Here is a 57671-nt window from a genome sequence, read left to right on the forward strand (position 1 = left end):
ATGAAATAACCGTGTCTAACTTTTGGGGGTAACTTCAGAGTCAGATCCGGTACAGCCTTTTTTTATTGACATTATATTGTGAAATTAATCACAATAATAAGTGAATATCTATGCTACTATAAAGATGTAATTAGATACTCCATTATGTTAGAGAAGGGAACGATTCATATGCATACCGATCAAGTGACGATAAATTTCCTCCGCTTGTGTTACCATTGTGATGATGCATGTTTATGCGATACGGAGGAACAATGCCTGGCATGCTGGAATGAACAGGAACTGACACCTGAGGATCAAGAAATGACAGGACAAGAAGAGACAACAAAATGGCTGAGATTGGCTTACGATTGAATGTGAATGGCGATGAGAAGGAAAATGAATAGATCAGGGTGTTTGAGTCCCACGAAGAAGCTGAAAGCTGACCAAGAGCAGAGACCAGCTTCTTTTTGGCGTTTTCAGAAAGGGACAAGTTCTTTAAAATTTCAATCAAACTTTCCACGACATATGAGTTAAATTGTCCAAGAAGAAGCATATACATATTTCAAGACAAGGTGGAGGGGGGAGCCGTATGGGATCGGGATCAGATTGGATGTTCGATTTTTTCGGCAGCGTAATGCCCGTGTTTTTCATCGTCGTCATCGGGATCATTTTGCTGTCGGCCGGTAAGGGAATCTTGCAGTGGAGTCAGAATAACCGACAGCCTTTGCTATCGGTTGATTCCAAAATTGTGAGCAAGCGAACGGAAGTGAAACACACGCAGCAGACAGATGATACGATGTCGAGCCGTACTCGTACCACCTATTATCTTACTTTTGAAGTTGAGAGCGGAGATCGGATGGAGTTTATTGTAAACGGTGAAGAATTCGGCATGTGTGCGGAAGGTGACGAGGGGCTACTGCGTTTCCAAGGTACCCGGTATTACGGATTTGCACGGCACCCGAAGGCACATCTCGGCGTGGTGAGGGGTTATGAGCATCCTAAATAAATGTCGGACTTGATTTTAGTCAGCTTCCTCCTGTGGTATATAATGTAGGAGAAAAAGGAGGAGCTGCGAATGAATTTTGAGAATAAAACAGTCGTGATTACGGGCTCTGCCAATGGGATAGGCCGCGGATTGGCGGAAGCCTATGCTGCAAGCGGAGCGCGAGTCATATTAAGCGACTTTAACGAGGAGCAGGGAAGCCTGGCGGCACACTCCTTGACGGAACAAGGACTGAAGGCGGCCTTCATCCCTTGTGACGTACGAAAGGAAGAAGATATTAAACGCCTCATGGCAGAAGCCGTTCAACATGGCGGTTCGATCGACATCCTGATCAACAATGCAGGAGTATCCCGCTGGAAATCTCCCTATGAGCTGTCTGTTGAGGATTGGGACGATGTCATGAATACCAATGCCAGAAGCTGTTTTCTTGCGACGCGTGAAGCCGCATTATATATGAAAAAGTCGGGTGCAGGCGGAGCTGTTGTCAATATATCCTCCACACGCTCCATCATGTCCGAGCCGAATTCAGAAGCCTACGCGGCTTCCAAAGGAGCCATTGTTGCATTGAGTCATGCGATGGCAATTAGTCTTGGACCTGATCGGATTCGGGTGAATTGCATTAGTCCGGGATGGATTGAGACCGGCAGCTATGACAATCTTCGCTCGGAGGACCACAAGCAGCATCCAGCGGGGCGGGTGGGAGTTCCTGCTGATATTGCCAAAGCCTGTTTCTATTTCACCGATCCGGATAATGACTTTGTGACAGGTGCGCATCTTGTCGTTGACGGGGGCATGACCCGCAAAATGATCTATGAGCCTTAAGCTGAATCGGATTGAACCCCAAAAAGGAGCGTCTCTATGGAGGCGTTCCTTTTTTTTGCGTTGTTCTTGCGGCCGCTGAGAATGTTGAACCACTGAGCAATTAGAGGACACACCACACTTCGATGAGGCTAATTCATCTCATGGATTGGCGTTATCGCTTCTGATGAGCACAGCATGGTGGAGGAATTTCGTTGTGGCCTTAGTGGAGGCTGAAGCCTTCGAGCATGATACAAATTCGTGATCGATTAACATTTTTGAAGATGGCCTGTTCATGTTAAATAAAAACAGTATGATGTAATTAATGTAAGTACGGAAGATATATAACCATTGAAACCGGAAGGAATGAGGGTATGGGGAAGTCGACGACAACCAGTGCAAGAATGGAGCGTTCCAATCGCGTGTCCGTGTTCGTTACATTGCTCATGTCCTATCTTGTCGTGCTGTTGATCCCGGTCATTGTATTCGGCGGATTGTATGCTCGTATTGAGAAGATTATGATCGAGAACGCGAATAACAGCAACATGGCGCTGATTGAGCAAGCCAAGCAGGTAGTGGACGGCCGATTGGATGAGATGCATTTGATTTCCCGGAATATCACGTCGAATCCAAGGCTGGACGCGCTGCTCAAGGCAGGCTCGCCTCAGAATGGCATCGAGCATTACAATTACTTCAGCTTTATGCAGGAAATGCAGCGTTACCGCAACAGCAGCAGCTTTATTACTGATTTTTATGTCTATTTAAGGGAGAGCAACACGGTTCTGAGTCCAACCTTAAAGACAACCTCAAGCGTTTTGTTCTCCGATATTTATGGATATGAAAATCTAACCTATGAACAGTATCGGTCGGATATCCTGCACGGCGTTCACTTTAACCGTTACTTGCCCGTGACGGAGGTCGGGAAAGGTTTGAATCAGAAACGGATGCTGACATATATGCAAACGCTTCCATTTGGAGAGAAGAACCATCCGAAAGGTGCGCTAATCATGCTGATTGACGAACGACAGATTACAGGGCTCCTGGAAGAGATCGTGAAGACAAATCATGGGACGATATATATCAAGGATGCCAGCGGACAAGTTATTTTAAGTGCCGGAGCAGCCTCGGTCAGCCGAGTCGGGAAGACACCGGAGGATCATCCGATGATGACTGTGTCGGCAATCTCGAAGAGAAGCGGGTGGGAATACGTATCCATCGTGCCCGAGAAAGTGTTCATGGAGAAGGTCAATATGGTCAAAAGAATGGCCGCCGGCGTTCTTGTGATCTGTCTGGCCGCCGGGGTAGCCGCTTGCGCGTTCATGACTTATCGGGCGTATTATCCGCTGCGTGACATTATCCGTTTTATTCGGCAGGCGCACCCGGCACGGGAGGGGGCCGTTCGCAATGAATATGATTTCATCAAATCGACGATGGCCGATTCCTTTGGCAGGCAGACGGAGATGAGGGAGCAGCTGTCCAGGCAAACGCCGGTCATCCGCTCCAACTTTTTGCAGCGTTTATTGAAGGGTAATGTGGACGCAAGTGATATGTCCGATCATGCCATGGCGTTCATGGGCATCTCGTTTCCGGAGCGGGGGTTTGCTGTTGCCTTGATCGAGCTCAGGGATGCCAGTGGATTTATTCATAACGAGCGCGAAAGCGAGTGGGCACTGATCCGGTTCGTTACCGGCAAGGTAGCGGAGGAAATCCATCCTTTTGCCGCTTACTCGGTGGAACTGGAGAAAAATCTGGTTGCTATCATATTAAACGTGCCCGACTCTCAGCAGTGCGGGCTAGAGGAATTGGTTGAATGGGCGGAGCAGGTGAAACAGGTCATCGAACTACGCTTCAAAACCGTGACAACGATCGGAATCAGCGGGATTCATACAGGCCCCGGATGTTTGTCCAGCGGTTATACCGAGAGCCTGAAAGCACTCGAATATTCCATATTTACAGCCTATAAACCGATCCTGTTCTATGATGAAATGAAACAAAAGACGGAGGTGTATTATGATTTTCCCATCGAGACGGAGGTCAAGCTCATTAACGCGATGAAGAGCGGGGATGTCGATAAAGCTCAAGACATTATTCAGTGCCTGTACAGCAACAATTTTATGGGCAAGTCCATCTCACCGGATCTGGGGAGACTCCTCTTCGCGAACCTGCTCAGCACAATGTTCAAACTGCTCAATGCTTTAAATTTGAAGTATGAGGACATCTTCGGAACAGCTGGCAAAACAATCGAGGATATCACCGAAGGCAGCACAGTGGAAGAGTTATATCAGGAGGTGAAGTGGATGTTCGGCAAGGTCTGCTTGTACGTGGGAGAGCAGAGAGGAGATTCCTCTTCACTGCTGCTGGAAAAAATCAAAATCTACATCGAAGATCATCACAACGATACCATGATCAGTCTGGCTTCCATCGCCGAGCAGTTCAACATTACGCCCCCGTACCTGTCGGCTTTCTTCAAGAAGAACAGCGGCACCAACCTGACGGATTATCTGGCCAAGATTCGGATCGAGCATGCCAAGGAAATGATGAAGGATGCCAAAAACACGATTTCACATATTGCCCGTTCCGTCGGTTATACCAGCGATGTGGGTTTTATCCGGGTATTCAAAAAATATGAAGGAATAACCCCGGGAAAATACAAGGAAACTCTGCATTCTCTACCATCCACCTTAAGAAATGATCATCTCAATTCTTAATCTCTGTTAACAGATCATGAATGTGTACGGTATACGATGAAGGCGCTTTGACCCTAGAATTTAAACAGGGCTGATTCACTTCGGTCCTTGGTTAAATCGGATGATCATTCAAACAGGAAAAAGGGAGGCGTCGTGATTTGAAAACAAACCAAAAAACGAGCGACAAGGCTGGCAATTTTCATATTAATCGTAGCCATGCTGGCTGGATGCAGCGGGAAAAGCTCGGGAGCTCAGAATCCTGCGGGCGAAAAAGGGCAGGAAGGAGCCGGTGTTTCTTCAAAGGGTGAGCCGGGTTATCCGGGACAGCTGACGTACTGGGTATCTCTTAACGCCAACGCATCGGCAACGATGCAGGATATGAACGGGATTGCAGCTTATCAGGAAATGGAGAAATTGACGGGGACCCGGCTTAAGTTTCAGCATCCCCCTGCCGGACAGGAGGCAGATGCCTTCAATATTATGGTATCCTCGGGCAATTTGCCAGATGTCATCGAGTACGGCTGGGCTAATGTATCCGGCGGACCGGACAAAGCCATTTCGGATGGAACGATCATTCGACTGAATGAGCTGATTGAAGAGCATGCACCGAATATATCAAAGCTGTTAAACGAGCATCCGGAATACAAAAAACTCATAACGACAGACGACGGCAACATTTACGTATTTCCTTTTATCCGCGGGGATGAGTATTTGCTGACCTATAACGGCATCATTCTCCGCGAGGATTGGCTTGAGAAATTAAAGCTGTCCGTACCGGAAACGATGGATGAGTGGCATGAAGTGTTAACCGCATTCAAAACCAAGGATCCAAACGGGAACGGGCAGGCCGATGAAATTCCGCTCCTGCTTGACTTGGATATGACGGCATTGAATCATGCGTTTATCGGAGCCTGGGGAATTACGACAGGGTTTTACCAGGTGGATGGCAAGGTAAGCTACGGCCCTATTCAACCGGAGTTTAAATCGTATTTGGAGACGATGAGCAAATGGTATGCCGAAGGGCTGATCGATCAGGATTACGCCGCAACAGATGCCACACTGAAGGATGCCAAGGTGACTAACAATCAATTGGGCGCATTCTCCGGATACATGGGAAGCAGCTTGGGCCGATATTCGGAGCTTAGTGCTGAAATACCAATCCGGTATGTGAAACTGTTGGGTGCTCCTAACGTTGTGCTGAAGAAGGGCGACACTCCGATCCTGGGGCAGAAGGATTCGCCATTTAATGGATTCGGGGCGGCGATTACGAAAGCGAACAAATTCCCGGTGGAGACCGTAAAGTGGCTTGATTATAAGTACGGCGAAGAAGGACATATGCTGTTTAATTTTGGCGTAGAAGGCGTCAGCTACAGCATGAAGGACGGGTACCCGGCCTATACGGACGAAGTGATGAAGAACCCGGATGGTTTATCCATCACCCAAGCGCTGTCCAAATATAACCTCGCCAGCTACTCGGGACCTTTTGTCCAGGATCGCCGGTATATTGAACAGTATTCCGCTCTTCCTCAGCAGAAAGCAGCCATCGAGACATGGATGAAGGCGGATAATAAGCGCTTGATGCCGATTATTTCGCCAACGGCTGAAGAGAGCACTCGTTATGCCTCCATCATGAATGATATTAATACCTATTACGAAGAGATGGTCAATAAATTCATTATGGGCGTGGAGCCAATCAGCGGGTTTGATCAATTCGTCCAGACGCTTCAGGGAATGGGCATTGAAGAAGCGCTTCAGATTCAGCAAGCTGCGCTCGACCGATTCAACAGCCGTTAAGTTGACGAAGCATGCCAAGGGAGAAGTCAGATTTCTCCCTTCCGGCGTGTTCGATCTTGTATCAGAGGAGGGCATTCGGTGCAGCTCAAGGAAGAGACCAACCGCGTTGTCATACGGAATAAACCAGATAGCTTCAAAATAAGAGTTGCAAAGGATTTTCGCCGGAATTCCATGATCTACCTGATGCTGCTTCCGGTTGTGGCATTTTATGCCGTGTTTCATTACGGTCCGCTGTACGGGCTGCAGATTGCGTTCAAAAACTTCTCGGCAGGACTTGGAATATGGCACAGCCCTTGGGTCGGCTTTCAGCATTTCAGCGACTTCTTTAACGGTTTTTTCTTTGAACGGGTCGTATCCAATACGATTTATCCTGGGCGCGTACGACCTGATATTTGTGTTTCCCGCCTCGATTGTGCTGGCGTTGCTGCTGAACGAGGTGCGGCATCGGGTATTTAAACGGACCGTGCAGTCCATTACGTATATCCCTCATTTTATTTCTGTGGTAGTTGTTGTCGGCATGCTGGTGGATTTTTTGTCCGTTGACGGATTGATCAATCAATTAGTGACGTATTTCGGTGGAAAACCGATTTCCTTCATGCGTTTGCCTGAATGGTTCCGAACGATATATACCTCGTCTGCCATCTGGCAGGGGATTGGCTGGGGCTCCATAATTTATCTTGCAGCCATCTCGAACATCGATCCATCCTTGTATGAAGCAGCGAAGGTAGACGGTGCCGGACGGTGGAAGCAGATGCTGCAGATTACACTGCCAGGCATCCTGCCAACGGTTATCATTTTGCTGATCCTGCGGATTGGTTCATTTATGGCGCTTCAGGACGAGAAGATATTGATTATGTATAATCCGGTTATTTATGAGACTGCGGACGTTATCGGCACTTACGTCTACCGCAAGGGGATTCTGGAGGCGAGTTACAGCTTCAGTGCGGCCGTCGGCATGTTTAATTCCCTCATTAACTTTATTCTGCTCATTGGAGCCAATTATCTCAGCAAACGCTTTACCGATACGAAGCTGTGGTAGGAAAGGGGGCCATCTATGCGAACTTCAAAATCAATCAGTGAGGTCATATTTGATGCGGCGAATGTGATTCTTCTATGTTTGCTGTCAATCGTAACGCTGTACCCGTTTCTATATGTATTGTTTGCTTCGATCAGTACGCCTGCCGAGTTCGTTCAGCATCGGGGAATCCTGCTGTGGCCCAAGGGGTTCTCGCTGGATTCCTACCGGATGGTATTTGAGAATCCGAACATCATTCGCAGTTATCTGAACACAATCTTTTATGTAGCGGTCGGAACGACGCTGAACATTCTGATGACGGCTCTTGGAGCCTATGGTCTATCCAGAAAAAACGTCATGTGGAAAAGCACCATTATGATGCTGATTGTCATGACGATGTTTTTCGACGGAGGGCTTATTCCGAAATACCTGTTAATGAAAAACATCGGCCTGCTGGATACGTACTGGGCACTGATTATTCCAAGCGCCATGACAACATGGAACTTGATTATTATGCGAACCGCTTTTCAAGGGGTCCCCGATGCGTTGGAGGAATCCGCGCGGATTGACGGCGCCAACGACTGGACGATTCTGTTCCGGATCATCATTCCGCTGTCGCTGCCGGTCATTGCGGTTATGGTACTCTTTTACGGAGTGTGGCACTGGAATAAATGGTTTGATGCACTCATCTATTTAAGGGACCGGAACTTGTTCCCGCTGCAGCTGATTCTGCGCGAGATTCTGATTCAGAACGACACCAACAGCATGATGACCTCAGTAGGCGGAGGAGACCGGATGCCGGTGGGCGAAACGATCAAATACGCAACAATTATGGTGGCTACGCTGCCGATTTTGTTCCTGTACCCTTTTTTGCAGAAATATTTCGTGAAGGGCGTTATGATCGGAGCCATCAAAGAATAGGAGGAATGTAAAATCATGTGGGAACAAGCCATTCAGGATGCGATCCAAAAGATCAAGAGCAATATGAGCCGATATCCGAAGAAATTTCCGCATATCACGGCGGAGAAGCGTTACGAGTGGGGAGAGAGCAATGACTGGATCGAGGGGTTCTACACCGGAATGATCTGGCTGAGTTATGAATATACGAAGGAACCGTTGTTTAAGGAGACGGCACTAGCGCACTTGGAGGATTATAAGCTGCGCTTACAGGAGAAGCGGCATCTGGATCATCATGACATCGGGTTCCTCTACCTGCCGTCTGCATTAGCGGCGTGGATCGTGGACGAGCATGAAGAGGGCAAACAGCTCGCTCTGAAAGCTGCCGACCATCTGATGCTGCGCTGGCGGGAGGAAGGACAGTATATTCAGGCATGGGGCCGGAAGGGGGACGAGAAGAACGGAGGACGCATCATCATCGATTGCATGATGAATATTCCGCTGCTGTACTGGGCCTATAACCAAACCGGAGATGAGCGATACCGGATTGTGGCTGTGGCGCATGCGGATAAGAGCCGCAGGTATTTAATGCGAGGGGACGACTCCTCGTATCATACGTTCTACTTCAATCCGTCGGATGGAACTCCCATCGGAGGCGGGACGCATCAGGGGTATCACGACGGCTCCACCTGGACGCGCGGCCAGGCTTGGGCGATCTACGGGTTTGCGCTGTCATACCGTTATACCCGTGATGCGAAGTACTTGGATACGGCTATACGAGCGGCACGTCTTTTTTATCAGCCATCTGCCGGAGGATAACGTTGCTTATTGGGATTTCGATGTTCCGGTTGAAGCGGATACACCTCGCGACAGCTCCGCATCTGCGATTGCAGCATGCGGCATGCTGGAAATATTGGAGCATCTGGAGAATGAAGATGGCAATAAAGGGCTATTGACAGATGCGGTCGAACGGTCGATGACCTCCCTGGCAAGCCGATATTCTACTCTTGGAGAGGAAGGGGAAGAAGGCTTGATCAAGCACGGTTCCTATTATGTCAGAGGTGGAATGGGACCGGACGATTATATGATCTGGGGCGACTATTATTATCTTGAAGCACTGCTGCGGCTGACCCAGAGGATACCGGGTTATTGGTATGAGAGAGAATAGGTAGATCAGCTACATGGAACATTGAGGGGATGTCGCGTCATATGCGGCATGCCCTTTTTGTGTAAAATATTTGAAAATCATTGTTCACAATATACTCATTGGCATTGTCGAAATGACTTTGTTATGATGAGGAAGATTCAAATTTGAGATAATGGTTTGGAGGAGATATACGTGTTGAAACATGTGAAAACTTCAGTTTTGCTGACCTTGGGTCTGCTGCTTGTGCTGGTGTTCCCGACAGCAACATGGGCCCATTCCAAGCTGGAAACCAGTACGCCTGCCGCGGATGCCAAGCTGACGGAAAGCGTCAAGGAAGTCAGTCTAACCTTTAATGAAAATATCGATGAAAACTTGAGTACGGTCAAGATTAAAAATGCGCAAGGCGAGTCGGTAGAAGTGTCGGAGGTAAAAGTAACCCAGAGTACGCTGCTGGGTACGCTGGCAGCACCTCTTCCATCCGGTTCTTACACGGTAGAATGGAAGATTGTTGGCGGTGATGGACATCCTGTTGACGGGACGTATGCCTTCGAGGTAGAAGTGCCGGAAGCGGAGACTGCGCCGGAAACACCGCCTGCCGATACCGAAGACACGCCTGCGGATGCCGGTGATGCGCAGGATGAAGGAACACCTGCTGATGACACGGCAGTTGACAACACCGATCAGACCGCGACTGAGGGTCAGCAAGCTGAGAACACTCCGGCTGCCGAATCATCTGAAGGTGGCGGATCTGCTATTTGGATCGCTATTATAGTCATCGTGGCATTTGTCGCAGGATATTTTGGAGTTCGAGCATCGCGGAAGAGAAAATAATGTCTTACTACTGGTTAAGTGAACCGTTCTTATATTTAGCTTATGCCGTTCTGGCAGGTATCACGGTGCTGTCCCTGGTGCCAAAAGCATATAAACCTGAAATTTCCTTGCCAGCCTGGCTGGGTCCGGTTTCAGCTGTGGCCATTATGGTGTGCGGCTTCGTCCCTCTGCTGCAGATTATGATGTTCTTCAAGGATGATATTGGGTTCTGGCAGTCCTTTAACAGTATTATGTTCAAGTTCAGTGAAGGCGAACGTTATGCCTGGATCCTGGTCCTCTCGATACTGCTGGCGGTCTTGACCATCATCGTCCGCCAAAATTCAGGCACGGTATTACGCTGGCTTATGCCGGTTGCCTTGCTGGGTATTGCAGCAGCCATGTCCTCGTTTAACCACGCAGCGTCCTTATTCGAAAGCGCAGGGCAGCTTGCATTTTTTGGCCATTTTACAGCGATGGCCATTTGGACGGGAACTTTGCTGATTACAGGGTGGTTCAGTACGGATCCAGAGCGCTGGGGTGCATTTCTGAGATGGTTTCATCCAGCAGCAATCGTCTGCGTTGTCATCGTGATCGGATCAGGTTTGTTCCTGATGACGGCGGTGACGCCGGATCCCGTGAACAGCTGGACGTTATCCTACGGACAGGCCTTGCTTGTCAAGCACATTCTGATCCTGCCGCTGCTGGTCTTCGCCTTTGTTAACGGTCATCTGGTTAAGCGCAAGCTTCGCCATGACGCAAGCTATCAACCGACGGCATGGGCGCGAAGCGAGAGCATTCTCATCTGGTTGATATATATTGCAACGGGGTATATGAACCAGCAGCCGGCCCCGCATGATGTCACAGATACGCTGGCATCCTACGGTCCTGCTTCAACCTTTGTCTGGTTCCATCCCGGGTTTACGATCGGTGAACTGGCATTTACATGGAGCTGGATAGGGATTCTTAGCCTGTGTATCGGGCTTGTCCTCTTGTGGAATGTCGTGAATGTATTTCGCAGGAACCGCGCGGCTGCCGGCGGACTCTTAAGTGGGTTAGGCGCTGTTGTGCTGATATACTGCGGTCTGATGTTCTCGGTTAATGCAGGCTGAACAAGCCGAGTGATTTGGAATTGAAAAAGGTTCTTGCTGTGTTTGCAGCAAGGACCCTTTTTTTGATACCCCAAAGTATATAAAAGGCTGGAGAAGGTGGTATACTGGAGGAACAACATAGCATATTTTTCCATATTTTAAAAGGATGATAATGGAGGATACATAGAATGGATATTCACAAACAGGTTCGCATGGCATCTCATTCCGATGTCTTCCGTTCTGGTTCAATTGAATGAGGAATTTAATGAAGCTCTAATGCCGCAGGAGGATGTGGAGCGAAGCTTGAAACAGGCGCACGAGATTGTGGCGATTGCTTATTTGAATGATGTTCCTGTGGGATTTGCCTGTGCGCAGTCCTTTCAGTCCTTCTGTTACCCTGAGCTTATGGGCGAAATTACGGAGATGTATGTTCAGGAGCGGGCGAGAAGACAGGGGCTGGCAGGAATGCTTATCGCATACCTGGAGGAACAGCTGGTTGAGCGTGGAGTGAAGACGGTTAAGGTGCTGACAGGTCACGACAACGATCAGGCGATCGGAGCTTATGCCAAGTCGGGTTATATCCAGGAAGATGAGGTTATGCTCGAGAAACGGCTTTAAAGAATCTAGGGTAATTTCATTTTTAGGAATGGAGTGGAGGTGAGTCTGATACTGTGTGATAAAGATCAGTATGTTGAAGAATTGATGATTCTAAAGACCATTGCAGAAACTCTGAATGAGAGCAACGACATGAAGCAAATGCTTCAGACGACGCTTGAACGGCTGCTGGAGTTAACCCATCTTGAGACAGGCTGGACTTTTCTGGTTGGTGATAAACCGGAGTATGATAAGATGGCGGATTTCAATCTCCCTCCAGCTCTAGCCAGGGAAGATAAAAAACCGATGCGATGTGGGGACTGCTTATGTCTTCGTATGCATTGGGCTGGAAGCTTAAATGAACCTGTTACGATTATTGAATGCGAACGTTTATATAACGCAATTGAACAGAGCTGGGGAGAAACCGGCAATTTGACCCATCATGCTACAATCCCCCTGACCGTTCAAGGAAAACGATTGGGGCTGCTGAATGTAGGCTCACCGGGCAAAGAGCATTTCAGCGCGGGTGAGCTGGCACTTTTACAATCTGTTGCTTATCAGATTGGGACTGCCGTTGAGCGGACGAGGCTCTCCGAGCAGAAGGAGAAGCAAGCAGTGGATAGCATATCTCGTTTTATCGTGGATTATTATGCCAAGGCAAGCAAGGTGACAAGATACCTCTGGAAAATTAATGACATGAACAAAATGTATACGGCCATTGTGGAGCAGCTTGCTCAGTCGTTTGACTGGCCAAGTGTAGCCATGATTACGTCTGACGAAAATGATGACTTGCATCTGCGCACCTTTCGGCAGAATGGCGTGACACACAATCTTAAGGAGCTTGTTCGTAAGGGCTCTAAGAAAACGAGCAAAAAAACAGGAAGCGTACATCGTGCGTATGAGGAACAGAAGGTGGTGGTTCATGAAGGTCCGGTTCGGATACTTCCGGGCGTACAGCCTTATATGTATACCGCAGCGCTGCCCTTAAAGCATCATGAGCGTATTTTTCAAACCTATGAGATGGTGGGCGTACTCTTCATTGGTAGGGAGAACCCGTCCTTTAGTGAATTGGAGATCCAAATACTGGAGGTGCTGGCAGAGCATATCTCACTTGCGATTGAAAAGATTTGTTTATATTATGAATGGCAAGATCTGCTATTGGTCGAAGAACGGAACCGCCTGGCGCGGGATTTACATGATTCGGTTAATCAAAAGCTATTCTCTCTATCACTGCTTGCACAAGGGGTTCGCGAGCAGACCCTGCATGAGAATTCGGATACGGCAGAAGCCATGGGTGATATTGGACAGTTGGCTCAGGAAACGCTGACCGAAATGCGGACGTTAATCTGGCAGCTGAGGCCTTCCGGGGAAGCGAAAGGGATACTGGGTTCTTTGAGGGATTATGCCGAGAAGCTTGGCATACAGCTCACGTTTCTCATGAAGGAAATTCCGGAGCTTACAAAGCAGGTGGAAGGGACGCTGTATCGAATCGGCCAGGAGGCGTTAAACAATGTCAGCAAACACGCGGGAACGAATCGCGCATGGATCAGAATGGAGAAGGTCGGTCCCCATTTATATATGAAAATTTCTGATCAAGGGCGGGGGTTTACCCCCAGTTCTTCAGAGCAGCATCACCGTTCGCTTGGGCTTACCAGCATGAAGGAGAGGGCAGCCGAGATCCAAGGAACCTTAAGCATTAGCAGTGAAGAAGGTACAGGGACAATGCTGACAGTCATGGTTCCGTTATGGACTGAGAAAGAGGTTGTAGATGCATGAAGATTAAAGTTCTCATCGTTGACGATCATCTCGTTGTATTAAGGGGCTTGCGTTATTTCTTGCAGACCCAGCCCATGATTGAAATTGTGGATCAGGCGCTGAATGGGCGCGAAGCTCTGGCTAAGGCAGAAATGCTGCAGCCTGATGTCGTATTGATGGATTTGATGATGCCGGAGATGGATGGAGTTGAAGCCACAAAACGGATCACAAGCGAATTTCCTCATATCAAGGTTATCATACTTACCAGTTTTGCCGACCGTGATTCCGTCCTGCCAGCCATCAAAGCGGGAGCCATTGGATATCAGTTGAAGGATATTGAACCCAAAGTGTTGGTAGAGACCATCGTGGCTGCCGTTAACGGGAATCGAATGCTTCATCCCCAAGTGACAAACCAGTTAATCGCTCATGTAGCAACAGACGGGGAAGCTGCCAAAGGGATTGATATTCTGACCAAGCGTGAACAGCATGTACTCGAACAAATTACAATGGGGCGGAGCAATAAAGAGATTGCGGTGGAGCTGCATATTACCGAGAAAACCGTAAAGACGCATATAACTCATATTTTAGGAAAAATGGAGGTGCAGGATCGAACCCAGGCAGCGCTGTATGCGATCAGGAACCATTGGTACGGCAAGTAAATATCAGACTATGGTCGTAGTGAGAGGTCTTATCTTTGGATAAGGCCTTTTTATAATGCTGGCATAAGACCAGCGCTGGACGTAACCCACTTCGAATTGCGGTTTAATGGAAATACAACAATCACCCATAGGGAGGGAATGAAAATGACGATTTTGGTCACAGGTGCAACCGGAAATGTAGGACGTCATGTGGTGGAAGAATTGCTTAAGGCCGGTCATAAGGTAAGGGCGCTTAGCCGCTATCCGGCTTCAGCTAAATTGCCTGCAGCTGTTGAAGTTGTCGGCGGAGATTTAAGTAATCCTGACACTCTGGTACCCGCATTAGAGGGGGTGAGCGGTCTGCATTTAATTACCACTGGAACAGGCTACGTTCCGCTTACGACAGGGAAAGAGATCATTGCAGCTGCCGAAGCAGCAGGGGTTCAGCGAGTGAGTGTATTATGGGACGGAAAGAAAGGTACGGTAGAGCATGCAGTTGAATCAAGCAATCTGGAATGGACACAGCTGCAGCCGGTTGAATACATGTCCAATGTGCTGAGCTGGAGGGAGTCGATACGAACGGAGGGGGTCGTCCGTGATCTTTATGGAGACTCGATCAGTGCATTGATACATGAAGGAGATATTGGACGGGTAGCTGCCGCAGCCCTGACGGAAGACGGTCATGCCGGTAAAATCTATACCTTAACCGGTCCCGAAGCATTATCCGTTCAAGATAAGGTTCGAATCCTCAGCGATCTTATCGGCAGAGACATTCAATTCATCCGCTTAACAGAGGAGCAGGAGCGTAAACGCATGGCGGAACTTGGAGTAGGGGAGGACATCATGGATTATGTCATCAACTGGCATATGAACCCTCCGGTCGAAGCCTACACCGTCAATCCAACAGTTGAAATCGTAACGGGCCGACCTGCCAGAACCTTTGCCGAGTGGGCGCAAGAGCATGTAAAATTGTTCAAAGTTTGAGGACTCCGTTATTAGGAGTTGGACCTCTGTTCAATCGATCCTGGTTTCACTGCGGTACTGACCCGGTGTGAGTCCGGTATTCCTTTTGAATACCGAGTTAAAGGAGTGAATGTCCTTATAACCTACCTTCTCGGCAATTGCACTGACTTTATCCGGGGTCGTTCGCAGCAACTCCCGGCTCATCCGAACACGTACGGTCTGTAAGTAATGATGCCAGCTTTGAGCGGTATATCGGCGGAACAAGCGCTGCAGATGGCGTTCGCTGAATCCGCTGATATGGGCAAGAACCGTTAGCGAAAGCTCGTGCATGTAATGTCTCTCCACGTATTGAAGAACATCTTGAAATGAATGATGTTGAAGTTCTGAAGGCTTTGAATGCAAATGCTCGATTGCCCGGCTGAATTCAATGACCAGCTGAAGAAGCAGAGTGTGCAAATAAACAGCTGACCCACGGATTGGCATGGCATTTTGTTCATAGAGGGAGTCGAACAGCTTCTCGAAACGGTCATGCTGGTCCATAATCGATTTATACCCAAGAGAGCCGTCCTGCATTCGTTGCAGAAAGGATGCTGTATCGGAATCTGAAGCAAAGGCAATCAGCTTGGACAGCAGCCGTACAGAGAATATGCAGTTGTTCACAATGAGCGGCTTCCCGTTTGCAGAAGTAGGCCGGAATACGTGGGACACGCCGAGCGGTATGTAGAAAATATGGCCTTTGCGGACTCGCTGCACCGTGTTCTCCAGATGATGAAAGCCTTCACCTTCCACAATATAAGCGATTTCCAAAAAATCATGGTTATGGTATGAGCCTGAAAAATTCTCCGCATTTCGATTCACGTACATCATGGTGTCATCCCGGAAAAAGCGATCTCCATAGTAGGTTTCCATCGGTCTTTTCATCATATATGCCCCTCCTGGACCATAACGGAAGAAAGTCCGTAATACCGCATGCACTTGTCCGTTATACCCATAATATTGAGATGATGTTCACTTATAATAATAGTTGAAATAGGCACGAATGTGGAATATTGCATTCCGGCAGAAGTCCTATAACCAAGGTGTGTGCCATAAATATGAAGTGAACGGAGGCTTGATTATGTTTAAGGTGACGGACTTGCGGTGTGAGTATCAGCATAACCCGATTGGTATTGGAGAGAGATGTCCTCGTATAAGCTGGAGGCTGGATTCGGATGAAAGAGCGGTCAGCCAAACCGCTTATGAGATTGAGGTTTCGAATCTTCCCAATTTCTCTGATCCTTACTGGACCTCGGGAAAAGTGGCTTCATCACAATCGGTTCATGTTGAATTGGAGGAGCTGGATACAAAATCTTGTAAGCGCTATAACTATCGCGTGCGCCTGTGGAATCAAGACGGGGAATTATCGGAATGGTCAGATATCGCATATTGGGAGACCGGTAAGCTGGAAGGGGAGCAGTGGGCAGGGGAATGGATTTCTGCACCCTTATCGTTGCTGCCCACCGACTCCCCGCATCTGCCGCTCCTCCGCAAAAGTTTCCGGCTGAATTCCTCCGTCAGGCAGGCACGAATATACGCAACGGCATTAGGGCTATATGAGCTGGAGCTTAACGGGCAGCGGGTGGGAGATCGTTATTTCACGCCTGGCTGGACCAGTTATAAGCATACGATTCAGACGCAAACCTATGATGTAACGGACATGTTAAGAACGGAGCAGAATGCGATTGGAGCATGGCTCGGAAATGGTTGGTACAAAGGGCAATTGGGCTGGCAGGAGAAGGGTGCCATCTATGGAGATCGACTAGCCTTGCTGTTAGAACTGCATATAACATACACGGATGGGAGCGAGGAGCTGATCACAACAGATTCAAGCTGGCAGTCAGCCAAAGGTCCGATTGTAATGTCAGAGATCTATCACGGCGAAACCTATGACGCCCGCCTGGAATTCGAGGATTTCAGCACACCGGATTATATGTCTCGCGATTGGCATGGAGTGGAATCGCTGGAGCATGGTTATGACATGTTGAAGCCTCAGATTAACGAACCTGTAAGAGCAATCCAAACGGTACGGCCAACTGAGTGGCTGGTTACGCCTAAAGGCGAGATGGTCATTGATTTTGGACAAAACCTGGTTGGATGGGTCCGTTTCAGTCTTACGGGGACAGAAGGCGCTGTGGTGACACTGGAACATGCCGAAATATTGGATAGCGAGGGGAATTTCTATACCGAGAATCTCCGAACGGCTAAACAAACCATCGGGTACACATTAAAGGGTGATGGCAAAGAAACCTATGAACCTCATTTTACATTCCAGGGCTTTCGGTATGTTCGATTATCCGGATTCACGGAGGAGCAGTTGGATCATGAAGCTTTTGAAGCCGTTGTGGTTCATTCGGATTTTGAAGAGACGGGGACCTTTGAGTGCTCCGAACCCTTGGTGAATCAATTGCAGAGCAACATCAGATGGGGGCTTAAGGGGAATTTCCTCGATGTACCCACGGATTGTCCGCAGCGTGACGAGCGTTTAGGCTGGACAGGAGATGCGCAGATGTTTATTCAGACAGCATCCTATCTGTCCAATGTGTCCCCGTTTTTTACCAAATGGTTATCCGACTTGGCTGCAGAACAGCGTGACGATGGGGCGGTTCCCTTCGTTGTTCCTCATGTGCTCGGCAAGGGTGACTTCGCTTCGGCCGCTTGGGGGGATGCAGCGGTTATATGTCCCTGGACGATCTATGTGAGTTACGGTGATCAGCGAATATTGGAACGGCAATATGAGAGCATGAAGCGCTGGGTTGCCTACATTCAAGGCCAAGGGGAGAATGAATATCTGTGGAATACCGGCTTCCATTTTGGAGATTGGCTGGGACTGGATGCGAAATCGGGTGACTACGTAGGTGCCACAGAGCGGGATTTGATCGCATCGGCGTTTTATGCCTATTCGGTTGAATTGTTGCGGAGGACCGCAGTAGTATTGGGCCAAAAAGAGGATGCGGCCCTGTACTCCAAACTGAAGGAGCAGGTGGTAGCCGCGTTTCGCAGGGAATTCGTGACCCCATCCGGACGCCTTGCGGCATCGACACAGACCGCGCATGTGCTTGCCCTTATGTTCGGATTGCTGGATGAAGCGGCAGAGAAACGGGCAGCAGCCCGTCTTTACACTCTGCTGGAAGAGAGCAAGTTTCACTTGACGACAGGGTTTGTGGGCACTCCTTACATTAGTCATGTGTTAAGTCAGCAGGGCATGCATGACGCAGCTTATAAGCTGCTGCTCCAGCAGGACTATCCTTCATGGCTATATCCGGTCACCAAAGGCGCCACAACGATATGGGAGCATTGGGACGGCATTAAGGAAGATGGCAGCTTCTGGAGTCGCGACATGAATTCGTTTAATCATTATGCGTACGGTGCGATCGGCGATTGGCTGTATCGAACGGTTGCCGGAATCCAGACGGTGGAGGAAGCGCCGGGTTATAAACGAATCGTGATTGCTCCCGTGCCTGGCGAGGGATTGACGTGGGCAGCAGGAACGATCGATACGATGTATGGAAGGGTCCGGTCGTATTGGAGATTGGGCAATGCTGGGGACTTCCGGCTGGAGATAACCATTCCGCCCAATACAACAGCGGAAATCCGTCTGCCTGGTATTTTTGACGGAACGAGGGTAACGGAAGGCGATGGGACGCCACTGCTTGAAGCCAAGGGCGTTCATTCCGCTTGCGATGGCAAAGCCGGCGTTGTGATTCAAGCAGGATCTGGTCATTATCATTTCTGTTATAAATTCACCGGTCATTCCAGTTAGGGATGAATAAAAGTATGAATCTAAAGCTCTGTACCGCGCTGGATTGCGGCACAGAGCTTTTTTCTGTTCAGGAATAAATCATAGGATAGAGGCAGTTCTCTAACCAATTTCATTTTCTTGTCACGAGGATGTAAGAAGTAGGATGTATGATACCCATAATGATATTAACAAAGGATGGGATCTGGATAGGGGACTAGCGGTCAAGTTATCGTTGACGGGAAGTCTATCTTCGATATGAAGGACGATGAGCTGACAGTCTTTCGGAGAAGGAAGATCGGGTTTATATTTTCTAGTTTAGTTCCAATCAGCTCACGTTCCAGCATCTCGAGCCTACGAGGCTCTGCTTCATTTTTTTGTTCTTTCAAATACTTCTGATAAATCGCTTCAAAATCGGTCATGGTACTCCTCCTTCGGAAATAGGGCAAGCTCACAAAAGAACGCCTCGAACAAGCTCCAATAGGCAGCATTCGAGGCGTTCTTCGCATAGAATCGATACGATGATTATAGTATTTAAAAGCATGCAAATAAATTAGGCATAAGCCTATGACAACCTGTTGTTCACCCTCCAATGCACCATCAGAATATTTTTCTGCTACTACTGTCACATTTATGGGCGAATGCACATACGATACAAAGTGATCTTAAGGAAGCGAGGGGAACTCTGTGGCAGTCATCAAAGCAAATTCGAATGATGTGGATCTTCTGGCAAGATTGCTCCGCGCAGAGGCAGAGGGTGAAGGCGAGCAAGGCATGCTCATGGTTGGGAATGTCGGCGTGAACCGGATACTGTCCAACTGCTTGGACTTTATGAACATCCGCAACATGAATGATATGGTGTTCCAGAACCCGGGAGGGTTTGAAGCAACACAAAAAGGCTATTTTTATCAAAGAGCCAGGGAGGCCGACCGGCGCCTAGCCCAAAGAGTTATCAATGGAGAGCGCACCTGGCCGGCAACCAATGCATTATGGTTTTTCCGTCCGGTAGGGGATTGCCCGCCTACCTGGTACAACCAGCAGAACACAGGCCGCTTTAAAGCACACTGCTTCTTCAGTCCAACATATGGCGATTGCCCGGCAGTTTATTGATCCACGTTGTACATCCGCATATTGCGGAAGATATACATTAAAGGAGGAAATTACTTATGTACTACAATCAAGGTGTGCCACCTGTGAACTTCATGAATGGAGTGCGTTATCCGGGAGTGCCTGGTCGCGGAACAGCAGGTTATACGGCCAACATTCCACCGGAGGTTCCAAGCGGAAGCCCGATCACTCCGGGAGGCACTGTAATGCCGGCCCCTCAATTCGAGCAGTCTTACGTTGAGAATATTCTCCGTTTGAACTTGGGCAAACAGGCTACCTTTTACATGACATATGAAAACAACTCGCAATGGAATGCAAAAGTGTTCACTGGCGTAATCGAAGCTGCTGGACGCGATCATATTGTCATTAGCGAACGTTCGACTGGACGCCGTATCATCCTGCTGATGGTGAACCTGGATTATGTCGTATTTGATGAGCCGCTTCATTACCAATATCCGGGTGTTATAGGCAACCCGCCGCCAACTTCAAGATAAGCCAACGGAAATACGAATAACCCTTGTTTACACCATGTAAACGGGGGTTATTTTATTTGGGCTCACCAGGCTAATATTCAGCGAAATGCGGTTTTTGTCCTAGGGAGATGCGGGGATTCATAGTAATCTTTTAACATTTTGAATGTTTATTCATAGAATATATGAATTCACCGGAAATGAGGGTTAATGGCTGAGAATCAAATTATAGCTTGTAACAACGCTTATTAATGTCATAAGACAACGTTTGACTGTGTATCGTAGTACTATATAATTACTTATATAGCTTGATTACGACGGAATAAGATAAGGAGATGAGACCATTGGGAAGTTGATGCGTTGTCCGAACACGTTGTTATGCTTGATGGCACCACACATTTTTAATAACCGAAGGAGGTGTTCCTATTCGTCATAGCATGCTGTATGGCGGGTAGGAGATCGATTGAGTGACCCCTTACCGAGTTGGATAAGCTTAACCTTGGTATTGTTTCTCGTCCTGTTAAATGGATTCTTTGTATCAGCTGAATTAGCTTTTGTTAAGGTAAAAAGCAGTCGGATTGACGCTTTGGTTGAAGAAGGACATAGACGTGCAAAATTTGCACAGAACATACTGAAGAATCTGGACGGATATATATCCGCTTGCCAGTTTGGTATCACCATCGTGTCCATTGGACTTGGATGGATCGGCGAAAGAACCATATCCGCCATGATCACGCCTTGGTTCAACGGCATAGGATGGAGCAATACGGCTGTTCATACCGTTTCCTTGGTGATTGCATTTATCTTGATTGCACTCATGCACATCGTATTTGGTGCCATGGCACCTAAGACGGTGGCTGTTCGCAAAGCGGAACAAATCACGCTGCTGTCGGCAGGTCCGCTGAGAATATTTTATACCATCATGTTTCCATTTATCTGGTTTGCCAACGGTCTTTCTAATAACGTTCTCCGAATATTCCGGATGAAACCTCGTGGTGGAGTCGCAACGTTCACACCGAGGAGGAGCTTCGGGATATGATGAAAGAGAGCAGTGAGAGTGGGATGATGGATAATACGGACATGGTATTGGTGGACAACGTTTTTGAATTTGCCGATACCACAGCTAGGGAGATCATGATCCCAAGGACAGAGATGATCTGTTTATACAATAATCTTTCATTGGAAGAAAATCTGAAAATTGCAAGCGAGGGGATGCGAACCCGTTATCCGATCTGTGACGAAGACAAGGATCATATCATTGGCTTCATTCACATCAAGGATCTGATGCGCGGTTACGTCCGTGACCAGCTTTCCCTGATTCGCCCGATTATTGCTGTTCCTGAATCCATCAAAATCAGCGAGCTGCTGCGAAGAATGCAGCGGAGCAAGACGCAAATTGCCATTCTGATCGATGAATACGGCGGGACTTCAGGCCTTGTAACGCTGGAGGACATCATGGAAGAAATCGTCGGAGAAATTCAAGATGAGTTTGACGAAGAGCGTCCGGGAATTGAGAAGGTGGGGGAGGATGAATACTCCATTGATGGATTGATGCTGATTGATGAAATTAATGACCAATTTGGTCTGAATGTGGATACAGAAGACTATGATACCATCGGTGGATGGCTGTCCTCACGTCTTGAGGTGCTGCTCCCGCATAAAGGTCAGTCTATCTTGTATGAGGACTATCACTTTGTGATTGAGGAGACCGAGAATAAACGAATCTCGCGCATTCGTCTGATCAGGCAAGAGCAGCAGCTGCTTCAGGAAGAAGCAGGCGCGTGAACTGGATATTAGAAGAAGCAACGACAAAATATGTCGTTGCTTCTTTTTATTTGCAGAAAAGTTTCAAAAATTATATCAAACCTTGAAGAATTAGATACTTTTGTGCTGACATCACGTGTTAAAATATGGATGTTCCTAATAAATAGAAAGAAAGGTGATGTTATGTCAAAAGTACGCAGTTCTAAACGTATGGCTTCAACTCTTGCAGTCAGTGTTCTATTAAGCTTATCTCTGGCGGGAGGGGCTTACGCGGATTCCGCTACTGACATTGCACCAGGTGCCTTAACTACACCGCCACCAGTAGAAATGAATCTGAATTCTTCTTTTAACCTCTTAGCCAACAAGTACCTGATTAACTATTATTCTACAATTAGCAAGGTAAATAGTACCCAGGTAAGCCTTAACGGATTTACAGGAGCAGGACAAGCTGTAGATACAATTGGTATTAATTTTGTCCTACAGAGATGGACCGGGTCGGCTTGGATAGATACTGGAAGTGCTTATGAAAACGGTTCAAACAAAACTTCCCTCAGCGGTATTAAAAACTTCAGTGTTCAGACAGGTTATTATTACCGGGGCAAGACCATTCACTGGATTAATGAGAATGGTACATATGAAGAAGCGACTTATTATACGAATTCTATATTAGCAGAGCAATAATTCCGGTATATAAAACAAAGAAGCGCACTTTTCTGAAGTGCGCTTCTTTAGTTTATCTGTGCATTTTGTTTCAATGTATGCTGTTTGCTATCTTAATTAATTCATCTCTTGAGAATAATCCGCTGATATTTACCAATATCTTGTCATTATCATGCAAAAAACGGAGATTCGTTTCGGTCAGGTAGGCCACAGCTCCTGATTTCAGTGTCAGTGTCTCTGTCACTTTCCCTCCAAGGCCGATGGATCTTTCGGACGACATGTCAATGAGATCAATGTAAAATACCTTTTCATCTGTATTTTTGTAATGAAGATGCAGATCCAAGAGCGGCGCGGTCTCACTTTCCGCGATTCCTGTTGCCTCATAGAACTCAAAGCCTTTCGGGATATACCCAATTTGAGGTATCTTGAATAATACACGCTTTTGTGACTCAATGAGGGATTCATCAGAATCAGCAAATGGAATATCCTCAGTTTCGACCAATTCGGCTGGTGGTACTGGATCAGCGTTATTTGGTATAGGTGTTGCATCCGGTGGCGGGGCAGTAAGAGCTTTGCTTGGATCGACGGGCTCTTTCTTACCGAATATCTGGCCCGTTATGCCGTTGCCCCAATCCACGATTTGTTGGTAAATGGGCGACACGGCTTGTGTAACTGTTGGTTGAGAGAATATTAAAGCCCCAATTAACATGGATGCAGCAACGATACCGGAAAACTGTAATCTGCGTCGTTGTTGTTTTCGTTTGTTTAACTTCTCGACTTGTAATTTGACTTGCTGCCAAGATTGACGTTTCGATTCGTTGTCAGTGGGGAGTGAGGAACATGAAGCTGCACGATCAAAGGCTTCGTCAAAGGCCTCATCAAACCAATCATCGTATTTTTCGTTGCTCATCCAATTCACCCCACTCTCTATACAGCATTTTCTTTACGGACTCTCTCGCTCGGAACAAGCGCTGCTTGACGATCTCTTCGCGTGTATTCAGCAGCTCGGCGATTTCCCTGTACGTCAGACTGTGTTTCCACCGATATTCAATCAATAACCTGTATTCAGGCTTGAGTTTGTCGAGGTACTGCTCAATGGATTCCTCCAGCATATTCGACTCCACCTGGTGTTCCACGTTCGCGGAGGAGACCGCTACGTCCTCTTCATTAATAAAAACACTATCAACATCCACTTGGTTACGGTATTTTTTATTTTTTCTTAAATAATTCATGGTTGAGTTTTTAGCGACGACGCGCAGCCATCCCCGCATCTTGCTTTCCATTTCGAAGTTAGGCTTGCTTGTAATCACTTTTATAAAGGACTCCTGAATGATATCCTCAACAGCAGCATGATCCCGTACGACATACAATATTTGTCCATATACGAGATCATAAAATTCATAGTAAATTTCTTCCTGAATAGGTTCGCTCAAATCAGCGAAATCTGCTGCAAGGAGGAGCTGTAATCGGTTGGACACGCGATATTCCCCTCTCTGGTGTAACCATCCTATTTCTCTCATCATTTTACAACATATCAGATAAAAAAGCCCTACAATTTCAAATAACAGCTAGACTCTGGTGATTGATGTTGGTGAAGTATGTAACGACGTATTCCTCAGGAATTCGACTCTTAAACAAATCGTCATTCTCGAGTAGGTTTGGGATATCTCAAGGGTACGCCCATCTCTTCATGATATGTTCGGTAATCTAAGGATATTAATCGAAATAGGATGCATCATTGCATGGAGGAGAAGCGTGTCGGCAGATAAAAAAGACTGGAAAAACAGGACGCCCTCTGCTGGAGGACGTCCTATAAGATCGAGTGAGGTATTTGAATGATGGCTAGTGCGGCTTACGCCCAGTTGCCATCGATGAATACAGGCTCTTCGGTGCCATCATGCGTGATTCCTGTGATGTTCAGCTCCTTGGAGCCCATCATGAAATCCACATGGGTAATGCTGGTGTTCAGTCCGCTGGCTTGCAGCTGATCAGACGTCATGGTTTTGCCGCCCTCGAGGTTGAAGGCGTATGCACTGCCGATAGCCAGGTGGCAGGAGGCATTCTCATCAAACAGCGTATTGTAATACAGGATGCCGCTTTCCGAAATCGGGGAACGGTAGGGAACAAGGGCCACTTCGCCAAGATAATGGGAGCCCTCATCCATGGAGACGAGACGCGATAACGTATCTTCACCTTGCTCGGCAGAAAAATCGACAATGCGACCGTTCTCGAACGTAATCGAGAAATTGTCTATAATATTACCTCCATAACTCAAAGGCTTTGTGCTGCGAACCGTGCCATTCACGCCGGTTTTAAGAGGAGCCGTGAACACTTCCTCCGTTGGAATGTTGGCAACGAAGTGTTCGCCTTGCTCATTATGGCTGCCCGCTTGGGTCCAAATATGGCCTTCTGGCAGTTCAATCGTGAGGTCCGTTCCAGGTGAGGTAAAGCGAAGCTTATGATATTTCTTGGCATTAAGCTCGTCGGATTTCTGCTGGAGCGTATCAATATGCGCCTCCCACGCGCTGATGGGGTCATCCAGATCTGCGCGTACCGCATGAAAGATCGCATCCCACATTTTGTCCACCTGCAGCTCCTTCGGAACATCAGGGAACACCTTGGCCGCCCAATCCGGAGAAGCAAAGGCAACGCCTGTCCAGCTCATTTTATCGGCTTGCTGATATTGACGGTACTTCGACATCGCAGCGCCATATGTACGTTGATGGTTGGAGATACGTTCAGGATCAATTCCGCTGAGCAGATCAGGGTTCGAGGAGAGGACCGTCAAGAATGCGGCTCCTTGCTCAGCGAGCTCCGTTACTTCCTCCGCGTAGTATTTCGGCGGTTCCAGAAATGCTTCATCCGGAGCCAACTCGTAACGTATTCGGCTGACGATCTCATCGCTATAGTTGACTTTCACTTGTTTGGCACCGATTTCATAGGCCTTCTTCACGATGAGGCGCACAAGCGGCGCAGCATCGATCATGGCGTTAACGACAAGAGTTTGCCCCGGCTGCACATTGGCACCGACTTTGACAGCGAGCTCGGCGTAACGCTCCAATTTTTGTTCAAAGCTTGACATACAAGGACCTCCATTCCTTTTATACTACCTTTAAGTAGCTTCATGCGCTTTCTTGATTATCGCACAATTTTTCCGTTTGTAAATCAACCTCAGGTCAATTAAAGGCAGGAAAAGTTTAAGAAAAGCAGCTACTTCGCATGAAATAGCTGCTTTGATCACGATATTCTTAAAATGCCCAGTTTCCTTTAAGGAATACCGGTTCTTCCTTACCCTCTGCCGTAACTCCGTAAATATCCATTTCGCCGGAGCCGATCATGAAGTCCACATGCGTCACGCTGGTATTGAGACCGCTTTGAATTAATTGCTCCTGATTCATCTCTTTACCTCCCTCTATGCAGAAGGCATAGGCACTGCCAAGCGCAAGGTGGTTGGAAGCATTCTCGTCAAACAACGTATTGTAATACAGAATGTTGGATTCGGAGATCGGAGATTGATGCGGCACAAGCGCCACCTCACCAAGATAGCGGGCACCATCATCCATGTTCAGGAGACGCTCAAGGGTCTCGTACCCTTGCTCTGCTGTGAAGCTGACTACTTTACCGGCTTCAAACGTAAGAGAGAAGTTGTCCACGATATTGCCGGCGTAACTCAAAGGCTTCGTGCTGTGGACGGTACCGTTAACCCCCGTTTTGAGCGGTGCAGTAAACACTTCTTCTGTTGGCATATTAGCCACAAACGAATGGCCGCGTTCGTTGATGCTGTCACCCTGCGCCCAGATATGGCCTTCAGGCAGTTCAATGGTAAGGTCCGTTCCTGGCGCAATGTAGTGGAGCTTCTTGTATTTCTTGGCGTTCAGCACGGAAGATTTCGCTTCAAGCACCTCAAGATGCTGGTTCCAAGCCTCAACCGGATTATCCTGATCCACGCGCACCGTGTGGAAAATCGCATCCCACAGCTTGCTGACCTGCTCCGATTCCGGTGCATCCGGAAATACCTTGGCAGCCCATGGCGCCGAAGGCACTGCAATCAGGCACCAGCTGAACTTGTCAGACTGCTGATAGGCGCGATATTGCTTCAGCGCTTCTCCGCGGGCCTTGTAGAAGTTTCCGATGCGTTCGGAATCAATGCCGCTGAGCAGATCCGGATTCTCCGCAAGGACGTGGAGGATAGCTGCACCGTTCTCCACCAATTCAGTCATTTCCCCGGCATACCACTTTGGTGCTTCCGTAAACACATCATCCGCTGCTTTTTCGAATTGAAGTCTGGTGACAGTTTCATCAGTCCATAGAATTTTCACCAGGCGGGCACCTGCTTCATAGGCCTTCTTGGCGATCAAGCGAGTGAACTCGGCAGTGTCAACAGGGGCATGAACCACCAAGGTTTGTCCTTCCTGTATGTTAACTCCAACCTTTACAGCCAACTCGGCATATTTGTCCAAGGATGTATTGAAATCGGACATTTGGAACCCTCCAATGAAATTTATTCTTTTCCACCATATTATACTAGATCAAGTTGCATAAGAAAAACAATAATCAGCGGCAATTAAAAGTGATATACTGAGTGTTGTGAGTTGTTCACAACGAAACGAAGGAGAGTGGAAACGTGTCACAAGTCCGAATCGAGCGTGCGGATATGAAACGGGATGAGAGCAATCAATTCGTGGGGTATACCGTATTTTCTATAGATGGACATGCAGCATCGTACGAGATCACATTCCTGAGCAAGAACGGCCGGGACTGGGATTACAGCCTGAATTTCGCAGGCGAGCCGGGAATTGAGGAGCAGTTTATGCAGCTTGATGAGCGGATCGAAACCGATGACGAGTTGTTTGATGATTTGCTGGATGCTGCGATTGATGCCAGCGAGTTCGGAGAATAAGAGCCGGTTCAATCGGATACTACTCAACATGAGATGAAAATGAAACAAACCGTGCACTCCCGGCAGATGAGGGAGCGTACGGTTTGTTTATATGTGCCGGCAAGAAGAGGGAATGCACACGGTTTAGCCGATCGTAATCCGGCCCTCCGGGTGACGGTACAGTTCTTTGTTGCTTTTGCGGCTAAGTGCGTAAGCCAGCGTAAGCGGACCGAGACGGCCCAGGAACATCAGCAAGGCGATAGTGATCTTGCCAATCGGCGACAATTCGGTTGTGAGACCCATGGATAAGCCGGCTGTTCCGAAGGCGGAGACGGCTTCGAACAGAATTCTTAGGAATTCACCCGATTCCGTTACGGACAGGAACATGGAAGCCCCCACCAACAGCAGCAATGACAGTATCGTTAGCGTAATGGAGCGGTAGACCAGGGATTGCGAGATTCTGTTGCGGTAGAGAACAACATCGCGTTTTCCCTGGATCATGGTAACCACTGCACCAATCAGGACCGCGAAGGTCGTCACCTTGATCCCGCCTCCTGTGGATCCAGGCGCAGCCCCGATGAACATCAGGAGGATCATAAAGAACTGTGACGACTGCTCCAGACTCGCGATGTCCAGGGTGCTGACGCCGCCGGAACGCGGGGTAATCGATTGGAAGATGGAGGCCATAATCTTGACCGGGTACGAGAGCGGGCCTAATGTCTTGGGATTGCTGTGCTCCAATAGAAAGATCATGACAGCTCCAATGACGATCAGCAGAGAGGTCACCGTCAGAACAACCTTGGAGTGAAGCGATATTTTTTTGGTTTTCGGGTACTCGATAAGATCAAAGATAACAATGAAGCCGATTCCCCCAAGGAAAATCAAGACAGCAATGATAATATTGACATAAGGATCCTCTACATAAGTGGAAAACCCGGAGAATGGCCCATGGATTTGGCCAAACAGATCAAAGCCAGCATTGTTGAATATGGATATGCTTTGGAATGTGCCAAAGTAAGCTGCATCCGAGAGCGGCATGATGGCAGAGAACCTGAATGTCAGCAGCAGAGCGCCTATGCCCTCTATAATCAGCGTATATACGAGGACTCTTCGAATGAGGTCCACAATGCCTTGAATTTGGTATTGTCCCATCGCTTCCTGAAGAATGATGCGTTCCCGCAGCGAGATTCTGCGATTGAACATCAATGCAATCCAGGTGGCAGAGGTCATAAAGCCTAATCCGCCCAGCTGAACCAGCATGAGCATGACAATTTGTCCAAAAACGGACCAATGGGTTCCCGTATCCACAACGGTTAATCCGGTCACGCTGATGGCGGAAACCGCTGTGAAGAGCGCATCAATCAGTGGTGTGGAGGTCCCGTCAGCTGTGGCGATGGGAAGCTTTAGCAGGATCGTCCCCACCAGCGTGATCGATGCAAAGCCGATCGCCAGAAACTTGGGCGGGGTCATTTGATTGCGCAGGTCTTTCTTTTTCATGCTAATTTTCCTTTTCCGAAAGTTTTAATTTTAAAATCATTTCTCTAATATAACACGAAAGGTGAATCATTTAACCATCATGAATTCAGAGAAACCGCCTATTCCCGTATTTATTCCTTTATTTATCGGCATTATTGCGATATCTTTCTCATCCATTTTTGTGAAATGGTCCAGCAGTCCGGTCTCTGTTCAAGCCATGTACAGACTCGTTATTACCGTTCTGATCATGCTGCCGTTTGCAGGAAAATATCTGCCCGCTGCGAGGTCATTGAAGCGCTCTGAAGTGCTGCTGCTGATCCTGTCAGGAGCCATGCTGGCATTGCACTTTTTGTTATGGATGGGCTCTTTAACATGGACAAGCGTTGCAAGCTCTACCATCATCCTGGCTCTGCAGCCCGTATTCGTGATGATTGGTGCCTACTTCTGGTTTAAGGAAAAAACATCACTCGCCGCAATCGGCGGCATGGCAATCGCGTTCCTTGGGGTGTTCCTGCTCATTGGCAGCAGCGGACTCAGCGGGAGTGCGGGGCATTTGACCGGTGATGTGATGTCTTTGCTGGGAACGGCAGCTGTTGCTGCACATATGCTGCTTGGGCAATTGCTGACTCAGACGGCTTCCGTCCTTTCTGTACAGCTGGCTTGTTTTTGTGGTAGCTGCTGTAATTCTGGCTGTCTATAACGTGGGCATGCATATTCCGCTGGCAGGGTATTCGGCGCGTGAGTGGGGAATATTTGCTCTATTGGCAGTCGTGCCGACCGTATTCGGTCATCTGTTGTTTAATTGGCTTATGAAATATGCCTCGGCCTCAACCGTATCGATGAGCGTTCTGGGTGAGCCTGTGGGGGCGAGTTTGCTCGCTTTCCTTCTGTTGAATGAATCGATGAGCACCCTGCAGGCAGGAGGGGGTGCCCTTGTACTGTTAGGGCTGGTGTTGTTCCTGAAGGTCGGAAAACCGAGAAAGGGGGCTGTGGAGGTACAACCCGAAGGGCTCGGATAGAGCTAGATTAATTTTTTCTATGGCCGAGTAGTTAGCCCGCAATTAGCGCACACTGAAGGTATCAATCACCCCAAATCCTGTAAGAAATGGATTTTGGATTGTAAAGGAGCATATGTGCGTGAAAGCAGTCACCTATCAAGGCAGACATCGTATCAAAGTGAAAGAGATGAAGGATCCGGCCCTGCACCGCAGCGACGATATACTGATCCGAGTCACAACGACAGCTATCTGCGGTTCTGATCTGCATTTATATAACGGTGAGATGAAGCAGCTTCATGATGATTACATTATCGGCCATGAGCCCATGGGAGTTGTGGTGGAAGCTGGCCCTGAGGTAAACAGAGTCAAGGTTGGGGACCGTGTCATTATTCCCTTTATCATCTCTTGCGGCAAATGCTTGTTCTGCCAGAATCAGATGGAGAGCCAGTGCGACTATGCTAATGATGCCAAGGATACCGGAGGTTTTTTTGGATATAGTGATGCATACGGCGGTTTCCAGGGAGCCCAAGCGGAGCTGATGCGTGTTCCATACGGAAATTTTATGCCCTTTATTATTCCGGAGGATGCCGATATGGAGGATGAAAAATTGCTCATGCTCTCCGATGCGCTGCCAACAGCCATCTGGAGTGTAGAGAACGGGGGAGTCAAGCCTGGCGACACGGTGGTTGTTCTAGGCTGCGGTCCGATCGGGCTGTTAACGCAGAAGTTTGCCTGGTTAAAGGGAGCGAAACGGGTCATTGCAATTGATCATGTAGATTACAGGCTGGCGCATGCAAAACGAACTAACCAGGTGGAAACCTATAATTTCGAAAAAATACCCGAAATTGAAGAATATATTAGAGAAATCACACATGGTGGAGCCGATGTTGTCATTGATTGTGTGGGGCTGGATGCCAAAAGAACCCCTATCGAAATGCTGGGCAGCATGCTTAGGCTGCAGGGCGGCTCTCTGGGAGCTTTCAACATGGCCGTCAGGATGGTTCGCAAGTTCGGGACGATCCAGCTGACCGGCGTATATGGGCTTGTCTATAATGCATTTCCGCTCGGCGAGCTGTTCGAAAGGAATATTACGTTAAAAATGGGACTGGCGCCCGTCATTCATTATATGCCCAAGCTGTATCAAATGCTGAAGGAGGGGACGGTCGATCCTTCGGATATCATCACGCACCGGTTACCGATGGAGAAGGCTGCCCATGGCTATGACATCTTCAATGAGCGGAAGGATGGCTGTATTAAAATCATTTTGAAGCCCTGACCGCTTGAAAATTCAATCATCACATTGTGCGTTCCGGAAGATTTGTTGCACTTCCGGGGCGCTTTTTTTATGGATAAATGGCATATTTGGCGTTGACAAGGAAGGAGGATGTATTCATAGTAATTAAAAGTAGAATCGGAGAGTAAGAGAGGAATCGGACCAAGATGGACACCAAGTCAGAACAGCTTCCTTCGCATATGGAGGGAAATTCGTATCTTCAAGGCTTTAAGGATTGTATTCCTACCCTGCTAGGCTATTTGAGCATAGGCTTTGCTGCAGGTGTAGTTGAGCGGACTGCAGGCTTCAGCCTGCTCGAAATCGCGTTAATCTCGCTCCTGCTCTATGCCGGCTCCGGTCAATTTATCGCGGCAGGAATGCTGGCGGCAGCAAGCCCGGTGATCTCGATCATCATCACGATTTTCTTCGTGAATGCCAGGCATCTGCTGTTAAGCGCAGCGATCGCCCCGTACTTTAAAGGTCTCTCCACCGGAAAGAGTTTCTTTATCGGCTCCCTGCTGACTGACGAGACATTCGGTGTTGCTGCCGCCAAGGCGACCGAGCAGAAAAGACTGGGTTATCAATGGATGGTGGGCTTAAATATTACAGCCTATCTGTTCTGGTGTGCGGCTAACGTTGCAGGGGGGCTCGTCGGCGAGTGGATACCGGACCCGGAGCAGTTTGGTCTGGATTTTGCTTTGCCGGGTATGTTTATCGGGCTGCTGGCACTGCAATGGCTCAGCCGCAAAAAATATAAATTGGACTTCATGGTCGTTATCATTGCGGTCATTGCAGTAGTGGCCTTCAGCACGATGATGCCGGGAAGCGCAGCAGTCATTGCCGCTATCCTGGTTGCGGCTACAGCGGGGATGGTGATGGAACGATGGAAATAAGATGGCATATTGCAGCTCTGATTATCGGCTGTGCGGTGGTTACCCTTATTCCAAGAGTTCTGCCGCTTATGATTCTCAGCAAGCTGCGGATTCCGGATATGATGATAAGATGGCTGGATCATGTGCCAATCGCGGTCATGGGCGCCCTGTTGGCCCAGGAACTGCTCGTATCGGACGGGCGTGTCGACCCTGCCGGTCACTTGCTTGAGCTGATTGCGGCTGTTCCCGCCTTCCTTACAGCTTTTCTAACGAAAAGTCTGTTTGCTACGGTCATTGTGGGTATTCTGACTTTGATTGGGCTGCGCATATTGATTTGAATTAAGTGAAGCATGGTTTATAAGCTGTTCTCTCTAGCCAATCGGCGGGGGGCAGCTTATTTTGGTTGTCAAATTTCCCTGCTTCATGTGCCGTCTGCCTGTTATTTGGTCAAATGTCAGGGGACAGGGGTCCGTGCGGAATGCGTAAACAATGCATATGGTGTACTAACCCATGATGTGTATTGAGATCACATATCAAGATAGGCAGAAGGAGGAGACAGGGGATGATGCCGACGGTTACGATAGTCATACCTTTCTATAACTGCCAGTATATACAGCAAGCTTTGGAAAGTGCGGTACAACAAACGTACCCTGCTGTGGAAATCATTGTGGTGGATGATGGGTCAACGCAATATTCCAATCTGATCGCACCCTATAAGAACAGAATCTACTATATGGGCAAGAGTAATGGCGGTACAGCCAGCGCATTGAATCATGCCATTTTGCATGCTTCGGGCCAATATATCGCCTGGCTCAGTTCAGACGATCGTTTTGTTCCTCAGAAGATTGAAAGACAGATGGCGTTTATGCTGAGCAGGGGTCTCGACATCAGTTTCACTGGTTTCTCAGTCATTAATGAGCACAATCGGGTGACAAGACCGTACGAAGGGATTCCAATGGCGAACAATGCGGATTTGGCCCGTCAACTGGTCTATTCCAATCCGATTAATGGATGCACTGTCATTATGAAGAAAGACTGGCTTCACAGGGTAGGGCTGTTCAATGCGCAGCTTCCCTACACACATGATTACGATCTCTGGATTCGGCTGTTGATGAACGGGGCTTCGTTCGGATTTCTGCCAGATATGCTTACGATGTACCGTGTGCATTCCCAGATGGGCACCATTCGGCATAAAGCAACGATTGCCCGGGAATATGAGATGGTAAAAAATAATTATCGTCACGTACTTGAGCACTTGGCTCAGCATGGCGGTTAATGGGGGATACCATGAAAATACTGCTAGCAACTCACTGGTTAATCCCTCATGTCGGCGGAGTATGGAACTTCATGGAGCAGCTCAAGAACCGTTTGGAACAATTAGGTCATGAAGTGGATCTGCTCGGTAACAGTCCGGATTACAAAAAAATCCATATTGTCAATCGGGGGAAGGAACTGGCCAAGGAAGCATTGCTTCCTATGCTGGAGTCAAAGCTTAACTCGCAAACGGCTCCGGGATTGAATCAGCATTATGCAATCCGCCATTACGAGCTTGAGCGTTATTGCATGGAGCTGGCTGCTGCTTATTTCGGGCTGCAGCAGTACGATATTATCCATACGCAGGATAGCTTCTCGACACGTTCCTTGGGCCGGGTGAAACCGGGGCGGACACCGCTCGTATCCCACGTACATGGCTCTGTGGCGCGAGAAATGATGGATCACTTCCGCAACAACCCCTCGAAAGGTGTCGATGAAAGAAGCCCGGCGTGGCGCTATTTTCCTGCGCTTGAATATCATGCTGCCATGTCTTCGGATCTGACCATTGCAGCCAACCATTGGTCCAAAAATATTCTCATGACCGATTGCGGTGTACCTGACCATCGAATTACGGTGTTTCAGTATGGGCTCGATGCTGCGGCCTTTCAAGCAAAATATAATGCCGGAACACCACTCCGGCGGCCGCCGGGCAAGAAGGTGATTATCTGTCCTGCTCGATTGGTATACGTGAAGGGGGTCCATGTCCTGCTCGATTCCCTGGCCGTTCTGAAGCAGATGCGAAGCGATTGGGTTTGCTGGATCGTCGGGGATGGCGGTATGCGGGGGCAACTGGAAGAGCAGACGGTAAGAGCCTCACTTCAGCATGACGTGTTTTTTCTTGGCGAGCACAACAATGTCCCCGGCTTACTGGCGCAAGCGGATATTTTTGCACACACTTGCATTCAGGATAACCAGCCCTTCTCGGTCATGGAAGCACAAATGGCAGGTCTGCCAAGCGTTGTATCCACGGCCGGAGGGTTGCCGGAAATGGTGACTCACGGTTACACAGGTTTGATCGCACCGCGTTGGGGATGCGGTAAGTACGGCAAAACAGCTGAGTCTGCTGTTGGAGCGGGAGGATTACCGAAAATTTCTTGGTCAGAATGCGAAGGCATTCGCTCAAGATCATTGGTCCATGGATCTGATGGTCCAAAGGACGCTGAACGTATATCACGGTGCTATAGCTCAGAAATCATCTGTATGAAAAGGGGGGGAGCCCATGAATCAGCAAGCATTTTCCGTGATGAGCGATTTGTACAACCGAATTTTTGTCAACCAGATCTCAAATCCGGAGATTCTGGTCGACTATGTGGTATGGAATCGGATTCTTCAATCGCTGCCGAAAGATTACAAGCTGCCCGATGAGCCCGTAACGTACATTTAAATCCTGATGTAAAATGGCAGGCCAAGGGATTATCTTGGCCTGCCATTTCGCTGTACTTGAGCTGGCTCGACATCCATATCGAAGTTTCGTTCATTTAGGTCAAATACATGCCTTGGAACAAATAGGTCCAGCGATAACGGTTGCTGATCCAGATATCAATGTCCGGCATTTTCACAGCACACACATGCTCTATGTTCCAGTCCGCCATTTCGATCTCTTTCACAGGCTCATGATTGACAGCAAGCACATGGAAAGGCCCGACACAGATCTGCTGCAGGGAATCTACCAGCTCCTTGATATCTTCATAGCTGGAATCGGTCCGAATAAAGAGGATTCGACCTCCGCTTTCCAGTGTCTGCAGAAATCTGGCGATCCTCCGGTCATATTTTACCTTGATCTCAGGATAAGCTGCCAGATGGGGAGGGAAGTTGTTAACCACGTAAAAATCATGATTCAGATATAGATCGTACTCTCGATCCCATACATTGTACAGCTCATCATTGGCCTGGCTAACCGTGTGGAGGTTCGGATAAACCAGCATGCCTTGAAACCGGTTGCGAAGCATCCTTGAAATTTGGGGCAGCACCGGGGTGCCCATCCAATCGATTGGCCCGGCAAATTTGCGCAGCCCGTGTTCTCTTAGCTCAATGCCCGGCAAACAATTATTTCCCAGACTGAATATGGCATGATAGGGTCCCTTGATATCCTGCAGGCTCAACATCTATGGTCACCGTCCCTTTCTTTCGGATCACTTCCACATACTATTAAATGCGAATCCGTAAGAAGCGGCTTGGACCGTGGAGTCAAGAAATACACAATTGGATGATCGTCACTATGGATATGCCCTTACCTGATCAGAAGTAGTTACATAACCTGATATTAATGATGCTGCAATTGCCTGGGAGGGAATGATATGTCCATCTATCGTTTAGATGCAGTGGAGTACGGCCATATTGATGCGCGATATATACAGTCCGTGGATCTCACGATAACCAATGCAGGGGCAGAAGAATTTGATGTCCTTATTCACGGATATCACCTATACGGGGTCTATTATGTTGGCCTCGTTCATGTCGGGGCAGGTTCGACGGTCTTTGTGCCCAATATCACGAACCATAATACCGCATTCAGCCTGCTGCTCGTGACCAACATTAACTACACTCACTCCACGCTGATTACCGTCCATGCCAAGAACCAGGGACAGCTTGTAGCCGTCTACTCAAATTCTGATTTTCAAGCCATCGAATAATGGGGAGGGGTACGACATGAAGGTGCTGTTCGTCTACTACGTGCCAAGCGGGGGCGTTGAAACATTAAACAGACAGCGATGCCGTGCACTTCGACTTGCCGGGATCGAGGCGCATTGTCTGTATTATGCCTGGGGATCCGGCATGCAGAATGCCGCTGATTTCCCGATCTATGTAACCCGCAATGATATTGAAATCAAGCATATTCTGGATTCCAACGGCTTTGACGTCATTGTCGTGACAACAGATCATGCGAGCTTCCCGCGATTTCGAATGCTGGGCTTCAAAGGGAAATTCGTGCTAGAAATCCAGGGTTATGGACCTAAGAGTGTTGCGCATGCGCAGCTTACACAGGCAGCGCCGTACGTCAACGAGCATGCCGCTGCGCTGCTGAATCCCAGCACCCCTCATATTGCTGCGTTATTCCAGGAGCTGTATCCGCATAAGCCGCAGTTTAATTTCAATAATTGTTTTGACAGCCAGGAGTTCACGTACAGACCCTATCCAAGGTCTGCAAGCCCAATTATGGCATGGCTAGGGCGGATTGAGGATAACAAGAACTGGCGCGAATTTCTTCATATCGGTCATCAGCTTAAACAGCATGTACCGGATCTGCAAATGTGGATGTTCGAGGATATTCAACTCAGTCAGCCGCTAGAGCGTGAACAGTTTCTTGCACTCATTGAAGAGCTGGATCTGTCGGAGCGGTTAACTCTTCGATCCAACGTACCGCATGCAGAGATGCCCTACTATTATTCCGTCATTGGCGATTCCGGCGGATTTCTATGCTGCACCTCGAAGGTGGAAGGCGCGCCGTATTCGGTTCTTGAAGCGATGAGCTGCCGCTGTCCGGTGCTGACAACCGATTCGGATGGGGTATCGACATCGGTGTATCACAATTTGACAGGCAAGTTCTATGTGCTGGGAGATATTCAGCATGCTGTTGCCGAAGCGCTGGTGCTAATGAATGATCGTTCCCTGCGCGAACAGATTCGAAGTCATGCCAAGGGACACGTCGAACAGAATTTCAACCCGCATAGCTATGCGATCCATTTTGCGGGTCTGCTTCAATCGATTGGCATGTGATCCTTCAAGCCGCATGCGCTAAAAATGCACGAAAAACAGCCTAATTGCCCCTGCTTGCAAGGGAATAAGGCTGTTTTTCGTATGAATGCAAAAGTCGCTTGCTGCCCTAGGATGTACGCAGCCAGTGACGGTAGGTTTCTGCAATCCCTTGTTCCAGACTATATAACGGATTCCACGCCAAGAGCTCCCGGGTCCTGTCGTTGTTCAGGCAGCTGTGCAGAATGTCCCCGTTCTTTGCAGGCATATAATTTACATCGATAGGATCAGGATGCAGCCTGCCGATGACATCGACAAGCGTGTTGATGGTACGGCCGCTGCCAGTGCTTACATGGAGCACATGCTGATCGCCTTGATGGATGGAAGCGAGATTGGCTTCCACGACATCTTTTACATAAATGAAATCCCGGGTTTGCTCACCGTCGCCATAGATCTGAAGGGGAATGCCTTGGCGAAGACGATTTCCAAATACCGCCACTACGCCGCCTTCACCCTTAGCGGTCTGGCCTGGACCGTAGACATTCCCAAACCGAAGGATGGTGTACTTCAGTCCGAAGAATTGGTGATAGAGACGAATATACTGTTCGCCTGTAATCTTCGATTGTGCGTAGAACGAGATGGGCGAGACCGGATCATCCTCTGTCAGTTGAGGTTTCTCCAAATCCCCGTATACGCCTGAAGTTGAAGCAAATACAATTTTACGTACGCCTGCCTTACGGCAAGCTTCAAGTATGTTTATGGTGCCCATGATATTGGCATCCGCATCCAGCGGAGGCTCTTTGATCGATCGCTGCACATCGGCCTGGGCCGCCAGATGAAATACGACGTCCGGTTTAAGCACGGAGATATACGCTGTTGTCTGCTGACTGTTCACGTCGGCCACATGCAAAATTGCCTCGCTATGAAGGCGACCTGGGTCTCCGGTTGTCAGATTATCAATAACATGGACCTCATAGCCTTGGTTCACGAGTCCATTCACCAGATGAGAGCCGATAAAGCCCGCTCCGCCGGTCACAACCATCTTCATGGATTATACCCTCCAGCCTTTTGATTGGGATGCTTTATCCTACGTGACACTGGGGGTTCATGCATTGGACAATTGACGGGGGTAGCCGAGGAATGGGCGGATTAGATTGGCGTTTACATTCCTGTTATAATGAAAGCTGTCAATTAACACTACATTTACAAAAGAGGGAATGCAGCATGGAACGTAGCCTTGAGCGAAGGTTGAAGTTAAGTACACTCGTGTTTATAACGCTCTTATTGAAACTGATCCTGCTAAGGGTATTTCTATTTAACGGGGTTGCCTGGGGGAAGGTTCTTACCGATGCGCTGTCAGTGCTGGCACTGATCAGCTTAGTGGAGCTGATTCTGCCGTTAAGAGGCAAGAAAACGGTATATATCGTCCTGAATGTGGTCCTGTCTTTCATGATGTTTGCTTCCGCTGTTTACAACGTTCACTTCGGTTCCATACCAACGTATACCGCACTCGCGGGCATTGGTCAGGTGAACCAGGTAAGAGCCAGCATAACAGCGCTGCTTGAGCCGGAGCACTTTCTGTTCTTTCTGGATTTGGTCGTGCTCTTGATCATATGGGCGGTCAAAAAAGTCCGTTCACGTGCAAGAAGAGGACTGCATTTCGGTGGAGAACGTTCTTACTCGGCATTTTATGCTTCGCGGGGACTAGGTATGAAATGGCGACTTTCAATGGTCGCTGTCCTTATCATAGCGGTCGTGTTGTCCGGATTCATCATTCGAAAGGAATGGGGAATCGAGAATGAAATCGTTCGAGCAGAGCAAATGGGATTCATGAATTACCAGGTGTCCGCTGTTGTGCGGAACTCACAGGAGAATCGCGCGCTGGCGGAAGGGAACTTGCAGGATACTATACTGAGAGCCCAGCAGCTGCAAGCGACCTATCCATACGTTAAGCAGGTGAAGGACAAGCCGGATTATTTCGGTGCGGCCAAGGGTAAAAATCTGATCATCGTTCAGATGGAGTCTCTTCAGAACTTCCCGATTGGTCAATCTCTGAACGGGCAAGAGCTGACGCCGGTAATGAATCAGCTTGCCGATAGCGGCTTTTATTTCCCGCATGTCTTTCAGCAGATTGGACAAGGCAATACATCAGATGCCGAATTTGCAGTGAATACTTCGATTTATCCGACGGGTACGACGGCGATGTCTACCGGGTTCGGAAACAAGGAGCTGCCGGGACTGCCAAGGATCCTGAACGAGCATGGGTATGATACCGGCACTTTTCATGTGAATGACGTGAAGTTCTGGGATCGAAGCAAAATGTATCCGGCACTTGATTTTCAGCATTACTATGACAAGCCCTATTTCACGAATGATTATTATAATGAATTCGGGCCTTCGGATGAAGAGTTGTTCCGCGTAGGGTTCGAGAAGCTGCTGGAGAATGAGCAGCAGAACAAGCCGACCTATGCCCACTACATTACGGTGTCGAATCATTCTCCATACAACGTCAAGGATGAATTCGCGAAGATGACGCTGCCTGCAGAGCTGGAAGGAACTCATCTGGGCAATTACCTGAAGTCGGTGAACTACTCCGATTATGCGCTGGGAACGCTGGTTGACCGTCTGCAGCAAAATGGAGTGTGGGATGACACCGTGCTGGTTGTGTATGGGGATCACTTCGGTATCAATCCGGCTGAAGCGGATGCCAATCTCATTTCTTCAACGCTGGGCATTCCTTACCATGAGCGGGTCAGCCGGTTTAACATCCCGCTTATCATGCATGTTCCCGGCATGGATGAAGGTCAGGTCATAGATCAGGTCGGCGGACAAGTCGATATTCTGCCAACCGTGGCGAACCTGCTGGGCATATCGCTTGATCAAGAGGGCTTTACAGCTTTCGGGCAGGACTTGCTGAATGTAGATCGCAACGTGATTGGCATGCGTTACTATTTGCCAACGGGATCTTTCTTCAACAATGAGATCCTGTTTGTACCCGGGGATGGATTTGAGGATGGAACGGCGGTTTCTTTGAAAACGCTGGAGCCGGTTGCGGATATTACGCCTTACCGCAGCGATTATGATTATATTCTCCAATTAATGAAGCTGTCTGATGAGTATGTGAAGATGCTGCCTAAGCGGGCACCCTGATACGAATCAGAATGGATAACGAGGTAGAGGATTGTTTCATCAGCCCTGTGACGGGGCTGGCGAAGCAGTCCTTTTTTTACTATGAGGAGAGGCTTCCATCTTGATTGTTGTGTTCCGGGATCTGTGATATTATTACTCATATTGTTAACCTATAATTAATAATTTTTGGTTGACAATGAAAACGGAGAGGGGACCTAATCATATGATTACTCAAATTCATCGTGATTGGCTGAAATTATCAGATCAAGTTATACAAGGGTACGAAGTAACTCCGGAGGAAGCACGGGCTATTCTGCAGAGCGAGGATCAGGAACTGTTGTCTGTTATGCAGGCTGCGTATCGCATCCGGCGGGAGTATTATGGCAATAAGGTTAAGCTGAATATGATTGTGAATGCCAAATCCGGTCTGTGCCCTGAAGATTGCGGGTACTGCTCCCAGTCCATCGTATCAGAAGCACCGATTGAAAAGTACGCATGGCTTACCAAAGAAAAGATTCTTGAAGGTGCCCGTGAATCGATTCGCCGAAAGGCCGGAACCTATTGCATCGTTGCTTCTGGGCGCCGCCCTTCCAACCGGGAGATTGAGCATGTCATTGAAGCGGTGAAGGAGATTACGCAGACGACCAGTCTGAAGGTCTGCTGCTGCCTGGGCTTTTTGAATGAGGTGCATGCTCAGAAGCTTGCGGATGCCGGGGTGCATCGATATAACCATAATCTGAATACTTCTAAAGATAACTATGAACATATTACAACCACGCATACATATGATGATCGACTGGACACGGTGAGGCAGGCAAGCACTTCCGGCATGTCCCCATGCTCCGGAGCCATTTTTGGAATGGGAGAGAGCCTGGAAGAACGGGTGGAAATTGCGTTTGCTCTAAAATCGGTCGGGGCGGATTCCATTCCGTGCAATTTTCTGAACGCAATCGACGGAACTCCCCTTGAAGGACGCAAGGAACTGACACCCATGATGTGTTTGAAGATTCTGGCTATGATGAGATTTGTTAATCCGACGAAGGAGATCCGGATCGCGGGCGGGCGCGAGGTCAATCTGCGCTCCTTGCAGCCGCTCGGTCTTTATGCAGCGAATTCCATATTCATTGGTGATTATTTGACGACAGAAGGGCAGGCTCATACGGGAGACTGGGGATTGATTGAAGACTTGGGTTTTGAAATAGAAGAGTGTGCATTGTAATCATGTATTGACTTTTATTCAGACAGCACATACTATATACCCGTGGGGGTAAGATTTTGTTTGGTTCACCCACCATGCATCAAGATGATGCACATGACTTTGATGGGGGAATGCTACGTGCTGATCGCATTAGCCGTCTTTATGGTTTTCCTATTCGTTCTATACTACCGGAGGTATGTACCTATAACAGGCTTGCGGTTCATGAAGTGCAGCGATCTTCGTCTTGCACAAAAGGAATGCCCTGAACTCAAATTGCTCGATGTTCGCGATGTGTCCGAGTTTATGGCAAATCCGTGGAAAGAGACCATTAACATCTCCCTTGGAAGACTGTCTTATGTTTGGGATCAGGAACTTAAAACAGATGATTCCGTAGTCATCGTAACACCGAAGCGCTCAGCTGGCTTTCTGGCGGCGCGCAAGCTCAAGAAGGCGGGTTTCACTTCAATATTCTATTTGCAGGAGGATTGCACGGCTTGCAATTCCCTGCAACGCGCCTCCATGAACTAGAAAAAAATCCGATCGGCAGACCTCTTGCTGATCGGATTTTTTGTTATGCTGCGTAAGGAAAAGAGCATGAGGTTATGGCATCCAAAGGACCAAGACCTGTTCAACAGGCATAATCTCTTCTATATTCAAGAAGAAGTGGTGCTCTGTCCACTTCTTCTTTTTTTGTCCAATTCTGATGGTTCAGAACAGCAGCAGGGGGATAAAACGGAAGATTTTAGGGAATCGTAGGGGTGAAAAGGTATGTCCCGCTTGTCCATTCCACCTTCTAGGGAGGAAATCACCTATGTATCATCTGTACAGCCATAATGATCTGGATGGCATCGGCTGCGGCATCATAGCCAAATGCGCCTTCGGCGAAGGAATTGATGTCCGATATAACACCATTCACGGATTGAATCAGCAAGTCGCAAGGTATTTAAACCGGACCTCCGTTCAGGAGCATCCGTACGACGTGCTGTTTATTACGGATTTATCGGTTGCTCCCGACATCGAGAAGGAATTAAACGTGTTTGTGGAAGAAGGAGGACAGGTTCAGCTTATCGATCACCATAAAACTGCCCTTCATTTGAATGATTACATATGGGGACAGGTGGTTGTGACGCATCGAGACGGCAGAGCGGCCTCGGCAACCTCATTATTTTATGAATATTTGATTGAGCATGGACATCTGAGCAGGAGCGAAGGGATGGATCAATTCGTGGAGCTTGTCCGGCTCTATGATACATGGGAATGGGAAGAACATCAGAAGATTCAGGCGAAACGGTTGAATGATCTGTTCTATATGCTGGCCGTTGATGAGTTTGAGAGCAAGATGATCCAGCGTCTTCGTGAATCGGAGGGCTTTTTCTTCGATGAATTTGAAGAGAAAATTCTGGACATGGAAGAGGATAAAATTGAGCGTTATATCCGCCGCAAGCAGCGTGAAATTATTCAAACCTTCGTTGATGAATACTGCGTAGGTATCGTATACGCCGAGTCCTATCATTCCGAGCTTGCCAGTGAGCTGGGATCCGTCTATTCTCATCTTGATTATATCGCCATATTGAATATGGGCGGGAGGAAAATGAGCCTGCGGACGATTCATGATCATGTGGATGTATCCGAGATTGCAATTCGGTACGGCGGAGGAGGTCATGCTAAAGCATCGGGATGCACGATAACGGAGGAAGTATATCAGCTGTTTGCGGCCGATCCGTTTGAACTTGAACCGATCCGTTTAGATGCCTCACGGAATCAGTTCAACATTAAAGGTACCGAGTCCGGTGTTCTGTACGAAAGCTGGGGCGAGGATATGCTGTTTGTATATGCCCGCGCAGGAGAATGGGTGGTGGAGTGGAACGGCGATCCGCTGCCGTTTACATTCCGTTCGTTTGACGAGGCAGAGCGGCACATGAAGCGCCAGTATGGTGTCTGGCTATCCCGGGACGATGTGTTTGTGAAGATGCTGAAGGAACAATGGATGCGGAACCGTTCCCATGAACGTCCTGGTTTGCCGCCGGATTTGGATGAAGAGAAGTTAATGGAAGATATGTGACCCCTAAATCCGCATGAAGGATAGCAGAGATGCATGCGTGTTACGTTGTGTGCAGACAGGAGGAATGTACGGTGAAGAAAATGATCGCCGGCTGGGCCCTTGCCCTTCTTACGGCAGGCATTCTCGCTTGGAGTCAGACTGTGAATCATTCGGAGCCCTCGATTCCATCCGCTGTTCACAGCAAAGAGCTGCTGAAGGATACCCCTGTGCCTTGGTCAGCTACCAAGAATACCATCCGATTGAATACGTCTGATCCAGTAAGTGCGGCGGTACTGACCTCCAAAACGCTGTGGCTGTCCACGAATGAGCACAGTCGCCCGCAGAGCGTTATTCTGGTGGATTCGGCCCAGTGGCCCATAGCCGCTGTCAGTGCCGATCTGACTCAGCTGAGCCAGGGGCCGCTGTTGTTTGTGGAAGAGGAGGGGATTCCCAAGGAAACGCTGGAGGAGCTGCGCCGCTTGAAGCCAAGGGGAGCGGAGAATAACAAAGGGATTGACATTATCACGGTCGGCCCGATATCGGAAAAGGTTATGAAGGATCTGAACGGACTCGACTATAAGGTCGACCACATAGATGCAACGGAGCCGGCAGAAGCAGCAGCTGCTATTGACGAATACGCAGCAAAGGTAACGGGATCCGTTCCAACCTCCGTCATCATTGGATCGATGGAGCGCCCGAATTATACGCTGCCTGCGGTAAGCTGGATTGCGCATATGCCCGAGACACTACTGTTTGTCAGTGAGAAGGACGTGCCTGAAGATACGGTGAAGGCGCTTCAGAAGCGAAATGGGCAGGCACATATCTATATCATCGGCCCGGAGAAGGTGGTATCCCACAGCGTGGAGGAAAATCTCCGGCAATATGGCAACGTGATTCGAATCGCCGGGGATGATCCATACGAGAATGCCATTCACTTCGCACAGTACCATGATCCCGGAACGGGGTTCGGATGGGGGATACGCTCACCGGGCTACAGCCTCTCCTTCTCCATCCCGGATTCTCCTATCTTGTCCATTGCGGCTGCGCCATTGTCCCATATGGGTAAACATGCACCGCTGTTATATACGGAGCGGGATGGGGTTCCCCGTTCCATCATGAAGTACGTAGAGTCAATACAGCAAGCGTATGACAATTCGCCAATGGAAGCACCCTATAATCATGCCTGGATTATTGGAGATGAGAAGACCCTGACGACCAAACTTCAGAGCGAGATCGATGAAATTCTGGAGAACGCTGCCCCATAGCGATTCCTTCCTTAAAGATGAATTCAGGATATTCGGGGGCAACAGCGATTGGAGGAATGTTTCGTTCCTCGGCGTCTTTATAAAACACAAAGGGGCCTCCCGGAGTCAAGTGACTTTTGGGACGGCCCCTTCTATGTGGATGAAGCGATCGCGCAATGCGATACGTTCATCGGTTAATCTGTAGCTCGGCTATTGCCGGTTGTTATGCATACCATCCCCATACGAAGATGAAGAGCGTTCCGAAGATCGTGACAAGTCCAACAAACAGAGCGAACGCAATGTTGATATAAACGGATTTCTTGTCATCACTTTCGCCAACGTGCATGAACAGCATGAGCTGAACGGCAGCCTGCAGTATCGCGGTGACCAGCAGGATGGCAAATTTCGAAGCTGTCGGCATATCCAACAGAACCACGAGTGCAACAGCTGAAAGGACGAGAGACGATATATAACCCGCTACATGCTTAATAGGAAACAGCTGTTTAATCATGTCACATCAGTCCTTTCAGGTATACAAAGCTGAATATGAAGATCCACACAACGTCCAGGAAGTGCCAGTAGAGCGAGAAGATAAAGGACTTGTTGGCTGTGGAATGATCCAATCCATGCTTTTTAAGTTGAATCAGAATGGCAGTTCCCCACAGGAGACCAAAGGTAACGTGAGCTCCGTGAGTCCCAAGCAGTGTAAACAGGCTGGACGCAAATGCGCTGGTAGAGAGTGTAACTCCTTCATGCACATAAGTGAAGAATTCAAAGATCTCGATACCAAGGAATCCTGCACCCAGCAGCAGGGTGATGACCATAAAGATCATCATCTGCTTTTTCAGACCCAGACGCATCGCATGAACAGCCAATCCGATGGTGAAGCTGCTCGTTAAGAGCAGGAAGGTCTCAAGTAGAACCGGTGTTATTTCAAAGATTTCCGCTCCGCTCGGACCGCTGGCGAAGCGGTTCACGAGAACGAAGTAGACGGTAAACAAGGTAGCAAAGAGCGCAATTTCAGCTCCGAGGAACAGCCAGAATCCGAAGATACGATTGCGGTTTTCCTCTGTTCCATATTCCAGCGGCTGAGTGGCATCTATTTTCATACCGTATCACCCCGCAGTTTCTGTTCGGTTTGAACAATCTCTTCAACCGGAATGTAATATCCGTGATCACGGTCAAAGGACATGGTAGCCATTATAATCAGCACCGCGACACCAGCCACGATGGATGGAATCCACCAGCTGAATACCAGGAAGAAGCCAAGGAAGAAGAAGGCAATACCCAGTATAAATGGTTTTCCGGTGTTGCTAGGCATGTGAATCTTCGTGATTTTCTCATCTGAGAGCGGTTCGTTGTTTTTCTTCGAGAACCAGTAGGCATCACGGCCTTTTACTTGTGGTGTGACAGCAAAGTTATATACAGGAACCGGGCTTGGCGTTGACCATTCCAGAGCGCGTGCATCCCATGGATCGCCTGTTTTGTCGCGCGGCTCGTAACGTGTACTCCAGTAGATGTTGTATACGAGAATAACAAATCCGATTGCCAGACCGACCGCACCTACCATCGACAGCATATTCAGCGGGCCAAAACCGGTTTCAGCTGAGTACGTGTACGTCCGGCGAGTCATACCCATCAGTCCCAGGAAGAACATCGGGAAGAAGGTAACGTTAAACGAAATGGCAATGAACCAGAAGGCAATTTTGCCAAGTTTCTCATTCAGACGGAAGCCGAACACTTTAGGGAACCAGTAATGGAAACCGGCAATGACGGCAAATACGGCACCTGGAATGAGCACATAGTGGAAGTGGGCAACCAGGAACATCGTATTATGATACTGATAGTCGGCACTGGCCATCGCCAGCATAACGCCGGTAACACCGCCGATCGTAAAGATCGGAATAAATGCCAGTGAATAGAGCATCGGTGTCGTAAAGCTTATTCGGCCTTTCCTCAGCGTAAAGAGCCAGTTGAATATTTTGACCCCGGTCGGCACGGCAATCGCCATCGTTGTGATCGAGAAGAAGCCGTTGACCATAGCGCCTTGACCCATCGTATAGAAATGGTGGGCCCAGACCAGGAAGGACAGAGCTGAGATGATAACCATACTGAAGACCATGGAACCGTAACCATACAGGTTCTTCTTGGAGAAGGTCGATATAATCTCACTGAATATCCCGAATGCAGGTAGAATAACGATATATACCTCAGGGTGACCCCATACCCAGAACAGGTTGGCCCAGAGCATATCCATACCGCCGTTGGACATCGTGAAGAATTGTGAACCAAACACGCGGTCGAACATCATAAGCAATAGCGCAATCGTAAGTACCGGGAAAGCAAAGATAATGATGACACAAGTGATCAGCACAGACCATGTGAACATTGGCATGCGCATGAGTGTCATACCTGGTGCACGCATCTTCAGGATCGTTACGATAAAGTTAACGCCTGTAAGGAGCGTACCAATCCCTGATATCTGCAGCGCCAGAGAGTAATAATTGTTGCCAACCGTCGGACTGAACTCGATACTGGCCAGCGGGAAATAGGCGGACCAGCCGGCATCCGGCGAGCCTCCAATGACAAAGGAGATGTTGAACAGCATCGCACCGGCGAAGAATAGCCAGAAGCTGATTGCGTTCAGTTTAGGGAATGCTACGTCACGGGCACCGATCTGGAGCGGAATGATAACATTCATCAGACCGAAGATAAACGGCATGGCCATAAAGAGAATCATAATGACTCCGTGAGTTGTAAATACTTCATTATAGTGCTGACCCGTCAGAAATTTCATCTCCGGTGCAGCGGTCTGCGCACGCATCATCAAGGCGTCAACGCCGCCGCGGAACAGCATGATCAAGGCACAGATGATATACATAACGCCAATTTTTTTGTGATCCACGGTGGTCAGCCATTCCCGCCACATATATCCCCACTTCTTGTAATAGGTCAAGCCGAAGAGGATTGCAAGCGAGACGAGAACAATACTCACCATGGCGCCGTAAATTAACGGATCACCGGTAACGAAAAATTCGTCCCATTTCATAAGAGCCTAGCTCCTTTCTGGATGTATGAAGTAGATCGGGTGAACAACGTTTCACTCACCGATTTAATGTCCATCATGTTGATGATTTGGGCTTTCTTCAGCCGGGAAGTTCGGCAGCGGCTCGTTCGGATCCACGTTCGTTTCGCTGTCAAATTCCGTTTCTTCCGTTGTAGCAGGATCCGGGTGGACGTCTTTATGGTCCTGATGCTCCTCATTGCCATTGACATCACCGCCATGGTGATGATCTTCGGAAGGCGGCGGGCTGAATTCAAGGTGCGTGTTGGAGAAGCTCATTCGACCGACATGCGCGGTTTCCAGCAGCTTCTTAAACTCATCTTCCTTCAGCTCAGGAGCAGTTTCCTTGACATCTTGAACCCACTTGTCATACTCGGTCGAAGACATTGCAAGCGCCTCGAACTCCATGTGTGCGAAGCCTTCGCCGTTGAAGTTCGCGTTACGGCCCATCATGGAGCCCGGTTCGTCGGCAACCATGTTAAGCTTCGTAATCATGTCGCTCATCGCATATTTCTGGCCATGAAGCTGAGGGATCCAGAAGCTTGAGATTGTACCGAATGAGTACAGACGGAATTCAATCGGGCGATGTGTTGGAATGTTAACGTAATTCACCGTTTCGATTCCTTCTTCCGGATAGCTGAAGTGCCATTTCCAGTTCGAAGAGGAAGCGTAGATGACTAGCGGCTCTTGGTTTTCATAGCCTTCCGGCACATTCTCCACGGCCACCGTCGTTTTGACGGTCACAACCGAGAGGACGGCAACAATCAGGATCGGAATGGCGGTCCATAATATTTCCAGCCATTTATTGCCTTCTTCATGTGGCGGTTCGTAACCTTCGTTGGATTTCTTCGCTCGATATTTGGTGAGCATGAAGATATAAAGCGCATAAACTACGGCCAATATTCCGACCATCATGAGAATGGAGAATATGATTGTATCGGATAGGGTTCTGGCAGCCGGTCCTTTCGGATCCAATACCGTGAGTGAGCTGCATCCCGATAAGAGCAAGGTGAAGCTTAATAACAATGCAAATAACGGCCCTCTTTTGTTCATGATGTACCCCTTTCCTTGAAACGGCTTCGTTCAAATGTTTCTAACACATCTATAGTAGAAAGTTCTGATTGGCTTTGCAAAACACATAAAATTGTATAATTTACATATAAATCCACATTCGTGTCAATGTGTGTAATTTTATGTGTTCAATTTGTTACAAAAGGATTGGTGTGTGAGGCAAATCATTGTAGTGGTGCGGTTTAAGCGCAGTTCATACTTTGTTCAAATATTCACGAGTGTTACCAGTTTCGTCACAATTCCGGGCTGGTTTTTTCCTTTAATAGCCAATCTGGAGACAGCATAAATCCTAGTATTTATAAGGGTTTAGAGGTGTATGTATGTTTTTTCACAATGATAAAAGGAGCGATTTTTCATTTCCAGGATACCTATTTAACCAAGAGGCATGTATGTTCCTGTGCTATGATATAACCAAAAATTGGAACCGTTTTTTTGCTGGAAGCCTTCAACTCGTTGGCCGAAAGTGAGGGGATGATGTGCGATCGTTCTGGATATGGCTCTTTTTTCTAATATCAAGCTAGGTATGTGCCTTCCTGCCTGAGGTTCAACATGTTAATTCTGACCCGTTGCCTTGGAGATTGGGGAGCAGCTCTATTTTCTTCACAGCTTATTTTATAGCGCTGTTATGCCGGGCAAGGCCTGCAATGCTATTTGTCACACTGCTCGTTGCCTCGCTGTGGCCGATCGGCACAGATGCTTTTAATTCCTATATTCTCCTGGTTTTTTCCATTATTGCGGGAAAAGCGGCCTATCGGCTTCCGGCCATTCAGGCCTGCGTCATTGGTATCGTTCTGGTTGTCGGTGCTATCATGCCGGATTTGTTAGGCTACCCCGGCTTTCCATCGCCGTTCCTGGTTCTATATTCGGTTACTCTCGCAATTGGGCTTGCTTTATTCCGTACCGTCTGGGCCCGTTATGAAGAGTCTTCGGTTCGGATATGAAACGCTGCTCAGCGAATATCGTAATATGAAACGCCGGATGAATCGAATTCGAAGTGGATTGAATTATTTGAATTCAGAATGCAGGACGAAAAAGCCGCAAGGACGAAGGTACGCGAGGGGCGAGCTGATCTCGCCGTCAAGCTGATACGTAACGATTACAGAATCGTTGCAGCCGTGGATAACCCGTTTGTCCAACTGGCCGAACAGCACGTCCGGACAGTCTATAATCGAGAACTGCAGCTTCAGGCTACTGCAGCTGCCGCACCCGATGAAACGCAGTTTCGTGAACATGTACAATCGTATTTACAGATGCCCCCTTTACGCGTGCTTGGTGTACAGCTCTTTGATAGGCTATTTTGCAAATGATGGTGGTATTTATGATATTCCGTTATGGCTCCGGGTTCGATTTAGGTGACGGCTACAGCTTGCTGTTGATGGTCGTTGTGATTTATACGCTGACGATCGTAGCCTTATCTATGCTCATGGTTGGTATCCTGCAATCCCCGGAGCAGTTTAATACACTGTTTCCGTCAATCATTCCGATCATGCCCCTGATCAGCGGGGTCTATATGCCGTCAGGCACAATCACGAATCCGTTCAGGTGAATACAGGGCCTTCTCCCATGGTTGATGACCATGGAAGGGGCCTTTTCTTATGGTTATGTATGGAGACGGATAAGCTCGGCCAGCTTGATGAGTCCGCTCTCCAGTTGATTGCAGGAGGCATAGGCATAGGAAAGACGAAGATGCTGCTGGTCGCTGCGGTCATAGATATTACCGGGGTTCAACAGGATGCCCTCCTTCAGGGCTTGTTCAAATAAAGGACGTATGGAGATAGGTTTGGTGACGTGAAGCCAGATGTAGAACCCGCCTTGCGGTATGTTCCACTGGGCAATATCGTGGAAATATTGCTTGAGAATATCGAGCGTAAAATCTCTGCGACTCCTGAGCTCCGCTCGGATCTGCATGAGATGCAACTCATACATCCCGCTCGACAACCACTCGGCGACTGCGTGCTGGGAAAGTGCGCTGGATCCGTAGTCGGTTTGCATTTTGATATCGGACAGCCGGTCGATTACCGGCTCGGGACCCACAATCCAGCCGATGCGAAGGCCGGGGCCAAGCGTCTTGGACATACTTCCCATGTAGAGCACAAGCCCCTGCTGGTCCAGCGCTTTCAGAGACGGCGGAGAGGGAGCATCAAACCACAAATCCCCGTACACATCATCCTCTATGATGGGCAGCCTTTCCCTTGCACATATTTGAAGCAGCTCCGTTCGCCGCCTGGAAGACATCAGCGTTCCGGTCGGATTATGAAAGGTAGGAATCGTGTAGAGCAGGGCAGCATTGTGTTGGCGCTTAAGTCTCCCGATCGATTCCGTTCTAATGCCGCGCTGATCCATAGGAATCCCCTGCAGAAACATGCCTGCAGACTGAAACACATGAATCGAGTTCAGATAAGAGGGGTTCTCTACAAAGATGGCGGACCCCTGGTGCAGCAAGCCTAATGAGATGAGCTGCAATCCCTGCAGTCCACCGGAGATGATCAGAATGGATGACGGGGTGGCATGAATTCCTTTCTTTTTCAGATAGTCACTAATGATTTCTCTTAAGTAGAGGCTCCCCTTCGGCTCGGAATATCCCAAAGAGAGTTTGCTGGCCATGCTGCCGCTGAATATCTCCCGCATCTGGCCAGTGGGAAGCAGCTCCGGCGAGAGCTCTCCTGTACCGAGCCGGATCATATCCGGATCGGTTTCCGAACGGTTGATCTGCTGGATCATATGAATGTTCGGCTGGTAGGAGCCGGATTTCACATACTGATTCCAATCTGGCGGAGGCGTGGCGGCTAATAAACTCCAGGTATTGTTGGCGATGACCGTCCCTTGTCCAACCTTGGATTGAATCAAGCCGTCCGCGGCAAGCTCGCCCAATGCATAAACGATGGTGCTTCGGTTTACCCCAAATTTGGCAGCAAGGTCTCTCTGCGTCGGAATCCGGGTCCCGACAGGCCATTCCCCGTTCATAATTCTGTTCTTCATGTAATTGTAGATCTGCTGATGCAGCGGTATGTCGGAGGACTTGTTTAATTTCCATTCTTCTGTCATAGGAAACTCGCTTTCGCCACGTATTTTGTTCATTATAATTCATTGGTTGGGTTTCGTGCCAACCAATTGGTTGGAGACGCTGCTGGGATCGACCCTTACAATGGTGAAAATATCCGCAGGAGGTTAGGTTTCATATGATAGGCGTTATCCTTCATGGGTTCATCCTGGCACTAGGTCTTATTCTTCCATTAGGTGTGCAAAATGTGTTCGTATTTAATCAGGGAGCGGTTCAGCCTCGCTTCGCTAAGGCGCTGCCCGTTATCATCACGGCGGCTCTGTGCGACACGCTGCTTATTTCCTTAGCCATTTTGGGCGTATCCGTGATCGTTCTGGAATATGACTGGATCCGAATGGTGTTGTTTACCTTCGGGATCGGATTCCTGGTTTACATGGGATTCGTAACATGGAAGACAAAACCTTCGGAGCAGCAACAGGAAGCTGCTCGTTCGTTTACGACGAAAAAGCAAATTGTTTTTGCCATATCCGTATCACTGCTGAATCCGCATGCCGTGCTGGACACGATGGGGGTTATAGGCACAAGCTCGCTGCAATATTCAGGTACGGACAAGGCCATATTTGCCATTGCATGCATTATTGTATCCTGGCTGTGGTTCCTGGGCCTTGGTATTGCCGGCAGGTCGGCGGGGAGACTGGATTCGTCGGGTAAGCTGTTACCCGTGATGAACAAGATTTCGGCATTGATTATGTGGGGAACAGCGGTTTATCTGGGGGTTGGTTTGATGGGCGTGCTGTGATTTTTTCTCTAAAGACGTTTATTCCTTTGTCCTTGGCATCTCGTAACCTTTATAATGAGCCTAATTCTAGTCATGATCTATCAAAAAAAGGAATAAGGACGGTGGGTTATGGAATACAGGTTGGTAAAGGCTGACCCTAAGGCGTTCTCGAAATATTTTGCTACCTATTACAAAAATATCTGGTTTAGACCGAGCTGGGCGGAGTTTGCCAAGATTCTATCGGATTCGGACGATGGCTACTGGGTACTTTCAGGCGATGACAAAGCCGCGGGAGTTTATTTGAACAACGAATCTATCGGACTAGTATTCGGAATACCGCCATATTCCATTACCTCTGAACTGATCAGAGAGGTCAAGAACCATGCCCTTCAATCTTGGAGTTTGGAGGAGCATGATCTTCATGCATACAATGTCCTTGATGAACAGGAGTTTGCTTTTCGGGAAGCGGATTTTGTACAGGTTGAATCCAGGCAGTGCATGATCCGGCCGACCGAACAGCTTGAAGCATCCTTCGATGTTAACTATATTGCGAGAGTACCTGCAAGAAAAGATATCTCTGAACTGGTTGAAGTGTTTAGGAAAGCTTATGCCAATGGTCCGGACGAACGGGAAGTCGAAGTCTATATGAATGATACAGTCCATTATTTTGATCAAATAGATCCCAAGCTGCTGCAGGCATCCTCTCTAATATATGATCGAGCATCTGAAGAAATGGCAGGTGTATGTTTGATTTCCTTATGGGAAGGGTTGCCCCTTGTCTACAGCATTGCAGTAACAGCTGAGCATCGAGGCAAAGGTTTGGCAGGCGCGATGCTGGAGAGGGCATTAACCGTTCTGGAGCCGCAGCACCCCCTGCTGCGCCTCTTTGTCACTTCGGGAAATCGAGCTGAGCAATTGTATAAGAATAAAGGCTTCCTCTCGGGAGGGAAATATCACCATTTGAAATACACCCTCAAGTAAGAATTCATATATGGTAATGGTTTGGAAGTACGGTAAACTAGGGGTAGCTTGAGTCCAACTTTGATGAAGGAGGTATGGCGATGAAGATTTCGATTGGCGGTTATTCTTTTTTCAATACGTTCCTAGAGGGAAAGATGGATGTGTTCGGTTATCTGGAGACGGTGAAGTACCGGTATCGTATGGATGCGGTTGATCTGTGGAATGGTTTTTTTATCGATCGGAGCGACCCCGTATACAAACTTGCTGATGAGAGCTACATTCGTAAAATTAGAGAAGCGCTCGATGAGAAAGAGATGAGGGTGGTTAATTTTGCTGTAGATGGAGCACATCTATGGGATCCCGACCCGGACATCCGTCAGAAACTGTATGAAAATGCGCTTGTTCATCTGGATGCAGCTGAAATCTTAGGGGCTGAAACGGTGCGGATCGACACAGGCGGCAGTTATCAGGAATCGGAACCGATGTCGGACGAACAATTCGAATATACCGTCAAGCGCTATCAAGAATATGCGGATCGTGCTGCGGAACGGGGGTATCTCATCGGTCCTGAAAATCATATGGGCGCGTCCCTCTTGCCGCGAGAAATGAAACGGATTGCGGAAGAGGTCGATCATCCGGCATTCGGCTTTCTGCTTCATCTTGGCAGATGGAAAGCAGATGAGACTGCGGGGGATGAGATGGTTGCGCCATGGGCAGTACATACTCATTTTGATGCGAGGACGGTGCTCCTTCCTGATGCGGAGGACAAGGTACGGAGTTTGCTTGCAGGTGGATACCGTGGTTACTGGGGTGTGGAATACAATGCGCCGGGAAACCAGTATGTGGAGATGGAATGGATGACTGGTGCCGTTAAACGAATCGTGAGTCTTGCCAGCAGGGTTGATGAGGTATGATGCAAACCTTGAAAGGCTTGATTGCTGGCGGACCGAGGGGGCGTTATATGGCAGGAAAAAATGGAGTTGAAACACGCAGCGGACATGAGGGGCGTTATTTATTGGAATAGTGGGAGATATCGCGTTTATAACGCCGTATAACGTTATGGGTGTCCGTAAGATTGTAAAAGGTGCTCTTTTGGCCTCTATAGCAGCGGTCTGGTCCGTTAGATTCAGCGGGAGGTCGAACGAGAACATAAGTCATAATCTACCTGCCTAGTGCATCACCAAAAGCCGATTCCATTTAGAATCGGCTTTGCTGTGTTCACGGCTCCCGGCAGCATGAGGATACTCTGAAGCCGACTTACTTGCTCCGTTTAAACGGGTTGTACAGTTTATGCCGCATTTCCATGCCATCCATCGTGACAAGGCCCGAATCAATCTCATAGAAGCGAGTGAGGAGGTTGATAATGGTTGTTTTCCCAAAATAGTTACCTAGTAAAACTATCCGCTTCAGCCTTATCAAAGGAAAAGAGGCTTGTGAAGCTCACATTACTTAAGAAAAACTTTAACTTTTCTCTACTTTTCCTTAAACTATATTTTTTAAGCTGGATAGACAAAGTTAGAGGGAGATGTTGAAGTTGAAGAAGGGTTTGATATTGCTTGTTATATTCCTGCTGGTCGGGTGTGAGTCCATTCTAACGGACGCCCCTAATGCGAATGAAGCGAAGAACAAAGATGGGCAAGAAGCGAATGCCGATTCCGCCACTCGAAGTGACAACCACTCCGACGAGAACGATTCCAATATAGAGACTCAAACAATCCATGTGACAGCTGAGCAGGTGACCCGGGGAAATCTGGTCTTGGTTAACAAGGAACATCCGCTTGATGAGGGAGCGGTTCCAACGGATATCGTGAAGTTGTTTCAGGAACAAGATTTGATGAATGGTTATGTGCTTCTGGACAACACGATCCGGTTATCGCGCAGCGTTGCGCTGCAGTTCCGTGAGATGGTTGATGCGGCCGGTGAAGACGGAGTCCATCATTTCATGATCAGCAGCGGGTACCGGGACACCGAAGAGCAGGAGGTGCTTTACCGTGAAAAGGGTTCGGATTATGCCTTGCCTCCCGGCTACAGCGAACATAACCTTGGTTTATCCATGGATATCGGATCGACGCAGATGTCGATCGATCAGGCGCCCGAAGGAAAATGGCTGCAGAAGCATGCGTGGGAGTTTGGATTTATTTTGAGATATCCCCCGGATAAGACCGAGATTACAGGCATCCAGTACGAACCATGGCATTTTCGTTATGTAGGACTGCCGCACAGCATGATCATGAACGATCTGGGTTTGACATTGGAGGAATATCTTGATTATCTGAAGAATTCATCCAGCTACAAAACAACCGTTGAAGGGAAAAAGTACGAAATAACGTATGTGCCCGTCACAACGAAAGACATTGCGCTTGAGATTCCGGCAGGAAGCGAGTATGAGGTATCTGGAAACAATATCGATGGAGTCATTGTAACGGTGAACCTCAGTCAGGATGATGGGGAATGAAGCAGCCGCATAAATGGATCATTCTAGGGCTGTATGTCGTATATTTATACGTGCTGGTCAAGGTGATCTTGTTCAAATTCGGTTCCGTGGATGTCTCATTTCTGTGGCAGCAGCTGCAACGGGCGATGGATAATCCCGAATATATGCAGGCGCGATTGCAGTTTGCCAACTTTACGCCTTTTGAATCGATTAATCAAAATATGAAGCGGCTGCCGAGCCCGCACGATGTCATGAACCTCTTTGGTAATATCGCTATATTTATGCCGAATGGCATATGGATTGGTTTAATGATAAGAAGCAAATTCCTCGGGTTCTTCGGTTCGTTCCTGATTTCCCTGGGGTTAAGCCTGGGACTGGAATGCTCGCAAATTGTGTTTTCCATGGGAAGTTTCGACGTAGACGATTTAATTCTCAATACGGCCGGCGGTGTGCTTGGATACGGACTGTATGTGATCTTCCGGTCGATCTATGCAGGTCTGTCGGTATTCACTGCTGGAACGCCGGGCGATCTCCATACGGTGAACAAGTCCAAACCATAAATTAGACGTAATCCATGAGTGACTTGGATTTATATTGGAAACTATACCGGGAGTAATTTTAATGATAGTAAACATGTTGATTGGGAGTCGCAGGGAACAGTTATGGTTCAGAGAGCTGTTGCGGTGGTGCATGAAGATCGAGTGTCACAAGTTGTAACAATTATCAAAAAAGAGCAGCCGCGTGTATGACGTGACTGCTCTTTTTATGCTATTTTAGTTGATTGTACAGGGCTTCCGCCCATTGGGTATGGAGCCTATGCTCGGGGTCTAGGATTCAAGGGCGAGACGATTTTTAACGTATTGTTATCAAACGTGCCCATAAACCAATCAGGTGAATCCGTTTCGCCTACAGCCTGAGTGCCGCGCCAATATCGATTCGAATATCAACATATCTGGCAAAATCAAGGGAGATGGATTGGCGAATCCGCTGGCGGTACTCATCATACGTATCCTCAAATGTGCGCTTGGTTCCCTGATCATCCGGATAAACAGCGAGTTTGTCATGAGCTCTAGACATGGGTAAGAACCTCCTCTTGACCTTACAGTAAATTAGACACCGGAGGGAGGCAAAAAGCCACAGTGACAAAATATTTTCAGAGGCGAAATATGAATCGTTTATATAGGAAAGCTTCGATATGAGGGGAACTCAGAGTGATTCAGCTTGGTAAAACTAGGTTTTTGATCTATTTATATATCTATCCTATAAAGGCACAAGAAAAAAAGGCAAATTTGCATATGATGT

The 57671-nt window shown here is 48.3% G+C and carries 53 protein-coding genes and 4 pseudogenes; 42 read left to right on the forward strand and 15 right to left on the reverse strand.

Features of this window, described 5'->3' with window-relative positions:
* The first annotated feature begins 568 nt into the window (after positions 1-568).
* The 13 genes and pseudogenes from PVOR_RS13310 (at position 569) to PVOR_RS13370 (ending at position 15189) form a co-directional block, all read left to right on the forward strand.
* Complete coding sequence (locus PVOR_RS13310; protein ID WP_006209756.1) at positions 569-985, forward strand: DUF2500 domain-containing protein; 417 nt, start codon at positions 569-571, stop codon at positions 983-985.
* 69 nt (positions 986-1054) lie between these two features.
* On the forward strand, positions 1055-1804 hold the full coding sequence (locus PVOR_RS13315; RefSeq protein ID WP_006209757.1) for an SDR family NAD(P)-dependent oxidoreductase: 750 nt from the start codon (positions 1055-1057) through the stop codon (positions 1802-1804).
* A 350-nt stretch (positions 1805-2154) separates the two neighbouring features.
* On the forward strand, positions 2155-4488 hold the full coding sequence (locus tag PVOR_RS13320; RefSeq protein WP_006209758.1) for an AraC family transcriptional regulator: 2334 nt from the start codon (positions 2155-2157) through the stop codon (positions 4486-4488).
* Positions 4489-4683: 195 nt separating this feature from the next.
* Entirely contained in the window at positions 4684-6261 is a 1578-nt protein-coding gene (locus PVOR_RS13325; RefSeq protein ID WP_006209760.1) for an extracellular solute-binding protein, read from the forward strand.
* 78 nt (positions 6262-6339) lie between these two features.
* Positions 6340-7300, forward strand: a pseudogene (locus PVOR_RS13330) (ABC transporter permease).
* Between the two features lie 15 nt (positions 7301-7315).
* A complete protein-coding gene (locus PVOR_RS13335; RefSeq protein ID WP_006209762.1) occupies positions 7316-8197 on the forward strand; it encodes a carbohydrate ABC transporter permease in 882 nt (293 codons plus the stop codon).
* 15 nt (positions 8198-8212) lie between these two features.
* A pseudogene (locus tag PVOR_RS13340) lies at positions 8213-9341 on the forward strand (glycoside hydrolase family 88 protein).
* Positions 9342-9512: 171 nt separating this feature from the next.
* Positions 9513-10151, forward strand: coding sequence for a copper resistance CopC family protein (locus tag PVOR_RS13345; protein WP_006209763.1), 639 nt, complete (start codon positions 9513-9515; stop codon positions 10149-10151).
* Positions 10151-11239, forward strand: a complete 1089-nt coding sequence (locus PVOR_RS13350; protein WP_006209764.1) for a copper resistance D family protein — start codon at positions 10151-10153, stop codon at positions 11237-11239. The genes PVOR_RS13345 and PVOR_RS13350 overlap by 1 nt, the downstream gene beginning before the upstream one ends.
* A gap of 207 nt (positions 11240-11446) precedes the next feature.
* The gene (locus tag PVOR_RS13355) at positions 11447-11836 is read left to right on the forward strand and encodes a GNAT family N-acetyltransferase (protein WP_006209765.1); all 390 of its coding nucleotides are present in this window, start codon (positions 11447-11449) and stop codon (positions 11834-11836) included.
* Positions 11837-11875: 39 nt separating this feature from the next.
* The gene (locus PVOR_RS13360; RefSeq protein ID WP_006209766.1) at positions 11876-13588 is read left to right on the forward strand and encodes a GAF domain-containing sensor histidine kinase; all 1713 of its coding nucleotides are present in this window, start codon (positions 11876-11878) and stop codon (positions 13586-13588) included.
* The gene (locus tag PVOR_RS13365; RefSeq protein WP_006209768.1) at positions 13585-14226 is read left to right on the forward strand and encodes a response regulator; all 642 of its coding nucleotides are present in this window, start codon (positions 13585-13587) and stop codon (positions 14224-14226) included. The genes PVOR_RS13360 and PVOR_RS13365 overlap by 4 nt, the downstream gene beginning before the upstream one ends.
* Positions 14227-14370: 144 nt before the next feature.
* Positions 14371-15189, forward strand: a complete 819-nt coding sequence (locus PVOR_RS13370; RefSeq protein WP_006209769.1) for an NmrA family NAD(P)-binding protein — start codon at positions 14371-14373, stop codon at positions 15187-15189.
* A gap of 30 nt (positions 15190-15219) precedes the next feature.
* On the opposite strand, the gene PVOR_RS13375 is transcribed toward PVOR_RS13370, so the two are convergent.
* Positions 15220-16092, reverse strand: a complete 873-nt coding sequence (locus tag PVOR_RS13375; protein ID WP_006209770.1) for an AraC family transcriptional regulator — start codon at positions 16090-16092, stop codon at positions 15220-15222.
* 193 nt (positions 16093-16285) lie between these two features.
* On the opposite strand from PVOR_RS13375, the gene PVOR_RS13380 reads away from it, so the two are divergent.
* The 6 genes and pseudogenes from PVOR_RS13380 (at position 16286) to PVOR_RS13405 (ending at position 22965) form a co-directional block, all read left to right on the forward strand.
* Positions 16286-18967: a glycoside hydrolase family 78 protein gene (locus PVOR_RS13380; protein ID WP_040680584.1), complete on the forward strand. Its 2682-nt coding sequence runs from the start codon at positions 16286-16288 to the stop codon at positions 18965-18967.
* Between the two features lie 192 nt (positions 18968-19159).
* A pseudogene (locus tag PVOR_RS31715) lies at positions 19160-19273 on the forward strand (ABC transporter ATP-binding protein); the annotation flags it as partial.
* A gap of 357 nt (positions 19274-19630) precedes the next feature.
* Positions 19631-20053: a cell wall hydrolase gene (locus tag PVOR_RS13390; protein WP_006209773.1), complete on the forward strand. Its 423-nt coding sequence runs from the start codon at positions 19631-19633 to the stop codon at positions 20051-20053.
* 56 nt (positions 20054-20109) lie between these two features.
* The gene (gene gerQ, locus PVOR_RS13395) at positions 20110-20544 is read left to right on the forward strand and encodes a spore coat protein GerQ (RefSeq protein ID WP_006209774.1); all 435 of its coding nucleotides are present in this window, start codon (positions 20110-20112) and stop codon (positions 20542-20544) included.
* A 439-nt stretch (positions 20545-20983) separates the two neighbouring features.
* Positions 20984-22305: pseudogene (locus PVOR_RS13400) on the forward strand (hemolysin family protein).
* Between the two features lie 30 nt (positions 22306-22335).
* Complete coding sequence (locus PVOR_RS13405) at positions 22336-22965, forward strand: hypothetical protein (protein ID WP_006209775.1); 630 nt, start codon at positions 22336-22338, stop codon at positions 22963-22965.
* Positions 22966-23035: 70 nt separating this feature from the next.
* On the opposite strand, the gene PVOR_RS13410 is transcribed toward PVOR_RS13405, so the two are convergent.
* The 4 genes from PVOR_RS13410 to PVOR_RS13425 form a co-directional block, all read right to left on the reverse strand.
* Positions 23036-23854 carry a DUF4367 domain-containing protein gene (locus tag PVOR_RS13410; RefSeq protein WP_006209776.1) on the reverse strand — a complete coding sequence of 273 codons (819 nt, stop codon included), beginning with the start codon at positions 23852-23854 and terminating at the stop codon, positions 23036-23038.
* Entirely contained in the window at positions 23832-24422 is a 591-nt protein-coding gene (locus PVOR_RS13415) for an RNA polymerase sigma factor (RefSeq protein WP_006209779.1), read from the reverse strand. The genes PVOR_RS13410 and PVOR_RS13415 overlap by 23 nt, the downstream gene beginning before the upstream one ends.
* Positions 24423-24796: 374 nt before the next feature.
* The gene (locus tag PVOR_RS13420) at positions 24797-26026 is read right to left on the reverse strand and encodes an aminopeptidase (RefSeq protein ID WP_006209780.1); all 1230 of its coding nucleotides are present in this window, start codon (positions 26024-26026) and stop codon (positions 24797-24799) included.
* Between the two features lie 166 nt (positions 26027-26192).
* Entirely contained in the window at positions 26193-27425 is a 1233-nt protein-coding gene (locus tag PVOR_RS13425) for an aminopeptidase (protein ID WP_006209781.1), read from the reverse strand.
* Positions 27426-27568: 143 nt separating this feature from the next.
* On the opposite strand from PVOR_RS13425, the gene PVOR_RS13430 reads away from it, so the two are divergent.
* A complete protein-coding gene (locus tag PVOR_RS13430; protein ID WP_006209782.1) occupies positions 27569-27844 on the forward strand; it encodes a hypothetical protein in 276 nt (91 codons plus the stop codon).
* Between the two features lie 123 nt (positions 27845-27967).
* On the opposite strand, the gene PVOR_RS13435 is transcribed toward PVOR_RS13430, so the two are convergent.
* Positions 27968-29320: a TrkH family potassium uptake protein gene (locus PVOR_RS13435; protein ID WP_006209783.1), complete on the reverse strand. Its 1353-nt coding sequence runs from the start codon at positions 29318-29320 to the stop codon at positions 27968-27970.
* A gap of 79 nt (positions 29321-29399) precedes the next feature.
* On the opposite strand from PVOR_RS13435, the gene PVOR_RS13440 reads away from it, so the two are divergent.
* From PVOR_RS13440 to PVOR_RS13465, 7 genes are all read left to right on the forward strand, one after another.
* A complete protein-coding gene (locus PVOR_RS13440) occupies positions 29400-29999 on the forward strand; it encodes a DMT family transporter (protein WP_327196541.1) in 600 nt (199 codons plus the stop codon).
* Entirely contained in the window at positions 29968-30318 is a 351-nt protein-coding gene (locus tag PVOR_RS32790) for a DMT family transporter (RefSeq protein ID WP_327196542.1), read from the forward strand. Before PVOR_RS13440 ends, PVOR_RS32790 begins: the two co-directional genes overlap by 32 nt.
* Before the next feature lie 118 nt (positions 30319-30436).
* A complete protein-coding gene (locus tag PVOR_RS13445) occupies positions 30437-31573 on the forward strand; it encodes a zinc-dependent alcohol dehydrogenase (RefSeq protein WP_006209784.1) in 1137 nt (378 codons plus the stop codon).
* Between the two features lie 164 nt (positions 31574-31737).
* Positions 31738-32463 (forward strand): AzlC family ABC transporter permease, encoded by a 726-nt coding sequence (locus tag PVOR_RS13450; protein WP_006209785.1) that lies wholly within the window; start codon positions 31738-31740, stop codon positions 32461-32463.
* A complete protein-coding gene (locus PVOR_RS13455) occupies positions 32454-32780 on the forward strand; it encodes an AzlD domain-containing protein (RefSeq protein WP_006209786.1) in 327 nt (108 codons plus the stop codon). Before PVOR_RS13450 ends, PVOR_RS13455 begins: the two co-directional genes overlap by 10 nt.
* Before the next feature lie 224 nt (positions 32781-33004).
* Complete coding sequence (locus tag PVOR_RS13460) at positions 33005-33718, forward strand: glycosyltransferase family 2 protein (protein ID WP_006209787.1); 714 nt, start codon at positions 33005-33007, stop codon at positions 33716-33718.
* A gap of 11 nt (positions 33719-33729) precedes the next feature.
* On the forward strand, positions 33730-35121 hold the full coding sequence (locus tag PVOR_RS13465) for a glycosyltransferase family 4 protein (RefSeq protein WP_083811676.1): 1392 nt from the start codon (positions 33730-33732) through the stop codon (positions 35119-35121).
* Between the two features lie 113 nt (positions 35122-35234).
* On the opposite strand, the gene PVOR_RS13470 is transcribed toward PVOR_RS13465, so the two are convergent.
* A complete protein-coding gene (locus PVOR_RS13470; RefSeq protein WP_006209789.1) occupies positions 35235-35861 on the reverse strand; it encodes a DUF1796 family putative cysteine peptidase in 627 nt (208 codons plus the stop codon).
* Between the two features lie 192 nt (positions 35862-36053).
* Between PVOR_RS13470 and PVOR_RS13475 the strand changes: the two genes are divergently transcribed.
* Positions 36054-36389, forward strand: a complete 336-nt coding sequence (locus PVOR_RS13475) for a hypothetical protein (RefSeq protein WP_006209790.1) — start codon at positions 36054-36056, stop codon at positions 36387-36389.
* A gap of 16 nt (positions 36390-36405) precedes the next feature.
* A complete protein-coding gene (locus tag PVOR_RS13480; protein ID WP_006209792.1) occupies positions 36406-37473 on the forward strand; it encodes a glycosyltransferase family 4 protein in 1068 nt (355 codons plus the stop codon).
* 106 nt (positions 37474-37579) lie between these two features.
* Here PVOR_RS13480 and PVOR_RS13485 read toward each other — a convergent pair whose 3' ends face one another.
* The gene (locus tag PVOR_RS13485; RefSeq protein WP_006209793.1) at positions 37580-38497 is read right to left on the reverse strand and encodes an NAD-dependent epimerase/dehydratase family protein; all 918 of its coding nucleotides are present in this window, start codon (positions 38495-38497) and stop codon (positions 37580-37582) included.
* A 176-nt stretch (positions 38498-38673) separates the two neighbouring features.
* Here PVOR_RS13485 and PVOR_RS13490 point away from each other — a divergent pair, with 176 nt between their 5' ends.
* From PVOR_RS13490 to PVOR_RS13510, 6 genes are all read left to right on the forward strand, one after another.
* Positions 38674-40599, forward strand: coding sequence for an LTA synthase family protein (locus tag PVOR_RS13490; protein WP_006209794.1), 1926 nt, complete (start codon positions 38674-38676; stop codon positions 40597-40599).
* A gap of 202 nt (positions 40600-40801) precedes the next feature.
* Positions 40802-41797: a biotin synthase BioB gene (gene bioB / locus PVOR_RS13495; protein WP_006209796.1), complete on the forward strand. Its 996-nt coding sequence runs from the start codon at positions 40802-40804 to the stop codon at positions 41795-41797.
* A gap of 84 nt (positions 41798-41881) precedes the next feature.
* Entirely contained in the window at positions 41882-42304 is a 423-nt protein-coding gene (locus PVOR_RS13500; RefSeq protein WP_234972854.1) for a rhodanese-like domain-containing protein, read from the forward strand.
* A 45-nt stretch (positions 42305-42349) separates the two neighbouring features.
* Positions 42350-42532, forward strand: a complete 183-nt coding sequence (locus PVOR_RS30645) for a hypothetical protein (protein WP_006209798.1) — start codon at positions 42350-42352, stop codon at positions 42530-42532.
* Between the two features lie 55 nt (positions 42533-42587).
* Complete coding sequence (locus PVOR_RS13505) at positions 42588-43838, forward strand: DHH family phosphoesterase (RefSeq protein WP_006209799.1); 1251 nt, start codon at positions 42588-42590, stop codon at positions 43836-43838.
* An 80-nt stretch (positions 43839-43918) separates the two neighbouring features.
* On the forward strand, positions 43919-45082 hold the full coding sequence (locus PVOR_RS13510) for a cell wall-binding repeat-containing protein (RefSeq protein ID WP_234972855.1): 1164 nt from the start codon (positions 43919-43921) through the stop codon (positions 45080-45082).
* Positions 45083-45284: 202 nt separating this feature from the next.
* Here PVOR_RS13510 and qoxD read toward each other — a convergent pair whose 3' ends face one another.
* The 4 genes from qoxD to qoxA form a co-directional block, all read right to left on the reverse strand.
* Positions 45285-45572: a cytochrome aa3 quinol oxidase subunit IV gene (gene qoxD, locus PVOR_RS13515; protein ID WP_006209801.1), complete on the reverse strand. Its 288-nt coding sequence runs from the start codon at positions 45570-45572 to the stop codon at positions 45285-45287.
* Position 45573: 1 nt separating this feature from the next.
* Complete coding sequence (gene qoxC / locus PVOR_RS13520) at positions 45574-46170, reverse strand: cytochrome aa3 quinol oxidase subunit III (RefSeq protein ID WP_006209802.1); 597 nt, start codon at positions 46168-46170, stop codon at positions 45574-45576.
* The gene (gene qoxB / locus PVOR_RS13525) at positions 46167-48110 is read right to left on the reverse strand and encodes a cytochrome aa3 quinol oxidase subunit I (protein WP_006209803.1); all 1944 of its coding nucleotides are present in this window, start codon (positions 48108-48110) and stop codon (positions 46167-46169) included. Before qoxB ends, qoxC begins: the two co-directional genes overlap by 4 nt.
* Positions 48111-48173: 63 nt before the next feature.
* Positions 48174-49178, reverse strand: a complete 1005-nt coding sequence (qoxA, locus tag PVOR_RS13530) for a cytochrome aa3 quinol oxidase subunit II (protein ID WP_006209805.1) — start codon at positions 49176-49178, stop codon at positions 48174-48176.
* A gap of 584 nt (positions 49179-49762) precedes the next feature.
* Here qoxA and PVOR_RS13535 point away from each other — a divergent pair.
* Positions 49763-50137, forward strand: coding sequence for a hypothetical protein (locus PVOR_RS13535; RefSeq protein WP_160163990.1), 375 nt, complete (start codon positions 49763-49765; stop codon positions 50135-50137).
* 63 nt (positions 50138-50200) lie between these two features.
* Here the strand turns inward: PVOR_RS13535 and PVOR_RS30350 are convergent, their stop codons facing one another.
* The gene (locus tag PVOR_RS30350) at positions 50201-50428 is read right to left on the reverse strand and encodes a hypothetical protein (protein ID WP_160163991.1); all 228 of its coding nucleotides are present in this window, start codon (positions 50426-50428) and stop codon (positions 50201-50203) included.
* A gap of 71 nt (positions 50429-50499) precedes the next feature.
* Here PVOR_RS30350 and PVOR_RS13545 point away from each other — a divergent pair, with 71 nt between their 5' ends.
* The gene (locus PVOR_RS13545; RefSeq protein ID WP_040680591.1) at positions 50500-50742 is read left to right on the forward strand and encodes a hypothetical protein; all 243 of its coding nucleotides are present in this window, start codon (positions 50500-50502) and stop codon (positions 50740-50742) included.
* Positions 50743-50795: 53 nt separating this feature from the next.
* On the opposite strand, the gene pdxR is transcribed toward PVOR_RS13545, so the two are convergent.
* Positions 50796-52241, reverse strand: coding sequence for a MocR-like pyridoxine biosynthesis transcription factor PdxR (gene pdxR, locus PVOR_RS13550; RefSeq protein ID WP_006209808.1), 1446 nt, complete (start codon positions 52239-52241; stop codon positions 50796-50798).
* A 134-nt stretch (positions 52242-52375) separates the two neighbouring features.
* Here pdxR and PVOR_RS13555 point away from each other — a divergent pair, with 134 nt between their 5' ends.
* From PVOR_RS13555 to PVOR_RS13575, 5 genes are all read left to right on the forward strand, one after another.
* Positions 52376-52996, forward strand: coding sequence for a LysE/ArgO family amino acid transporter (locus tag PVOR_RS13555; protein WP_006209809.1), 621 nt, complete (start codon positions 52376-52378; stop codon positions 52994-52996).
* 108 nt (positions 52997-53104) lie between these two features.
* On the forward strand, positions 53105-53956 hold the full coding sequence (locus PVOR_RS13560; protein ID WP_006209810.1) for a GNAT family N-acetyltransferase: 852 nt from the start codon (positions 53105-53107) through the stop codon (positions 53954-53956).
* Positions 53957-54036: 80 nt separating this feature from the next.
* A complete protein-coding gene (locus PVOR_RS13565; protein WP_006209812.1) occupies positions 54037-54849 on the forward strand; it encodes a sugar phosphate isomerase/epimerase family protein in 813 nt (270 codons plus the stop codon).
* Between the two features lie 620 nt (positions 54850-55469).
* Positions 55470-56390 (forward strand): D-Ala-D-Ala carboxypeptidase VanY, encoded by a 921-nt coding sequence (locus PVOR_RS13570; RefSeq protein WP_006209816.1) that lies wholly within the window; start codon positions 55470-55472, stop codon positions 56388-56390.
* Positions 56387-56929, forward strand: coding sequence for a VanZ family protein (locus PVOR_RS13575; protein ID WP_006209817.1), 543 nt, complete (start codon positions 56387-56389; stop codon positions 56927-56929). Before PVOR_RS13570 ends, PVOR_RS13575 begins: the two co-directional genes overlap by 4 nt.
* A gap of 346 nt (positions 56930-57275) precedes the next feature.
* Here PVOR_RS13575 and PVOR_RS29615 read toward each other — a convergent pair whose 3' ends face one another.
* Positions 57276-57446, reverse strand: a complete 171-nt coding sequence (locus PVOR_RS29615) for a hypothetical protein (RefSeq protein WP_006209818.1) — start codon at positions 57444-57446, stop codon at positions 57276-57278.
* Positions 57447-57671: the final 225 nt, after the last annotated feature.

The organism is Paenibacillus vortex V453 (assembly GCF_000193415.1).
Classification (GTDB): Bacteria; Bacillota; Bacilli; order Paenibacillales; family Paenibacillaceae; genus Paenibacillus_AQ; species Paenibacillus_AQ glucanolyticus.

Excerpts from the sequence above, each read along its gene's own strand:
- qoxA (WP_006209805.1), bottom strand. The coding sequence starts at position 49,178 with ATGAACAAAAGAGGGCCGTTATTTGCATTGTTATTAAGCTTCACCTTG.
- PVOR_RS13480 (WP_006209792.1), top strand. The coding sequence starts at position 36,406 with ATGAAGGTGCTGTTCGTCTACTACGTGCCAAGCGGGGGCGTTGAAACA.
- PVOR_RS13505 (WP_006209799.1), top strand. The coding sequence starts at position 42,588 with ATGTATCATCTGTACAGCCATAATGATCTGGATGGCATCGGCTGCGGC.
- PVOR_RS13490 (WP_006209794.1), top strand. The coding sequence starts at position 38,674 with ATGGAACGTAGCCTTGAGCGAAGGTTGAAGTTAAGTACACTCGTGTTT.
- qoxC (WP_006209802.1), bottom strand. The coding sequence starts at position 46,170 with ATGAAAATAGATGCCACTCAGCCGCTGGAATATGGAACAGAGGAAAAC.
- PVOR_RS13545 (WP_040680591.1), top strand. The coding sequence starts at position 50,500 with ATGATGGTGGTATTTATGATATTCCGTTATGGCTCCGGGTTCGATTTA.
- PVOR_RS29615 (WP_006209818.1), bottom strand. The coding sequence starts at position 57,446 with ATGTCTAGAGCTCATGACAAACTCGCTGTTTATCCGGATGATCAGGGA.
- pdxR (WP_006209808.1), bottom strand. The coding sequence starts at position 52,241 with ATGACAGAAGAATGGAAATTAAACAAGTCCTCCGACATACCGCTGCAT.
- PVOR_RS13440 (WP_327196541.1), top strand. The coding sequence starts at position 29,400 with ATGAATTCAGAGAAACCGCCTATTCCCGTATTTATTCCTTTATTTATC.
- PVOR_RS13420 (WP_006209780.1), bottom strand. The coding sequence starts at position 26,026 with ATGTCAAGCTTTGAACAAAAATTGGAGCGTTACGCCGAGCTCGCTGTC.
- bioB (WP_006209796.1), top strand. The coding sequence starts at position 40,802 with ATGATTACTCAAATTCATCGTGATTGGCTGAAATTATCAGATCAAGTT.
- PVOR_RS13565 (WP_006209812.1), top strand. The coding sequence starts at position 54,037 with ATGAAGATTTCGATTGGCGGTTATTCTTTTTTCAATACGTTCCTAGAG.
- PVOR_RS13380 (WP_040680584.1), top strand. The coding sequence starts at position 16,286 with ATGTTTAAGGTGACGGACTTGCGGTGTGAGTATCAGCATAACCCGATT.
- PVOR_RS13410 (WP_006209776.1), bottom strand. The coding sequence starts at position 23,854 with ATGAGCAACGAAAAATACGATGATTGGTTTGATGAGGCCTTTGACGAA.
- PVOR_RS13375 (WP_006209770.1), bottom strand. The coding sequence starts at position 16,092 with ATGATGAAAAGACCGATGGAAACCTACTATGGAGATCGCTTTTTCCGG.
- PVOR_RS13500 (WP_234972854.1), top strand. The coding sequence starts at position 41,882 with ATGATGCACATGACTTTGATGGGGGAATGCTACGTGCTGATCGCATTA.
- PVOR_RS13470 (WP_006209789.1), bottom strand. The coding sequence starts at position 35,861 with ATGTTGAGCCTGCAGGATATCAAGGGACCCTATCATGCCATATTCAGT.
- PVOR_RS13460 (WP_006209787.1), top strand. The coding sequence starts at position 33,005 with ATGATGCCGACGGTTACGATAGTCATACCTTTCTATAACTGCCAGTAT.
- PVOR_RS13555 (WP_006209809.1), top strand. The coding sequence starts at position 52,376 with ATGATAGGCGTTATCCTTCATGGGTTCATCCTGGCACTAGGTCTTATT.
- PVOR_RS13450 (WP_006209785.1), top strand. The coding sequence starts at position 31,738 with ATGGACACCAAGTCAGAACAGCTTCCTTCGCATATGGAGGGAAATTCG.
- PVOR_RS13325 (WP_006209760.1), top strand. The coding sequence starts at position 4,684 with ATGCTGGCTGGATGCAGCGGGAAAAGCTCGGGAGCTCAGAATCCTGCG.
- PVOR_RS13320 (WP_006209758.1), top strand. The coding sequence starts at position 2,155 with ATGGGGAAGTCGACGACAACCAGTGCAAGAATGGAGCGTTCCAATCGC.
- qoxB (WP_006209803.1), bottom strand. The coding sequence starts at position 48,110 with ATGAAATGGGACGAATTTTTCGTTACCGGTGATCCGTTAATTTACGGC.
- PVOR_RS13425 (WP_006209781.1), bottom strand. The coding sequence starts at position 27,425 with ATGTCCGATTTCAATACATCCTTGGACAAATATGCCGAGTTGGCTGTA.
- PVOR_RS13370 (WP_006209769.1), top strand. The coding sequence starts at position 14,371 with ATGACGATTTTGGTCACAGGTGCAACCGGAAATGTAGGACGTCATGTG.
- gerQ (WP_006209774.1), top strand. The coding sequence starts at position 20,110 with ATGTACTACAATCAAGGTGTGCCACCTGTGAACTTCATGAATGGAGTG.
- PVOR_RS13455 (WP_006209786.1), top strand. The coding sequence starts at position 32,454 with ATGGAAATAAGATGGCATATTGCAGCTCTGATTATCGGCTGTGCGGTG.
- PVOR_RS13365 (WP_006209768.1), top strand. The coding sequence starts at position 13,585 with ATGAAGATTAAAGTTCTCATCGTTGACGATCATCTCGTTGTATTAAGG.
- PVOR_RS13335 (WP_006209762.1), top strand. The coding sequence starts at position 7,316 with ATGCGAACTTCAAAATCAATCAGTGAGGTCATATTTGATGCGGCGAAT.
- PVOR_RS30645 (WP_006209798.1), top strand. The coding sequence starts at position 42,350 with ATGCTGCGTAAGGAAAAGAGCATGAGGTTATGGCATCCAAAGGACCAA.
- PVOR_RS13315 (WP_006209757.1), top strand. The coding sequence starts at position 1,055 with ATGAATTTTGAGAATAAAACAGTCGTGATTACGGGCTCTGCCAATGGG.
- PVOR_RS13510 (WP_234972855.1), top strand. The coding sequence starts at position 43,919 with ATGATCGCCGGCTGGGCCCTTGCCCTTCTTACGGCAGGCATTCTCGCT.
- PVOR_RS13435 (WP_006209783.1), bottom strand. The coding sequence starts at position 29,320 with ATGAAAAAGAAAGACCTGCGCAATCAAATGACCCCGCCCAAGTTTCTG.
- PVOR_RS13485 (WP_006209793.1), bottom strand. The coding sequence starts at position 38,497 with ATGAAGATGGTTGTGACCGGCGGAGCGGGCTTTATCGGCTCTCATCTG.
- PVOR_RS13405 (WP_006209775.1), top strand. The coding sequence starts at position 22,336 with ATGTCGTTGCTTCTTTTTATTTGCAGAAAAGTTTCAAAAATTATATCA.
- PVOR_RS13465 (WP_083811676.1), top strand. The coding sequence starts at position 33,730 with ATGAAAATACTGCTAGCAACTCACTGGTTAATCCCTCATGTCGGCGGA.
- PVOR_RS30350 (WP_160163991.1), bottom strand. The coding sequence starts at position 50,428 with ATGTTCACGAAACTGCGTTTCATCGGGTGCGGCAGCTGCAGTAGCCTG.
- PVOR_RS13310 (WP_006209756.1), top strand. The coding sequence starts at position 569 with ATGGGATCGGGATCAGATTGGATGTTCGATTTTTTCGGCAGCGTAATG.
- PVOR_RS13350 (WP_006209764.1), top strand. The coding sequence starts at position 10,151 with ATGTCTTACTACTGGTTAAGTGAACCGTTCTTATATTTAGCTTATGCC.
- PVOR_RS13575 (WP_006209817.1), top strand. The coding sequence starts at position 56,387 with ATGAAGCAGCCGCATAAATGGATCATTCTAGGGCTGTATGTCGTATAT.
- qoxD (WP_006209801.1), bottom strand. The coding sequence starts at position 45,572 with ATGATTAAACAGCTGTTTCCTATTAAGCATGTAGCGGGTTATATATCG.
- PVOR_RS13560 (WP_006209810.1), top strand. The coding sequence starts at position 53,105 with ATGGAATACAGGTTGGTAAAGGCTGACCCTAAGGCGTTCTCGAAATAT.
- PVOR_RS13475 (WP_006209790.1), top strand. The coding sequence starts at position 36,054 with ATGTCCATCTATCGTTTAGATGCAGTGGAGTACGGCCATATTGATGCG.
- PVOR_RS13355 (WP_006209765.1), top strand. The coding sequence starts at position 11,447 with ATGTCTTCCGTTCTGGTTCAATTGAATGAGGAATTTAATGAAGCTCTA.